Annotated in this window: 50 protein-coding genes and 2 tRNA genes (2 of these 52 running past the window's edge); 28 read left to right on the top strand and 24 right to left on the bottom strand. The window is 66.0% G+C overall.

The genetic code is table 11. The annotated features are described in order from the left end of the window. On the bottom strand, nt 1-120 hold the 5' portion of the coding sequence (locus KVF90_RS08560) for a hypothetical protein (protein WP_264394436.1). Its footprint begins 93 nt before the window's first position; the window shows 120 of its 213 coding nt (coding positions 1-120); its start codon is at nt 118-120; its stop codon lies beyond the left edge, outside the window. Nucleotides 121-230: 110 nt separating this feature from the next. Here KVF90_RS08560 and KVF90_RS08555 point away from each other — a divergent pair, with 110 nt between their 5' ends. The 4 genes from KVF90_RS08555 (at nt 231) to KVF90_RS08540 (ending at nt 6046) form a co-directional block, all read left to right on the top strand. After that, nucleotides 231-632 carry a DUF3597 domain-containing protein gene (locus KVF90_RS08555; RefSeq protein WP_264394434.1) on the top strand — a complete coding sequence of 134 codons (402 nt, stop codon included), beginning with the start codon at nt 231-233 and terminating at the stop codon, nt 630-632. Nucleotides 633-686: 54 nt separating this feature from the next. Continuing rightward, nucleotides 687-2537, top strand: a complete 1851-nt coding sequence (locus tag KVF90_RS08550) for a DUF885 domain-containing protein (protein WP_264394432.1) — start codon at nt 687-689, stop codon at nt 2535-2537. Nucleotides 2538-2740: 203 nt separating this feature from the next. Next, complete coding sequence (locus tag KVF90_RS08545; RefSeq protein WP_264394430.1) at nt 2741-4366, top strand: FAD-dependent oxidoreductase; 1626 nt, start codon at nt 2741-2743, stop codon at nt 4364-4366. Nucleotides 4367-4477: 111 nt separating this feature from the next. Beyond that, nucleotides 4478-6046 (top strand): DUF1570 domain-containing protein, encoded by a 1569-nt coding sequence (locus KVF90_RS08540; protein ID WP_264394428.1) that lies wholly within the window; start codon nt 4478-4480, stop codon nt 6044-6046. Nucleotides 6047-6060: 14 nt separating this feature from the next. Here KVF90_RS08540 and KVF90_RS08535 read toward each other — a convergent pair whose 3' ends face one another. Both KVF90_RS08535 and KVF90_RS08530 read right to left on the bottom strand, forming a co-directional pair. Next, nucleotides 6061-6390, bottom strand: coding sequence for a hypothetical protein (locus tag KVF90_RS08535; RefSeq protein WP_264394427.1), 330 nt, complete (start codon nt 6388-6390; stop codon nt 6061-6063). Between the two features lie 76 nt (nt 6391-6466). Then, the gene (locus tag KVF90_RS08530) at nt 6467-8080 is read right to left on the bottom strand and encodes a phosphoenolpyruvate carboxykinase (RefSeq protein ID WP_264394424.1); all 1614 of its coding nucleotides are present in this window, start codon (nt 8078-8080) and stop codon (nt 6467-6469) included. 324 nt (nt 8081-8404) lie between these two features. On the opposite strand from KVF90_RS08530, the gene KVF90_RS08525 reads away from it, so the two are divergent. From KVF90_RS08525 to KVF90_RS08495, 7 genes are all read left to right on the top strand, one after another. Then, nucleotides 8405-9175, top strand: a complete 771-nt coding sequence (locus KVF90_RS08525) for a response regulator transcription factor (protein WP_264394423.1) — start codon at nt 8405-8407, stop codon at nt 9173-9175. Further along, a complete protein-coding gene (locus KVF90_RS08520) occupies nt 9168-10730 on the top strand; it encodes a sensor histidine kinase (protein WP_264394421.1) in 1563 nt (520 codons plus the stop codon). Before KVF90_RS08525 ends, KVF90_RS08520 begins: the two co-directional genes overlap by 8 nt. Continuing rightward, entirely contained in the window at nt 10697-11212 is a 516-nt protein-coding gene (locus tag KVF90_RS08515; RefSeq protein WP_319641060.1) for an HPr kinase/phosphatase C-terminal domain-containing protein, read from the top strand. The genes KVF90_RS08520 and KVF90_RS08515 overlap by 34 nt, the downstream gene beginning before the upstream one ends. After that, nucleotides 11209-12132: an RNase adapter RapZ gene (rapZ, locus tag KVF90_RS08510; protein ID WP_264394420.1), complete on the top strand. Its 924-nt coding sequence runs from the start codon at nt 11209-11211 to the stop codon at nt 12130-12132. The genes KVF90_RS08515 and rapZ overlap by 4 nt, the downstream gene beginning before the upstream one ends. 107 nt (nt 12133-12239) lie before the next feature. Then, complete coding sequence (locus KVF90_RS08505) at nt 12240-12668, top strand: PTS sugar transporter subunit IIA (RefSeq protein ID WP_264394418.1); 429 nt, start codon at nt 12240-12242, stop codon at nt 12666-12668. Between the two features lie 10 nt (nt 12669-12678). Further along, nucleotides 12679-12957 (top strand): HPr family phosphocarrier protein, encoded by a 279-nt coding sequence (locus KVF90_RS08500; RefSeq protein ID WP_264394417.1) that lies wholly within the window; start codon nt 12679-12681, stop codon nt 12955-12957. Between the two features lie 96 nt (nt 12958-13053). Further along, nucleotides 13054-13851 (top strand): TrmH family RNA methyltransferase, encoded by a 798-nt coding sequence (locus tag KVF90_RS08495; RefSeq protein WP_264394414.1) that lies wholly within the window; start codon nt 13054-13056, stop codon nt 13849-13851. Here the strand turns inward: KVF90_RS08495 and rmuC are convergent, their stop codons facing one another. The 4 genes from rmuC to recR all read right to left on the bottom strand — a co-directional run bounded on the left by rmuC (nt 13852) and on the right by recR (nt 16924). Then, entirely contained in the window at nt 13852-15279 is a 1428-nt protein-coding gene (gene rmuC, locus KVF90_RS08490; protein ID WP_264394413.1) for a DNA recombination protein RmuC, read from the bottom strand. A 211-nt stretch (nt 15280-15490) separates the two neighbouring features. Beyond that, nucleotides 15491-16066: a peptide deformylase gene (locus KVF90_RS08485; RefSeq protein ID WP_264394411.1), complete on the bottom strand. Its 576-nt coding sequence runs from the start codon at nt 16064-16066 to the stop codon at nt 15491-15493. 49 nt (nt 16067-16115) lie between these two features. Beyond that, entirely contained in the window at nt 16116-16331 is a 216-nt protein-coding gene (locus tag KVF90_RS08480; protein WP_264394410.1) for a hypothetical protein, read from the bottom strand. Beyond that, nucleotides 16328-16924, bottom strand: a complete 597-nt coding sequence (gene recR, locus KVF90_RS08475; RefSeq protein ID WP_264394408.1) for a recombination mediator RecR — start codon at nt 16922-16924, stop codon at nt 16328-16330. Before recR ends, KVF90_RS08480 begins: the two co-directional genes overlap by 4 nt. Before the next feature lie 53 nt (nt 16925-16977). Here recR and fmt point away from each other — a divergent pair, with 53 nt between their 5' ends. The 3 genes from fmt to KVF90_RS08460 all read left to right on the top strand — a co-directional run bounded on the left by fmt (nt 16978) and on the right by KVF90_RS08460 (nt 19829). Continuing rightward, the gene (gene fmt / locus KVF90_RS08470) at nt 16978-17883 is read left to right on the top strand and encodes a methionyl-tRNA formyltransferase (RefSeq protein WP_264394407.1); all 906 of its coding nucleotides are present in this window, start codon (nt 16978-16980) and stop codon (nt 17881-17883) included. Between the two features lie 10 nt (nt 17884-17893). Continuing rightward, nucleotides 17894-18646 carry a tRNA pseudouridine(38-40) synthase TruA gene (gene truA / locus KVF90_RS08465; RefSeq protein ID WP_264394405.1) on the top strand — a complete coding sequence of 251 codons (753 nt, stop codon included), beginning with the start codon at nt 17894-17896 and terminating at the stop codon, nt 18644-18646. A gap of 73 nt (nt 18647-18719) precedes the next feature. Beyond that, nucleotides 18720-19829 carry a zinc-binding dehydrogenase gene (locus tag KVF90_RS08460; RefSeq protein WP_264394404.1) on the top strand — a complete coding sequence of 370 codons (1110 nt, stop codon included), beginning with the start codon at nt 18720-18722 and terminating at the stop codon, nt 19827-19829. Nucleotides 19830-19899: 70 nt separating this feature from the next. Here KVF90_RS08460 and KVF90_RS08455 read toward each other — a convergent pair whose 3' ends face one another. From KVF90_RS08455 to KVF90_RS08445, 3 genes are all read right to left on the bottom strand, one after another. Next, nucleotides 19900-20373 carry a BLUF domain-containing protein gene (locus KVF90_RS08455; RefSeq protein WP_264394403.1) on the bottom strand — a complete coding sequence of 158 codons (474 nt, stop codon included), beginning with the start codon at nt 20371-20373 and terminating at the stop codon, nt 19900-19902. 117 nt (nt 20374-20490) lie between these two features. After that, nucleotides 20491-21477, bottom strand: a complete 987-nt coding sequence (locus KVF90_RS08450) for an asparaginase (RefSeq protein WP_264394402.1) — start codon at nt 21475-21477, stop codon at nt 20491-20493. A 9-nt stretch (nt 21478-21486) separates the two neighbouring features. Continuing rightward, a complete protein-coding gene (locus KVF90_RS08445; RefSeq protein WP_264394401.1) occupies nt 21487-22092 on the bottom strand; it encodes a GNAT family N-acetyltransferase in 606 nt (201 codons plus the stop codon). Nucleotides 22093-22183: 91 nt separating this feature from the next. Between KVF90_RS08445 and KVF90_RS08440 the strand changes: the two genes are divergently transcribed. The 3 genes from KVF90_RS08440 (at nt 22184) to asd (ending at nt 24011) form a co-directional block, all read left to right on the top strand. Continuing rightward, nucleotides 22184-22256 (top strand) — tRNA-Val (locus KVF90_RS08440). A gap of 107 nt (nt 22257-22363) precedes the next feature. Continuing rightward, the gene (locus KVF90_RS08435; protein WP_264394400.1) at nt 22364-23116 is read left to right on the top strand and encodes an SDR family oxidoreductase; all 753 of its coding nucleotides are present in this window, start codon (nt 22364-22366) and stop codon (nt 23114-23116) included. Between the two features lie 46 nt (nt 23117-23162). Further along, nucleotides 23163-24011 carry an archaetidylserine decarboxylase gene (gene asd, locus KVF90_RS08430; RefSeq protein ID WP_264394399.1) on the top strand — a complete coding sequence of 283 codons (849 nt, stop codon included), beginning with the start codon at nt 23163-23165 and terminating at the stop codon, nt 24009-24011. A 2-nt stretch (nt 24012-24013) separates the two neighbouring features. On the opposite strand, the gene KVF90_RS08425 is transcribed toward asd, so the two are convergent. Continuing rightward, nucleotides 24014-24580: a TlpA family protein disulfide reductase gene (locus tag KVF90_RS08425; RefSeq protein ID WP_264394398.1), complete on the bottom strand. Its 567-nt coding sequence runs from the start codon at nt 24578-24580 to the stop codon at nt 24014-24016. 34 nt (nt 24581-24614) lie between these two features. Between KVF90_RS08425 and argH the strand changes: the two genes are divergently transcribed. From argH to KVF90_RS08405, 4 genes are read left to right on the top strand one after another with little or no spacing between them, the layout of a single operon-like run. Beyond that, entirely contained in the window at nt 24615-25991 is a 1377-nt protein-coding gene (gene argH, locus KVF90_RS08420; protein WP_413677025.1) for an argininosuccinate lyase, read from the top strand. Then, nucleotides 25988-26227, top strand: a complete 240-nt coding sequence (locus KVF90_RS08415) for a hypothetical protein (protein ID WP_264394396.1) — start codon at nt 25988-25990, stop codon at nt 26225-26227. The genes argH and KVF90_RS08415 overlap by 4 nt, the downstream gene beginning before the upstream one ends. Nucleotides 26228-26238: 11 nt before the next feature. After that, on the top strand, nt 26239-27498 hold the full coding sequence (gene lysA / locus KVF90_RS08410; protein WP_264394395.1) for a diaminopimelate decarboxylase: 1260 nt from the start codon (nt 26239-26241) through the stop codon (nt 27496-27498). A 7-nt stretch (nt 27499-27505) separates the two neighbouring features. Then, on the top strand, nt 27506-28432 hold the full coding sequence (locus tag KVF90_RS08405) for a bifunctional precorrin-2 dehydrogenase/sirohydrochlorin ferrochelatase (protein ID WP_264394394.1): 927 nt from the start codon (nt 27506-27508) through the stop codon (nt 28430-28432). Between the two features lie 3 nt (nt 28433-28435). Here KVF90_RS08405 and KVF90_RS08400 read toward each other — a convergent pair whose 3' ends face one another. The 3 genes from KVF90_RS08400 to KVF90_RS08390 all read right to left on the bottom strand — a co-directional run bounded on the left by KVF90_RS08400 (nt 28436) and on the right by KVF90_RS08390 (nt 31647). Further along, entirely contained in the window at nt 28436-29467 is a 1032-nt protein-coding gene (locus KVF90_RS08400) for a MarR family transcriptional regulator (protein ID WP_264394393.1), read from the bottom strand. Between the two features lie 89 nt (nt 29468-29556). Further along, nucleotides 29557-30111, bottom strand: coding sequence for a L,D-transpeptidase family protein (locus tag KVF90_RS08395; RefSeq protein WP_264394392.1), 555 nt, complete (start codon nt 30109-30111; stop codon nt 29557-29559). Nucleotides 30112-30357: 246 nt separating this feature from the next. Beyond that, nucleotides 30358-31647 (bottom strand): adenylosuccinate synthase, encoded by a 1290-nt coding sequence (locus tag KVF90_RS08390; protein WP_264394391.1) that lies wholly within the window; start codon nt 31645-31647, stop codon nt 30358-30360. Between the two features lie 129 nt (nt 31648-31776). Between KVF90_RS08390 and KVF90_RS08385 the strand changes: the two genes are divergently transcribed. Further along, a complete protein-coding gene (locus KVF90_RS08385) occupies nt 31777-32817 on the top strand; it encodes an alpha/beta hydrolase (RefSeq protein WP_413677023.1) in 1041 nt (346 codons plus the stop codon). Between the two features lie 4 nt (nt 32818-32821). Here KVF90_RS08385 and KVF90_RS08380 read toward each other — a convergent pair whose 3' ends face one another. From KVF90_RS08380 to KVF90_RS08365, 4 genes are all read right to left on the bottom strand, one after another. Then, nucleotides 32822-33199, bottom strand: a complete 378-nt coding sequence (locus KVF90_RS08380; RefSeq protein WP_264394390.1) for a RidA family protein — start codon at nt 33197-33199, stop codon at nt 32822-32824. Then, nucleotides 33196-34323: an ATP phosphoribosyltransferase regulatory subunit gene (locus KVF90_RS08375; protein WP_264394389.1), complete on the bottom strand. Its 1128-nt coding sequence runs from the start codon at nt 34321-34323 to the stop codon at nt 33196-33198. Before KVF90_RS08375 ends, KVF90_RS08380 begins: the two co-directional genes overlap by 4 nt. A gap of 153 nt (nt 34324-34476) precedes the next feature. Then, a complete protein-coding gene (serA, locus tag KVF90_RS08370) occupies nt 34477-36063 on the bottom strand; it encodes a phosphoglycerate dehydrogenase (RefSeq protein WP_264394388.1) in 1587 nt (528 codons plus the stop codon). 122 nt (nt 36064-36185) lie between these two features. Beyond that, complete coding sequence (locus KVF90_RS08365) at nt 36186-37364, bottom strand: phosphoserine transaminase (protein WP_264394387.1); 1179 nt, start codon at nt 37362-37364, stop codon at nt 36186-36188. Between the two features lie 159 nt (nt 37365-37523). On the opposite strand from KVF90_RS08365, the gene KVF90_RS08360 reads away from it, so the two are divergent. Continuing rightward, the gene (locus KVF90_RS08360) at nt 37524-38714 is read left to right on the top strand and encodes a glycosyltransferase family 4 protein (protein WP_264394386.1); all 1191 of its coding nucleotides are present in this window, start codon (nt 37524-37526) and stop codon (nt 38712-38714) included. 6 nt (nt 38715-38720) lie between these two features. Here KVF90_RS08360 and KVF90_RS08355 read toward each other — a convergent pair whose 3' ends face one another. Both KVF90_RS08355 and KVF90_RS08350 read right to left on the bottom strand, forming a co-directional pair. After that, the gene (locus KVF90_RS08355) at nt 38721-39155 is read right to left on the bottom strand and encodes a hypothetical protein (RefSeq protein WP_264394385.1); all 435 of its coding nucleotides are present in this window, start codon (nt 39153-39155) and stop codon (nt 38721-38723) included. 77 nt (nt 39156-39232) lie between these two features. Then, entirely contained in the window at nt 39233-39916 is a 684-nt protein-coding gene (locus KVF90_RS08350; RefSeq protein ID WP_264394384.1) for a PadR family transcriptional regulator, read from the bottom strand. Between the two features lie 86 nt (nt 39917-40002). On the opposite strand from KVF90_RS08350, the gene KVF90_RS08345 reads away from it, so the two are divergent. The 4 genes from KVF90_RS08345 (at nt 40003) to KVF90_RS08330 (ending at nt 43947) form a co-directional block, all read left to right on the top strand. Continuing rightward, nucleotides 40003-41322 carry a replication-associated recombination protein A gene (locus KVF90_RS08345; protein WP_264394383.1) on the top strand — a complete coding sequence of 440 codons (1320 nt, stop codon included), beginning with the start codon at nt 40003-40005 and terminating at the stop codon, nt 41320-41322. Further along, nucleotides 41319-42203: a hypothetical protein gene (locus KVF90_RS08340; RefSeq protein WP_264394382.1), complete on the top strand. Its 885-nt coding sequence runs from the start codon at nt 41319-41321 to the stop codon at nt 42201-42203. The genes KVF90_RS08345 and KVF90_RS08340 overlap by 4 nt, the downstream gene beginning before the upstream one ends. Nucleotides 42204-42334: 131 nt before the next feature. Then, the gene (locus tag KVF90_RS08335) at nt 42335-43834 is read left to right on the top strand and encodes an OprO/OprP family phosphate-selective porin (RefSeq protein WP_264394381.1); all 1500 of its coding nucleotides are present in this window, start codon (nt 42335-42337) and stop codon (nt 43832-43834) included. Between the two features lie 40 nt (nt 43835-43874). Beyond that, a tRNA-Thr gene (locus KVF90_RS08330) sits at nt 43875-43947 on the top strand. 48 nt (nt 43948-43995) lie between these two features. On the opposite strand, the gene KVF90_RS08325 is transcribed toward KVF90_RS08330, so the two are convergent. The 3 genes from KVF90_RS08325 to KVF90_RS08315 all read right to left on the bottom strand — a co-directional run bounded on the left by KVF90_RS08325 (nt 43996) and on the right by KVF90_RS08315 (nt 54200). Then, entirely contained in the window at nt 43996-44922 is a 927-nt protein-coding gene (locus KVF90_RS08325) for an acetyl-CoA carboxylase carboxyltransferase subunit alpha (RefSeq protein WP_264394380.1), read from the bottom strand. Between the two features lie 9 nt (nt 44923-44931). Then, entirely contained in the window at nt 44932-48630 is a 3699-nt protein-coding gene (locus tag KVF90_RS08320) for an SDR family NAD(P)-dependent oxidoreductase (RefSeq protein ID WP_264394379.1), read from the bottom strand. Nucleotides 48631-48734: 104 nt separating this feature from the next. Then, a complete protein-coding gene (locus tag KVF90_RS08315; RefSeq protein WP_319641059.1) occupies nt 48735-54200 on the bottom strand; it encodes an AMP-binding protein in 5466 nt (1821 codons plus the stop codon). 341 nt (nt 54201-54541) lie between these two features. Between KVF90_RS08315 and KVF90_RS08310 the strand changes: the two genes are divergently transcribed. After that, complete coding sequence (locus KVF90_RS08310) at nt 54542-56737, top strand: putative bifunctional diguanylate cyclase/phosphodiesterase (protein WP_264394378.1); 2196 nt, start codon at nt 54542-54544, stop codon at nt 56735-56737. A 107-nt stretch (nt 56738-56844) separates the two neighbouring features. On the opposite strand, the gene queF is transcribed toward KVF90_RS08310, so the two are convergent. After that, a protein-coding gene (gene queF / locus KVF90_RS08305; RefSeq protein WP_264394377.1) for a preQ(1) synthase crosses the window boundary here: on the bottom strand, nt 56845-56892 show its 3' portion. 426 nt of this gene lie beyond the right edge of the window; only the last 48 of its 474 coding nucleotides appear in the window; its start codon lies off the right edge, out of view — the gene reads right to left on this strand; the stop codon is at nt 56845-56847.

Below are 56892 nucleotides of genomic sequence, written 5' to 3'. Positions count from 1 at the left end.
CGCCAGCAGCACCATCAGCGCAGGGTTCTTCGCCTCGCCCGTGCGCCGCCACAGCACGAACGCCCCCGCCACCAGCGCGAGCGCGGCGAGCATCACGATCGAAAGCACGATATCGGTCATGGCGAAAAAACGGCTCCTGCTTGTCCGCCGGTCGGGACAAAACCCGCATCGCGCCGGAACATCCGTGCCCCTGCCCCGGTATGTACCGGGCCAGCCGGCACGAGGAGGCTATGATGGGAATTTTTGGTTCAATCAAGAATGCGATCTGGGGTTCGGACAAGGACAAGGCAGAGGTCAAGCCCGCCGGGCCGCGGCCAGTCCCTTCGCCTGCGCCTGTCGCCACCGCAGCACCCGCCGCTCCCGCAGCGCTTGACCCGATCAGCGAGGCCGCGATGGCCGATCGCATCAGCCGCATGGCAGGCGCGGAAAAGTTCGAATGGCGCACCTCTATCGTCGATCTGATGAAGCTGGTCGGCGTCGATCCGAGCTTCGAAAATCGCAAGGAACTCGCCGACGAGTTGGGCATGACCGATTACACCGGCACCGCCGATCAGAACATCGCCCTGCACCACGCGGTGCTCAACATGCTCGCGGCCGAGGGCGGTCACATGCCGGACATGCTGCGCGACTGATTGGCGGTGTGCGGCGTCATTGACTCGGCGTCGGCACACCTTCAAATCGTGGCCATGAGAGAGAAAACCGCCGATTTCACCCGCCGCCAGACCCTTGCCGGTCTCGCTGGAACCTCCGCCCTTGCCCTGCTGCCCGCCTGCGCTGCGACAACGCCGTCGCCGGGCAGTGCTTCGGCATCGCTGGCAGGCCTCGATCCCGATGCCGCGCTTGAGCGTGTCGCCTACCGGATGCTCGCGCATGAACCGGGCCGCGCCACCGGGCTGGGCGTGGACACCGGTGAATATGCCGCGTGGCGCTCCACCTTCGGCACGCCGGGCGAGGCGGGGCGCAGCGAATATGCCGCGACGCTCAAGGAACTGGTCGCCGAGGTCCGCGCCTATCCCAAGGACGGCCTGACCAGCGATCAGCAGATCGGTTTCGAAGTGGTCGAAACGGCGTTCACCAGCGCGCTTGAGGGCATGGCCCTGCCCTATGGCGATGTGGCCGTGGGCAGCTGGCGCAACGCGCCCTATGTCGTGATCCAGAATGTCGGCGGTTATATCGACATGCCGCGCTTCTTCGGTTCGACCCAGCCGCTGAACAATGCGGGCGATATCGGTCCTTACATGAGCCGCCTCGCCGAAGTGCCGGCGATCCTCGATGGCGAGCTGGCCCGCATCCGCGAAGCGCGCGGCGAAGGGCTCGTGCCGCCCGCTTTCCTGCTCGACAAGGCAATCGCGCAGATGGAAGCCAGCATCAAGGGGACGTCCGAAAGCTATGCCGGGCCGCTGACCGCCGCCACGATCGACGGCGCGCAGGTCGCCGCCGGACAGGCGGAGCGGATCGTTGCCAGCGGGATCGTGCCCGCGCTCGAACGCCAGCTGGCCGAACTCAAGGTCCAGCGCGCCTCCGCCAAGGATGCAGCGGGCGTGTGGTCGCAGCCGCGCGGCGAGGAATATTACGACTGGGCAATCCGCGCTTCGACCACGACGCGCATGAGCCCTGACGAGATTCATCAGCAGGGCCTCGACGAACTGCGCACGCTGCACGGGCGCATGGACCCGATCCTGCGCGAGATCGGCTACACCAAGGGCTCCGTCGGCGAGCGGATGCGCGGGCTGGCCGATGATCCGCGCTACAAATTTGCCGAGGGCGATCCGGGCCGGGCGGAGATATTCTCCTTCATCAATGACCGCGTTGCGTGGATCAAATCGCAGATGCCGCGCGCTTTCAACAAGCTGGTCGATCCGCCGCTGGAGGTCCGCCGCCTGCCGCTCGCCGAAGAACCCGGCGCGCCGGGTGCCTACGGCGGGGCGGGTAGCAAGGACGGCAGCATTCCCGGGCGCTTCTGGATCAACCTGCGCACCACCGATCTGCACCGCAAGTACGACCTTGCCGACCTCACCTTCCACGAAAGCATTCCCGGCCACGTGTGGGAGGGCGAATTCAGCAACCGCCTGCCGCTGATCCGTTCGATCCTCGCCTTCAACGCCTTTTCCGAAGGCTGGGCGCTCTATGCCGAACAGCTGGCGGACGAGCTGGGCGCCTATGACGAATTCAAGGTCGGGCGGCTTGGCTACCTGCAATCGCTCGCCTTCCGCGCCTGCCGGTTGGTGGTCGATACCGGCCTCCATTCCAAGCGCTGGACGCGCGAACAGGGCCGCCAGTTCTTCGTCGAGGAGAACGGATCGAAGGTCGAGGAAGTCGCCTCCGAGGTCGATCGCTATTGCAGTTGGCCGGGGCAGGCCTGCGGCTACAAGATCGGCCACAGCGAAATCGTCCGCCAGCGCGCGCGGGCGCAAAGCGAGCTGGGCGGGGCCTACGACTTCAAGGCCTTCAACACCGCCGTGGTGCTGGGCGGCAACGCGCCGCTCTCCGTGATGGCAAACACCGTCAGCCGCTACATCGCGGGGGCAAAGGGATAGGCATTCTTCCCCCTCCTCTTCAGAGGAGGGGCGCGAGACTTGCCAGTTTGCTGGCAAGTCGCAGCGGGGTGGTGCTGATGGCACTCGCTTCGCTCGCCACCACCCCCAACCTCCTCCTCTGAAGAGGAGGGGGCGATATTCGCCCCCTTCCCAATCCCCGCCCCTGACCCCATCTTGCAACCTTCGGTAAGCAGGAGGGCAGCATGGAAACGCTCGGACAAGATCTTGAAACCATGCGCCGGGTGCCGCTGGCGCCCGCCCATGTCGATGCCATCTGCGATATCGGCGGCGAGAAATTCTACCCCGCAGGCTCCATCGTCATGGAGATTGGCGAGCCGATGGACAGGTTCGTCTATATCCTCGAAGGCGAGATCGAGGTGGTGAACCCCTACACCGGGGACCGCTTGCTCAAATCCGCGCTCGGGCCGACCCAGTTCATGGGCGAAATCGCCTTCCTCAACCGCGGCACCAATTACCTCAAGATGCGCGCCGCAAGGGACACCCGCGTGATCGAGGCCCCGCGCGAGGCGATGCTCGAACTGATGAGCCGGGTTCCGGAGCTTTCCGACCACCTCATCACCGTCTTTGCCGCACGCCGCCGGAAACAGTTCGAATTGGGCAATGCCGCGGTCAAGGTGATCGGCGCCGACCGCGATCCGGCGGTGCAGGCGGTCGAGCGCTTCCTGTCGAGGAACCGCATCCCCTTCCAGTCTTACGACCTCGACGGAGCTGATCCCGAGACGGTCAAGGTCTGCACCCTCATCAAGCACGAGCCTTCGGTGATCCTCGGCACCGGCACACGGCTGGAGGACCCGACCCCGCGCAAGGTGGCGCAATATCTCGGGCTCGATCTCGATATCTGTTCGCGCCGCACTTACGACCTCGTGATTGTCGGCGGCGGGCCTGCGGGCGTGGCGGCAGCGGTCTATGCCGGGTCCGAGGGGATCGAGGCGCTGGTGATCGAGGATACGGCCGTCGGCGGACAGGCCGGTACATCGAGCCGGATCGAGAATTACATGGGCTTCCCCACCGGGATCAGCGGCACCGATCTGACTTGGCGGGGTCAGGTGCAGGCGATGAAGTTCGGCACGCGTTTCGTCATGCCGCGCCGGGTCGAGGCGATGTCGCGGCGCGAGGACGGGGCCTATTGCATCACGCTGGATGATGCCGACGAACTGTGCGCCCGCGCGGTGCTGGTGGCGACGGGGGTGCAATACCGCCGCCTGCCGATCGACAAGCTGGAGGAACTGGAAGGCGCAGGCATCTTCTACTCCGCGACTGAGATGGAGGCGCGCTTCTGCGCGAAGACCGAGGCCGTGGTGATCGGCGGCGGCAATTCGGCGGGTCAGGCGGCAATGTATCTCAGCCGTGCGGCGGCGCATGTGCATCTGGTGGTGCGCGGCGGCAGCCTTGCCGCGTCCATGTCGAGCTATCTCTCTCAGCGGCTGGAGGCCGATCCGCGCGTCACCATCCACTACCATTCGGAAGTCACCGCGCTGCATGGTGACACGTGGCTCGAAGGGATCACGCTCAAGACCAAGGACAGCGAGCGCCGGATCGATTCCCGCGCGCTGTTCATCATGATCGGCGCGGCGCCCAACACCGATTGGCTGTCCGGCCTTGCCGAGACCGATGCCAAGGGCTTCGTCCTGACTGGCGCGGCGGCAGGAAAGGGAGATGATTACGCCACCACCGCACCCGGCATCTTCGCGGTGGGCGATGTGCGCGCCGGATCGGTCAAGCGCGTGGCAAGCGCGGTGGGCGAAGGATCAGTCGTCGTCAGCCGCATCTGGCAATATCTCGAGGACACGCGCCCCGCAGAGGGGTAAAATTCCCGCTCCCGCAATTCGTCGCAAGCCTCTGGCATCCCGACAAAAAGCCAATATGCTGGCATCAGTCGTCCGGGCATCGCAGGCCGGGCGCGCTGGGGGATGCACGCCATGATGACCGCGATTTTCCGCTTTCTCGCAGCCGCGCTCGCCCTGATCGCGATCCCCGCGCGCGCCGAATGGTACGAGGCTTCAAGCGACCACTTCGTCATCTATGCCGACGACAAGGAAGCGGACATCCGCAAGTTCGCCGAGAACCTCGAACGCTATCACAGCGCGATGGCGTATGTCCTCAGTGCAAAACTCGAAAAGCCCAGTCCCTCGAACCGCGTGACGATCTTTGTTGTTGGCGGGCAGCGCGATATGCGCGAGCTGGCGGGCGGCAACCGCTATGTCGGCGGCTTCTACATCCCGCGTGCAGGCGGCAGCCGTGCCTTCGTGCAGGATATCCGCAACACCAAAGGCTATCCGCATTTCTCGACCATCGTGATGCTGCACGAATATGCGCACCACTTCCTGATCTCGTCATCCAGGTTTGCCCAGCCGCGCTGGTTGAGCGAGGGATCGGCGGAGTTCTTCGCGGCGGCGGGCTTCAACGCGGACGGGAGTCTGCTGATTGGCCGCCCGGCGCAGCATCGCGGGGCCGAACTGGTGTTTGCCGACCCGGTGCACGTCCGCGAACTGCTGGACCCTGCGATCTACGAGAAGGAACGTGGCAAGGGTTATGACGCCTTCTACGGCAAAAGCTGGCTGCTGTATCACTACCTCACCTTCTCGGAACAGCGGCGCGGCCAATTGGGCAAGTATCTGGTCAACCTCTTCAACGCGATGCCCCCTCTCGCAGCGGGCGAGGATGCCTTTGGCGATCTCGACGTGCTGGAACGCGAGCTTGGCACCTATCTTCGCTCGCGCAAGATGATGACCTTGGTGCTGCCGCCCGAAAAGCTCAGCCTTGGCAGCCCCATGTCCCTGCGCAAGCTCCCTCCGGGCGAGGCTGCGATGATGCCTATCATCATCCGCTCGCAGCGCGGTGTGAACGATACCGAGGCCGCCGAACTGCTCATCGAGGCGCGCGCCGTGGCCGCGAAGTATCCGGGCGATCCGGGCGTGCTCGCCGCACTGGCCGAGGCGGAATATGATGCGGGCAATGATGCCGAGGCCATCGCTGCCGCCGATGCGGCGATTGCCGCCGATCCTTCGCGCACCAATGCCTATGTGCAGAAGGGCTATGCCCTGTTCCGTCAGGCCGGCGAGGCCGAGGACAAGAAGGAAGCCTATGCGGCGGCGATGAAGCCGTTCGAGGCGCTCAACGCCATCGAGAACGATCACCCCCTGCCGCTGATCTACTATTACCGCAGCTATGCCGAACGCGGTGCCAAGCCGCCGGAGAACGCACGCGCTGCGCTGGAGCACGCCTCACGGCTGGCGCCCTTCGATCAGGGCTTGCAGCTGAATGCCGGGATGATGCTCATCAAGGAGGGCAAGTTCGCAATTGCCCGGACTTTCCTTGCCCCGGTTGCCGCCAACCCGCATGGGGGCGGCGCGGCAGAGCAGGCCAAGAAGCTGATCGCGACGCTCGCCGAATCCACAGAAGGAATGACGGTCGATCTTGGCGCGGCCATGGGCGAGGCAGGCGCTGCCACCTCGCCCGAAGCGTCGGAGCCCGAAGCGGCGGAGTAAACTCCCCGCCGGTCTCAGCTCTTGCCGCCGCCCAGCAGGCCCTTGGCCATGTCCATGATGTCGTCGGCAGGGTTGCCGTCACCATCGCGGTCGAGGATCGAGGCGAAGTTGCTCAGCGATCCTTCGCCGCCCACGGCTGCGACGATCTGGTTGAGGATATCCGGCGACATCCCGGTCTTTTCCGCCGCCAGCGTCACTGTGTCGCCATCCAGCTGATGGGTCTTGCCCAACGCCGCGATCGCGGTCTCGGCCATCTTGGGATCGATGCCGATCTTCGCCGCGAGGTTCACCACATCATCGGGCGCGCCGCCGATGTTCTTCAGGATTCCGTCGAGAATGCTCATGAGTCTTATCCCTTGCTGGCGAAACGATGTGTTCCGCCGGCAAGGTTACGACATCATGGCGTAAGACGCGAGTCTATCAGGCAGCCACGGGTGCAGGCGCGGCCTGGCGCACGCCTTCATCGACATGGGCTTCGAACTGCGCGAAGTTATCGATGAACAGCTGCACCAGCTTTTGCGCGGTCGCATCATATTCGGCCTTGTCGGCCCAGGTGCTGCGCGGATCGAGGATGGTCTGGTCGATCCCGGCTTCGGCCAGCACCGGCACATGCACCGGCACGTCGAAGCCGAAGTTCGGATCCTTGCGGAATTCGACATCGTCCATCTTGTCATCAAGCACGGCGTTGAGCAGCGCGCGGGTCGCCTTGATCGGCATGCGGCTGCCGGTCCCGTACTTGCCGCCGGTCCAGCCGGTGTTGACCAGCCAGCACTCCACACCGCCCTTGGCGATGCGCTCCTTGAGGAGATTACCGTAAACCGAGGGATGGCGCGGCATGAAGGCGGCGCCGAAGCAGGTGCTGAAGGTCGCCTCCGGTTCGGTCACGCCGATTTCGGTGCCGGCGACCTTGGCGGTGTAGCCGCTGAGGAAGTAATACATCGCCTGATCCGCAGTCAGCCGCGCAATCGGAGGCAGCACGCCGAACGCGTCCGCGGTCAGCATGATGACATTCGACGGCGCGGGGCCGAGGTTCTTTTCGCTCGTGTTGGGGATCGACTCGATGGGGTAGGCGCCGCGGGTGTTCTCGGTCTTGCTCGAATCCGTGAAGTCGAGTTCGCGGGTGTCCTCGTCCATCGCCACGTTTTCAAGGATCGTGCCGAACATCTTGGTGGTGGCGTAGATTTCCGGCTCGCCCTCGGCCGAGAGGTTGATCATCTTGGCGTAGCAGCCGCCTTCGAAATTGAAGACCGCCGTGTCCGACCAGCCATGCTCGTCATCACCGATCAGCGTGCGGCTGGCGTCGGCGCTCAGCGTGGTCTTGCCCGTGCCCGACAGGCCGAAGAAGATCGCGCTCTTGCCGTCCGCGCCGATATTGGCCGAGCAATGCATCGGCATGACGCCCTGCGCGGGCAGAAGGTAGTTCAGCAGGCCGAAAACGCCCTTCTTCATCTCGCCCGAATATTCGGTGTTGCCGATCAGGATAAGCTTCTCGGTGAAGCTCACCGCGATCACCGTGTCGCTGCGGCAACCGTAGCGTTCGGGGTTTGCCTTGAAGCTGGGCAGGTTGATGATGGTGTATTCGGGGGCGAAGCTGGCAAGCTCGTCCGCGGTGGGGCGCACCAGCAGGGTGCGGATGAACAGGTTGTGCCAAGCCATCTGGGTGATGACGCGCACATTCACGCGGTATTCGGGCTGCGAGCCGCCAAACAGATCGGCGACGTAAAGTTCTTCGCGGTCTTCGAGGTGCGCGAGGAAATCAGCCTTGAGATTGGCGAAGTGTTCTTCGCTCATCGGCTGGTTGACCGTGCCCCAGTTGATCGTGTTCTCGGTCTCGGCATCGCGGACGATGTATTTGTCCTTCACGCTGCGGCCGGTGAACTTGCCGGTTTCGACCAGCAGTGCGCCGTGCTTGGTCAGCTTGCCCTCACCCTTGGCGAGCGCGTGCTCCACCAGCGCAGCAGTGCCGAGATTGGCGTGGATTTTGGCGCGGGTGGCAAGATTTTGGGCGGCCAGCGGGGTTGCGAGCGAGGTCAACTTACATCTCCTGGGCGATGCGGCAGGGCAAAAGCGGTCAAAGGGCTCGGCCAGTCGATACCGGCGAATCCGCGAGCCTTCCGTTACGTTCCGTAGCATCTGCGCATACGTATGCAACCTTGGGCGGATTGGCGCCTGTGCGTTCAGTCGATCCCTCGAGCCGCGCCTTAGTTTGCGACTCCGCCCGCGTCAAACCGGCTGCGACATAGCAAATGTGCTGGGCGGCCAACCCCCGCTTTGCCAGGCTGCGCTGGCGATTGCGGTTAGCAGCCTATGGCGCTACCCACGCAGCATGGAAGCGCGGCGGCAGAGAGGATGAAGCCCATGTCCGACAGCACTACCGAGCCTGCCCCCGCTCTGCCCGACAGTGCAGGGGCAGATGCGCGCAAGCTCCAGATCGCGCTTGTGGATGATGATCGCAACATCCTCACCACGGTCTCGATTGCGCTGCAGGCCGAAGGCTTTGCCACGCGCCTCTATTCCGATGGTGAAACCGCACTGAAGGCGCTGCTCGACAATCCGCCCGATCTTGCCGTGTTCGATATCAAGATGCCCAAGATGGACGGGATGGAACTGCTGCGCCGTCTGCGCGCGCACTCGCCGCTGCCGGTGATCTTCCTCACCAGCAAGGATGACGAACAGGACGAGGAAGCGGGACTGGAACTGGGAGCGGATGATTACATCGCCAAGCCGTTCAGCCTGCGTCTGCTGATTGCCCGCATCCGCGCGATCCTGCGCCGGGCCGAGCCGCTTGTCGCTGGCAACCCAGCATTGCCAACCGAATCCGCGCCCGCCAGCCTCGTCCGCGGGCGCTTGTTCATGGACCCCGCGCGCCATCAGGTGACGTGGGACGGACAGGCGGTCAGCCTCACCGTGACCGAATTCCTGATCCTTGAAGCGCTCGCCATCCGGCCCGGCGTTATCAAGAGCCGCAACCAGTTGATGGACGCGGCCTACCCCGACGACGTGTTCGTCGACGACCGCACGGTCGACAGCCACATCAAGCGGATGCGGCGCAAGTTCAAGGTCGTCGACAACAGCTTCGACGCCATCGATACGCTCTATGGCGCGGGTTACAGCTTCACCGATGGCTGACGACAAGCGCGCCGGCGGGGGCGGCGAAAAGCTGAGCGCAACCGGCCGCTTTGCGCTGACGGGCCGCATTCTCGCGGTCAACATCCTGCCGCTGCTAATCATGGGCGGCGGGCTGTTCTACCTCGACAGCTATCGCACCCAGCTTATCAACGAACGCTTCAAGCTCGCCCGGATCGAGGCGCAGATCACCGCCGAGGCGCTCGCCGGGGCCCGCCGCGAACGGCAGGAAGCGCTGCTGGTACAGATCGGCAAGGAACAGCGCATGCGTCTGCGCATGTTCGATGCCGAAGGGCGGCTGACGGCCGATAGCTTCGCACTGGCCGAACCTTCATTCCGCTTCAACGACATCAATGACGATGACTGGCAGCAACGCTTTTCGCGCTGGCTGGATCGCACGGTCGACACGATCGTCAGCGCCGAAGCGGTGCAGGATTATGACGAGCCCGAAGCGCAGGAGGCCGATGCCTGGCCCGAACTAGCGCGCGCGCGCGAACTCGGGCTTTCGCAGGTGCGGCTCTACGATTGGAGCGACGGCACTCCGGTCATCACCGCCGCCGTACCGGTCGGCTTACAGGGCGCGACACTGCTGACCGTGCGCAACGCGGTCGACATCACCGAAAGCGTCCGCGCCGCGCGCACAACGCTGTTTGTGGCGATGTTGCTGGTGATGGCGGCGTCCGCGCTGCTCTCGCTGTTTCTTGCGCGCACCATCGTCACGCCGTTGCGGCTGCTGGCCCGTGCGGCGGTGCGGGTGCGGCAGGGGCGCGACCGCGAAGTGGAAGTGCCGCGCTTGCCGCAGCGCAGCGACGAGATCGGCCTGCTCGCCCGCGCGGTTTCGGACATGACCGGCGCGCTGCGCCAGCGGATCGACGCGGTCGACAGCTTCGCCGCGGATGTTGCGCACGAGATCAAGAACCCGCTCGCGTCCTTGCGCAGCGCGGTCGACACATTGCCCCGCGTCGAAGACCCGGCCCTTCGCGCCGAGCTGATCCAGATCGCCGCCCATGACGTGCGCCGGATTGATCGGCTCGTCACCGAAATCGCCGCCGCCAGCCGCGTCGATGCCGAAATCAGCCGCGCCAAGCTGGAACGGGTGGATCTTGCCGACCTGTTCGAAAACATCATCCGCAGTCGCGAGGATCGCGGGATGAACGGCGGGCGCCGGATCGAACTCGATGCCGCGCGCGGGGGCACGAACCGCGTCATGGGCGTGCCCACCCAGCTCGAACGGGTGGCCGAAAACCTGATCGACAACGCGGTCTCCTTCTCGCCGCCCGAGGGTGTGGTGCGCGTGTCGATCCGCCAGGCCGGCCGTCACATCATCACCGAGGTTTGCGACGAAGGCCCCGGCATCGCCCCCGAACGGCGCGAGGACGTGTTCCGCCGTTTCCATTCCGACCGACCCGAGGGCGAGAGCTTCGGCAACCACTCCGGCCTTGGTCTCGCCATCGGCCGCGCGATTGCCGAGGCGCATGATGGCGCACTGACAGCCGAAGGGCGCCGGGATGGTGAAGAGGGCGCGTGCCTGCGCCTGACGCTGCCGGCCGCGCCGTGACTTCGCCCGCCCCTGTGGTGATGCAGGCCAGCGCAGTAGTGATCGCAGGCCACGCGCTGCTGATAGAAGGGCCACCGGGCAGCGGCAAATCAAGCCTCGCGCTGGCGCTGATCGATCGCGGCGCAGGCCTGATTGGCGATGATGCGGTGACGCTGATGCGGGAGGGCGAGTGCCTCATCGCCAGCCCGCCGCCCAACATTGCCGGCTTGATCGAGGTGCGCAGCGTTGGGCTTGTCCGCGTGGCCGTCGCTCCGCCCGCGCCGGTCGCGCTGATCCTTTGCCTCGGCGGCCCCGTGCCTGATCGCCTTCCTGAAACGCCCCTTCCCCGCAGGCACATTGCCGGGGTGGCCGTGCCGGTGCTCGCCTTCGATCCGGGAGCAATCGCCCCTGCCGCTCGCGCTGAAGCGGCGCTGCGCCTTCACGGCCTCGCGTTCAAACCGGCTTCCCTTTCCTGCGCCGACGCGCCAGATAATCCGGCATGAGCGAGCCCGCCGCCCTTCCCCCGCATCCCGACAAGCGCCAGCTGCTGCTTGTCACCGGCATGGCGGGTGCGGGCAAATCCACGGCGCTCGCTGTGCTGGAAGACATCGGTTGGGAGACGATCGACAATTTCCCGGTGCGGATGCTCAAGCGGCTGGTCACCATGCCTGATGAAGCACGCGGCCCGCTCGCGATCGGCTTCGATTCGCGCACCCGCGGTTTCGTGCCGGGTGACATCATCGCGCTGATGAAGGACCTCGCGGGGCGGCCCGATATCGCGCTGACCTTCCTGTTCCTCGACTGCGCGGGGGGTGAGCTGGAACGCCGCTTCAACGAGACCCGCCGCCGTCACCCGATGGCCGCGGGGCGTCCGGTGCTGGAAGGAATCGCTGCCGAGCGTGAGTTGCTCGAACCCTTGCGCCGCTGGGCCGAGGTGATGATCGACACCACGGCGCTGACCAGCAACGACCTGCAGGGCCGCATACGCGAGCTCTTCGCGCCGGAAAGCCGCGAAGCCGCGCTGACCCTGACGCTATCGAGCTTCGGCTTCGCGCGCGGGATGCCGCCGCTGGCCGATCTGGTGTTCGACATGCGCTTTCTCGACAATCCGCACTGGGTGCCGGAACTGCGCAAGCAGACCGGTCAGGACGCGCCTGTCGGCGAACATATCGAGCGCGATCCTGCCTTTGCCGATGCCTTCGCACGGATTCGCGATCTGCTTCTCCTCCTCCTCCCGCGCTATGCGGCGCAGGGCAAACCCTACGTCCACGTCGCATTCGGGTGTACCGGCGGGAGACACCGTTCGGTCTTCACCGCCGAGCGGATGGCTGAGGCCTTGCGCGCGGCGGGATTTTCCCCCACTGTCCGGCACCGCAACCTGGGCTCGCGGGCGGCGGACGCCATTGAACGCGAACGTCGCTAGACCCGGTCCGGAAAGTCACCGATCGATGCAAACGCGTGCATTGTCGGACAAGGTAGAAACGCGTAAGGCAGCCCTCCGGCGGGCAGTTAACGGACCCCTATTCACACATGATCGGCTTGATCCTGGTAACCCATGGCCGCCTCGCGGACCAGTTTGTCGAGGCCATGGAGCACGTGGTCGGCCCGCAGGACGGGATCGTCACGGTCTGTATTGGCCCGAATGACGATATGGAGCAGCGCCGCGCCGATATTGCCGATGCGATTGCCTCGGTCGATGCGGGCAACGGCGTCATCATCCTCACCGACCTGTTCGGCGGCACTCCGTCCAATCTGGCGATATCGCTGCTGGATGCTGGTCATGTCGAGGTGATTGCGGGCATCAACCTGCCCATGCTGATCCGCCTCGCCGGCGCGCGCAAGGCGATGGACGTGACCGCGGCGGTCCACGCTGCGCAGACCGCGGGTCGCAATTACATTACCGTTGCCAGCGAGTTGCTTGGCGCGAACACCGCTCCGCAGGCGCGGGCCAAAGCCTGAGGGGACCGCCGTGGGGGAGGCAAGGCAAAGCATCACCATCGTCAACCGCCGCGGGCTGCACGCCCGGGCGAGTGCGAAGTTCGTGGGCGCGGTTGCCGCGCTGCCTGATGGCGTGAAGGTGACCGTCAGCAAGACGCCGCACAGCGCGGCGGGCGGATCGATCCTCGGCTTGATGATGCTTGGCGCGGCCAAGGGTGACACGGTCGAAGTCGCGGTCGAGGGTGACGGCGCGGACGCGGTGCTCGCCGATCTGATCGCGCTGATCGCCGACGGCTTCGGCGAGGATTAGTGCTTTCTTCCCGTTCGTGTCGAGCGAAGTCGAGACACAGGATCGCACGGCAAATGGCGTCTCGACTACGCTCGACGCGAACGGCATAGGCCTTCCATGCGCAAGCACATCACCGGATTTTCCAACCCGACCGTCAAATACCTGCGCAGCTTGCGGGACAAGAAGCATCGCAAGCGCACGGGCCAGTTTCTGGTCGAGGGGCTGCGGCTGCTTGAGGATGCGCGCGCCTCTGGCCGTGTTCCATCAACGCTGGTGATGGCCGAGGGGCGCGAACACGCCTTGCTCGCCCGGCTTGAGGCTGACGTGCTGGCCGCTGGCGGCGAGGTGATCGCCACCACGCCAGACATCCTCTCAAAGATTACCGGCAAGGAGAACGCCCAGAGCGTTGCGGGTGTGTTCGACGAATGGGACACCTCGCTGGAAGTGCTCGACCGCAGCTCAGCGCCGATCTGGCTGGCGGCGCAGGCTTTGCGCGATCCCGGCAACCTCGGCACGATGCTGCGTACCTGCGATGCAGTGGGTGCGGGCGGGCTGATCCTGATCGACGATTGCGCCGATCCCTTCAGCGCCGACGCCGTCCGTGCGAGCATGGGCGCGGTCTTCACCGTGGGTCTGGCGCAAGCGCGGTGGGAGGATTTCCTGCCATGGCTGCGCGGCGGAGCGGGGCAGCTTGTCGCGGCGAGTTTGCGCGATGCGGTGCCCTATCGCGGTGCGCCTTATGCGGCTCCGTGTTTCATTCTAGTCGGCAACGAATCGCAAGGCCTACCCGAGGACTACGAGGCGGCGTGTGATTTGCGTGTCACCATGCCGATGAAAGGCCGCGCGGACTCGCTGAACGCCGCCGTGGCCGGTGCGGTGCTGGCTTACGAGGTGCTGGCGGGTTTGGAAGGGTAATTACTCCGCCGCGTCCTTGCGCCCTTCGAGCGCGGGGTAATCATTCTCCACAGCATCGCCATCGGCCGCATTGTAACGCGGCGCGCTTTCCACCAGCGGCACGTCCTCGATCTCGCGCTTGCCGATGTCTACACCCTTTTCGGCCAGCCGCCGGCCTGACGACAGCACGTTGCGTTCAAAGCTGCCGACGAACTTGTTGTAGTTGTTGACTGCCGTCTCGAGCCCGCCGCCGACCCGCTTGAGGTGCTGCGCCGCGACTTCGAGCCGGCTATACAACTCCGCGCCTATCCGGCCGATCTCCGCAGCCTCGTTGGCCATCTTGTCCTGCCGCCAGACCTGCGCCACCGTGCGGGCAATGGCCACGAGGTTAGTGGGCGTGGCCAGCAGCACCTTGTTGCGGAAGGCGAAGTCCCACAATTCGGGATCATGTTCGAGCGCGGCGGCGACGAAATGCTCGCCCGGTACGAACATCACCACATAATCGGGCGCATCGTCGAACTGGCTCTGATAGCTTTTGGAGCCGAGCGTCTGCACATGGCCGCGCATCGACTTGGCATGGAGATCGAGGTGCCGCTTGCGCTCGCCCTCGTCGTCCGCCTCGAAGGCGGCCTGATAAGCGTTGAGCGAGACCTTGGCGTCGATCACCAGCTTCTTCTGTCCCGGCACATTGACGATCGCATCAGGCCGCAGGCGCCCTTCGGCTGTGTCCATCGACTGTTCGAGATGGAAGTCGGTATGTTCGGCCAGGCCGCATTGTTCGAGCACGTTCTGCAAGGCCCGCTCCCCCCAGCGACCGCGCGCCTTGGGGGCATTGGTGAGCGAATTGCCAAGCCGTTGCGCCTCGCGCCGGACTTCGTCCTGCCCCTTGCGCATTTCCTCGATAACGCCCGCGAGCTGGCCGAAGGCATCGACCCGCTTTTCCTCGAGCGCCTTGACCTGTTCCTCGTAGCTTTTCAGCCGGTCGCCCACGGGCGCGAGCAGGGCTTTCAGCTTCTCCTCACTCGCCTTTTCCGAATGGCCGAGCCGTTCCTCGGCGCGGCGCAAGAACGCCTCCTGCGCCTTGCCGAGCACGGCGGCGCCGGTGTTTTCGAATTCCTTCAGCAGATTGGTGCGCGATTCTTCGAGCAGGCGCTTCTGTTCGGCAAAGCCGGCACGTTCGGCGCGGAACTGCGCGTTCTCGGCGCGGGCGGCGTCCAATTGCTCGGCCAGAGCATCGGCACGCGCTACGCGTTCGCCGAGTGCCGCGACTTCGATCCGAGAGTCGCCCAGTTCGGCAATAGCGCGGGCAAATTTCGCTTCCTGCTCAACCCCGGCAGCCTCGGCAGAGGCGAGCCGCGCGCGCAGGTCAGCGAGCGGGCGCGAGGCGAGAAACCAGCCGAGAGCCGCACCGATGACGAGAGCGAGAATCGCAAGAATTGCAGGGTCCATCCCGCGATCCTACATGGAACGTATGGAGAACGCCAGACCCTGCGCTGGTGTTTCCAACAAGAAAGCGGGGCCCCGGATCAAGTCCGGGGAGACGTCAGGAGGAACCCATCGGCCCGCAGGGCCGCGAGCGCACGCGCGCGAGCCGCAGCGGGCGCGGCTTTGCTGCGCGTCTAGCGAGGACGAAGGCGCGGAGGCGCCTTCGCAAGACAAATCACGCAGCCCGGCGGATCTTTTCGAGCTTCTTCAGCGCCATCGCCTTTTTCAGCCGCGACAGGTGGTCGATGAACAGGATACCTTCAAGGTGATCCATCTCGTGCTGCAGGCAGGTCGCCATCAGCCCTTCTAGCGCTTCCTCGTGGGTATTGCCGTCGAGGTCCTGATAGCGGACCCGGCAGGTCATCGGGCGCTCGACATCGGCATAGATCTCGGGGACCGAGAGGCAGCCTTCCTGATAGATCGACAGCTCGTCCGCCGGATCAAGGATCACCGGGTTGATGAACACCCGCGGTTCCTTTTTCGTGGCGGGGTGCGTGTGCTTGTGCCCGCCGTGGCTGGAGCACTCGACCGGCTCGGCGTCCGAATCGTCGGGTTGCAGGTCGATCACCAGCACCCGCTTGGGCACGCCGACCTGGATCGCGGCGAGGCCGATGCCGGGGGCATCGTACATCGTCTCGAACATGTCCTCGACGAGCGTGTTGAGCTCGGGGCCGAACTCATGCGGTTCGACCGGAACAGAGATGGTCTTCAGCCGGGGGTCCGGCACTTCAAGGATTTCACGGATAGCCATATCGGCGAAATAGGCACGGTGCGGCGCTCGCGCAAGCGCGATGCTGCGATCAGCGTGATCGGCGCAACCAGCGCTTGCCGACGTGGCCACAGGCAGGGCAGCGCCCGACGTAGGACTTTTCCGCGTTCGCCTTGAAGCGGACCCCGCCCGCCTCCCACACGCTCTCGCTATGGCCGCATTGGCCGCATTCGTACTTCCATTCGCGGGATTCACGCTCCACCCTGGGGCCGAACACCCAGCCGAAGAAGCGTTGCATGCGGTTCATCCCACCGGCCTCCTTGCCCTAAGCGCCTGCGCCAACGTGCCCTCATCGAGGTAATCAAGCTCGCCGCCGACCGGTAGCCCGTGGGCCAGCTGGGTGACGCGCAGCGGGAAGGCTTCGAGCCGTTCGGCGAGATAATGCGCGGTGGTCTGCCCTTCTAGCGTGGCGTTCATGGCGAGCACCACCTCGTCCACGCCCCCGCCCTCGACACGGGCGAGCAGGCTGGCGATGTTGAGCTCCTCAGGCCCGATGCCGTCCAATGCCGAGAGCCTGCCGCCCAGCACGTGATAGCGTCCGGGGAACAGCCGCGCGCGGTCCAGCGCCCAGACGTCTGAGACCTCCTCCACCACGCACAGCGCGCGCGCATCCCGGCGCGGATCGGCGCAAATACCGCAGGGGTCTCGGGTGTCGACATTGCCGCAGATCTGGCATTCGACCAGCGTCTCGGCGACGCCTGCCAGCGCCTCGAGCAGTGCGGGCAGCGCGGATTCGCGGTGCTTGACCAGCCACAGCACCGCACGCCGCGCGGAACGCGGCCCCAGGCCCGGCAGGCGGGCGAGCGCAGAACTCAGAGCCTCGATCTCTTGCGATGCCATGGGGGGAGAGATAGGGGCTGCGCTTCGCTTCACAAAGGCCGCGGGCAAACCTTATGCGCATCATCTTCATGGGAACGCCCGAATTCGCGGTGCCGGCGCTGCGGGCACTACATGACGCGGGGCATGATGTGGTGTGCGTCTACACCCAACCGCCGCGTCCGGCGGGGCGGGGGAAGAAGCTGATGCCCTCCCCCGTGCAGGTTGAGGCCGAGCGTCTGGGCGTGCCCGTTCGGTCGCCTGTCTCGCTGCGCAATGCAGAGGCGCAGGCGGAGTTTGCGGCGCTCGGTGCCGATGTCGCGGTGGTCGCGGCCTATGGCCTGATCCTGCCGCAGGCGGTGCTCGATGCGCCGAAGCATGGCTGCCTCAATATCCACGCCTCGCTGCTGCCACGCTGGCGCGGGGCTGCGCCGATACACCGCGCAGTGATGGCGGGCGATGCCGAGACCGGCGTCACGATCATGCAGATGGAAGCGGGGCTGGATACCGGGCCGATGCTTCACAAGGTCACCGTGCCGGTGGGCAGGAAGACGACGGGTGAGCTGTTCGGCGAACTGGGCGCAGTCGGCGCGGCGGCGATGGTGGAGGTGCTGGCCGATCTTTCCGCCTTCCCGCCCGAGGTGCAGGACGACAGCGCGGCAATCTACGCGCCCAAGATCGACAAGGCCGAAGCGAAGATCGACTGGGCGCAGCCCGCCGAGGTGATCGAGCGCCTCGTGCGCGGCCTCGCCCCCTTCCCCGGCGCGTGGTTCGAGCTGGAAGGCGAGCGGGTGAAATTGCTGCTTGCCGAGGTGGTTGCGGCAAGCGGCGCGCCCGGCACGGTGCTGGACGATGATTTCACCATCGCTTGCGGGACCGGCGGAATCCGGCCGCTGAAGCTCCAGCGCGCAGGCAAGCCGGTGCTGGAGCGCAGCGAATTCCTGCGCGGGCGTGTGGTGGCGCCAAAGACACTCTTGTCGTGACGGTGCTGGTTTGACCCGTTTCGCCCTCACCCTTGAATTCGACGGCACGCCGTTCTTCGGGCTGCAACGCCAAAGCCATGGGCCGAGCGTGCAGCAGTCGGTGGAGGACGCGCTCCACCGGATCACGGGTGAGACGGTCGTTATGCACTCCGCCGGGCGCACCGATGCGGGCGTCCATGCTCTGGCGATGCGCTCCCACGTGGATATCGAAAAGCCCTTCGATGCCTTCCGGCTAATGGCCGCGCTCAATGCGCAGCTGCGCCCCGATCCCATCGCGGTGACCCATTGCGAGGTGGTGCCGGATGATTGGCACGCGCGCTTTTCCTGCACCGGGCGGCGCTATCTCTACCGGATCGCCAACCGCCGCGCACCGCTGACGCTTCATCGCGACCGCGCATGGCACATACCCCAGCCACTCGATGCCGATGCGATGCACCGCGCCGCGCAGGCGCTTGTCGGGCGGCATGACTTCACCACCTTCCGCTCGGTCCATTGTCAGGCCGCCGATCCGGTGAAGTCGCTGGACTTGCTGGATGTCGAGAAAGTCGGCGAGGAGATCCACATCCACGCCGCCGCGCGTTCTTTCCTGCATCATCAGGTGCGCAGCATGGTGGGCTGCCTCAAGCTGGTCGGCGCAGGCACCTGGCCCGAGGCGCGGATAGCCGAGGCGCTGGCGGCGTGTGACCGCGGCGCTTTAGGGCTTAACGCGCCGCCGCACGGGCTTTACTTCGTCGAAGCGACCTATCCGGACGACCTGACGTAAGGTCACCCTAGCCATCTCGCGATTGCGGGCGTAGCGAATGCGCAACTCGCAACGACGAAAAGGGAAACGCAGGATGACCACCGGAAAGCAGCTCTTCACCACTCTCACCGCCGATGGCAAGCTGACGCTGGAGGTGGCGGAAAGCCAGTTCCCCGCGCCCACCGGCAATCAGGTGCTGGTCAAGATGGAAGCCGCGCCGATCAACCCGTCGGACCTTGCGATCCTCACGAGCGCCGCCGATTTCGAGACCGCCGAATACACCCCCGGCAAGGTCGTCGCGACCATGCCCGAGCCCTTCCTCACCGGGAACAAGGGCCGCCACGGCCAGCGTCTGCCCGCCGGCAACGAAGGCGCTGGCACCGTCATCGCCACCGGTGACAGCGACATGGCCAAGGCGCTGATGGGCAAGCGGGTCGCCTGCGTGCCGGGCAACGCTTTCAGCCAGTATGCCATCGCCGATGCGATGATGTGCATTCCGCTGGGCGATCATTCGTCGGAGACCGGCGCGTCGAGCTTCGTCAACCCGATGACCGCGCTGGGCTTTGTCGAGACCGCGAAGATGGAGGGCCACTCGGCGATCATCCACCTCGCGGCGGCTTCCAACCTCGGCCAGATGCTCAACCGCATCTGCATCGAGGACGGGATGAAGCTGGTCAACATCGTGCGCAAGGACGAGCATGTCGAACTGCTCAAGTCGCAGGGTGCGCAGTACGTGGTGAACTCCTCGGCACCGACCTACATGGCCGACCTGCGCGCCGCGATTGCCGAGACCGGCGCCTATCTCGGCTTCGATCCGATCGGCGGCGGACAAGCGTCTGACGGCGTGCTGAAGGCGATGGAACAGGTCGCGGCGAGCCAGATGGGCGAGTTCTCGCGCTATGGTTCGAACCAGCAGAAGAAGATGTACATCTACGGCCGACTTGATCTCGCGCCGACGATCCTTACGCCGTCCTATGGCCTGCAATGGAGCATCGCCGGTTGGCTGCTGACGCCCTTCCTCCAGCGTGCCGGCATGGAAACCGTGGTGCGCATGCGCACCCGCGTGCAGCAGAACCTCACCACCACCTTCGCCAGTCACTACAAGGCCAAGGTGACTCTTGAGGGCATGCTGGAGAAGGACGCGATCTGCGATTACCGCCAGATGAAGACCGGCGAGAAGTACCTGGTCACGCCCTGGGGGTGATGGGCTGCCCTTCGGAGAGAGGCCTTGGAGGCGGCGTTAGCGACAGCGCGCCGCCACCGCCCCTGCCGGCTCAGCTCCGTCCCATCGACTGCAACGGCCCTGCTACGAGGTGTGCCAGAATGCGTTGCAGGGCTGCCAGGCTGGCTTCATCCTCGGTCGTTTCCAGCGCGTTTTCCAGCACTTCGCGCAGGTCATCGGCGGCAACCTGTTCCATTTCCCAGTGCGGGTAGAGGCGCTCGCGCTTGTCAACGCACTGGTCGAGCGTGACGATATCATAGTGACGGGGATCGCCGTGAAGGTTGGCGATCAGGCTCCGCACCTCGGCAGGGGGACCTTCGATCCATTGGAAAAACACGCCGCTGCCGAACACCAGCACGCCAGTGATGCCGCGCGCGACATTGCGCTTTTGCGAGAACGCGACCAACCGGCTGACCTCGTCCGCGTCGACGTCATCGGTGGCGCGGCTGCAATAGACGAATGTTTCGAGCAGGATCGCATCCGGATCCAGATCGGCATCATCGTAGAAGCCGGGTTCGTCGAACATGGGTAAGGTCACCTTATCTGGGGCCGGGCCGACTGTGCCTCCCGGTGTTGCGCCGGGGGGTTAGCGCATCTGGTTGGAACTTGTAAGAAAACACGCAGGCCCGCAGCGACGAAGTGATCAGACCCCGTCAAATGCCGCCTGCACCGCCGCAGCTTCGGTAATACCGTTCGCGATCAGCACTATCAGCAGCATCCGTGCCCGCGCAGGGCCAAAGGCGCGAGCGGCGACCAATCCCAGCACATCGTCATCCACCTCGACATTGCGGTCGACCAGCCCCTCGTCGACGCGGGTCGAGCGTACTACCGGCACGCCGCTTGCCGCCGCGCGGGCCAGCGCTTCGATCACCACGCGCGGCGCATTGCCCTGCCCCATGCCCGCCAGCACGATCCCGCGCGCGCCGATGCCGAGCAGTGCCTCCACCGGCTTTTCGTCCATCCCCGCGCCGGCGGTCAGGATTGCCACACGCGGCAGTTCCGGAGGGAAGGCATAGCGCGCCAATTCGCCCGTACGGTGCGGGGGGCCGAACCAGTCGAGGGTCGCCGGGGTGACCCTTGCCAGTGGCCCGCGCGGGAAGGTGCGGAAGGCATCGATGCTCGACGTCGCGGCCTTGCGGGCGTCGCGTGCGGCCAGCACCGCATCGCCCATCACCAGCATGACGCCGCGCCCCGCGGCTTGAGGATCGCTCGCGACCTTCACCGCATTGGCGAAGTTGCGCATCCCGTCTGCCCCCACTGCATCGGCAGCGCGCATCGCGCCGACCATCACGATGGGCTTGTGAGTAGGCAATGTCAGATCAAGCAGGAATCCCGTCTCCTCCGCCGTATCGGTGCCGTGGGTGATGATGATGCCGTCAATCGCCGGATCAGCCAGCGCAGTGGTGCAGGCCGCGTGCAGCGCCTGCCATTCGGCCCAGCCAATGTCCTGCGAGCCGATCCGCGCAATCTCTTGCGGGACAAGTTCAGCCGCCAGCCCCAGCGCGGAAAGGTGCTCCACAAGAGTCCCCAGCGCGAGCCCACCGGGGCGGTAAGCCGCGCCGGTCGCGCCGGTGCCTGCGCCTGCAATCGTGCCGCCGGTGCCGAGAACCAGAATACGAGGGGTGGTCATGGCAGCGCCCTAGCCGCTGGTTGGCCCTGCGCCTAGCGCCGCGTCGTCGAACTGCGCAAACACCGCTGCCAGCCCCGGCACATCGCTCTCCGCGCGCAGAGCGCCCAGCGCCTCGGCAATGTCGATCTCCAGCACCGAGACGCCGGAGTCGTAGCCCACCCCTTCGGCCCCGAGCGAGCGGGCCAGCGACAGCGCCGGGCGGTTTTCAGGCAGGATGTGGACCGTGAAATGCGCTAGACCTTCGCGCGCGCAATCGAGCAGCAACACCGCTGTCAGCAACCGCGCAAGCCCGCGCCCGTGATAGTCGTCCACCACCGCGACCGAATATTCCGCGCCGTCTGGATCGTCCTTGTCGCGAAAGGCGTGGACCACGCCCAGCGCGGGCGTATCGGCCAAGTCAGACCGCAACGCGCCCCAAGCGATGTGATCATGCCCGTCGACGCTGGCGAGCGCGCGTAGCACCTGCGGCGGAGCCTCGCGCATGCCGGAGAAGAACCGCAGGTAGCGCGATTGCGGCGAAAGCTGCGCGATCCCGTCCTTCAGGCGCTGCTCGTCCCCGGGCCGCACCCGGCGGATACAGACCGGGGTTCCGTCATTGAGTTCGGTCTTGATCATCGTGCCTGCCATGCCTCGCTGGATTGCGCGCCTGTTCTAGCGGCTTGACCCCTGCCGCAACACAGGTAAACGGCGCGAAGCCAACGCCGTGGGGCGGTTAGCTCAGTTGGTAGAGCATCTCGTTTACACCGAGAGGGTCGGCGGTTCGAGCCCGTCACCGCCCACGGCGAACGCTTCGGCGCTCCCCAGCCACGGCCCATTTGATCAGGCGCGCTCGTGCTGCGATTCGGGCAAGCTGCAAGCCAGCGATCAATCGACAGGGAGAAGCGCCGTGGATCTGCAACTCGAGGGCAAAACCGCACTTGTGCTGGGCGCGAGCAAGGGGCTGGGCCGCGCCATTGCCGCCTCGCTTGGCGATGAGGGCGCGGATGTCATCACTGTGGCGCGATCGGCGAGTGATGTCTCCGCCGTCCAGCACATCATCGCCGACCTTGATAATCCCGCCGCCCCGCAGGCGATCATCGCGGCGGTGCGCGATGCGGGCCGTTCGCCCGATATCCTCGTGCTCAACTCCGGCGGCCCGCCGACCGGCGCGGCGGCGACGACCGGCCCCGATGATTTCGCCGCGGTGTTCAACCGCATGTTCAACGCCCAGCTGACGCTGGCGCAGGCGTTCCTGCCGGAGATGCGGGCGCGCGGCTTCGGACGCATTCTCGCGGTTGCCTCGACAAGCCTGCTGACGCCGATCCCCGGCCTTGTCCTGTCCAACGCGGTGCGCGCGATGCTCGCTTCGTGGTGCAAGACGCTCGCGGCCGAGGTCGCGGCGGACGGGGTGACGGTCAATCTGCTGCTGCCCGGCCAGATCGCCACCGACCGCCTGACCAGCCTCCACAGCGCCATGGCGGCGGGCAGCGGCATGGCACCCGAACAGATCACCGCCCGCTCGATCGCGGCGATCCCCGCAGGCAGGCTTGGACGGCCCGAGGAGTTCGGTGACATGGCAACCTTCCTCGCCAGCCCGCGTGCCAGCTTCATCACCGGCTGCGCGATCAAGGTCGACGGCGGGCAAACCGCGACGCTCTGATCCCCCGCAGCTTGCGCAGGGCCGCGACTGCCACTAGCGCATCCCCATGTCCTCAGCCTTCATCGCGCTCCAGCATATCCTTCCCCAACACGCCCTTTCGCGCTTTGCCGGGAGCATTGCCGCGAGCCGGACGCCGTGGCTGCGTGACCGGCTGATCCGCCGCTTCGTCGCGGCCTATGGGGTCGACCTTTCCGAAGCGGCGCGCGGCATCGGACAATTCACTAGCTTCAACGACTTCTTCACCCGGGAGCTGAAGCCCGGCGCACGCCCGCTGGCCGATGCGGGGCAGTGCATCCTCTCGCCTGCGGACGGCGCAGTCAGCCAGCTCGGCCCGATTGCGGCCGGGCGGATCATTCAGGCCAAAGGGCGCGACTATTCCGTGGCGGAGATCCTCGGCTGCAGCGCGGCAGAGGCAGTGCGGTTCGAGGGCGGGCGGTTCATGACCATCTATCTCAGCCCCAAGGATTATCACCGCGTCCACATGCCCGCCGCCGGCACCTTGCAGGCGACCAGCTACATCCCGGGTGATCTCTACTCGGTCAACGTCGCGACCGCCGCCGGGGTCGACCGGCTGTTCGCCCGCAATGAACGGCTCTCCTGCCGATTTGACGGACCGGACGGACATTTCGCCAGCGTGATGGTCGGCGCGATGATCGTGGCAGGGATCGACACCGTGTGGCCCAATGCCTTCCGCACCCACGCTTCGGCTCCGGTGCATGAAGCCTTCGCGGGCAAGGGTCATGCCTTTGCCGCCGGAGACGAGATGGGCCGGTTCTACCTCGGCTCCACCGTGGTGGTGCTGTTCGAGCCCGGCCGGGTCGAATGGCGCGAAGACCTGAAGCCGGGCGATCCGCTTCGCATGGGTCAGGCCATCGGGCAGCGGCTCACCGCCTGACGTTAATTCGCGGCCAGCGCCTCGCGCACCAGTGCCGCCGCCTCGGGGCTGTCCCATTCATAACCGCCTGCCACACGCAACACTTCCTTGCCCGACGCATCAAACAGGATCGTCAGCGGCAGCGCGCCTTCGGGCGTAAACTGCGCGGACAATTCTGTCTCGGGATCGAGCCACGGTTCGAGCCGCTTGAGCCCGGCCTTGGCGAAGAACGGCGTCACCACCTCGGCCCCGCGCACATCCTGACTGACGGTTATGACGCGCACCTCACCGTCCAGCTCTGCGGCCAGCGCATCAAGCTGCGGCATTTCCTTGACGCAGGGCGCGCACCATGTCGCCCACAGGTTGAGCAGCACCGGCCCGTCCTGCGCGCCAAGATCGAGCGTCTTGCCGCCCGCATCGCTGAACTGCATCGCCGGAAGCGGCGTACCGGCAAACTGGCGCGTCATCAGACCTGTCGGCGTCTTGGCCGCTTCCCCCTGCGCAACCGGTTGCGCCGGGGCCTCGGCAGCCCTATCGCATCCCGCCAGCAGCAGGAGCGGTAGTGCAAGGATGAGCGGCGAGCGGGACATGACAGGCTCCGATGCAGGGGCTGCGACCAACGCGATGTGGGGCGGGCGCTTCGCTGACGGCCCTAGCGCCATCATGCGCGAAATCAACGCCTCGATCCCCTTCGACAAGGCCCTGTGGCGGCAGGACATCGCCGCCAGCAAGGCGCATGTGGCGATGCTGGGCGCAGCGGGCATTGTCGCGCCCGAGGATACCGCCGCGATCAGCGCTGGCCTCGATGCCGTGGCCGCCGAATACGAAGCAAATGGCGTACCCGAGGATTGGGACCGCGAAGACATCCACATGACCACCGAGGCGCGGCTCGCCGAACTGATCGGGCCGGTCGCCGGAAGGCTCCACACCGCACGCAGCCGCAACGATCAGGTCGCAACCGATTTCCGCCTGTGGGTGCGCGATGCCTTTGCCCAGATGGACGAAGGGCTGGTCGCGCTCCAGCACGCTCTGGTGACCCGCGCGGGCGAACATGCAGACAGCATCATGCCCGGCTTCACCCACTTGCAGACCGCGCAGCCGGTAACCCTCGGCCACCACCTGATGGCCTATTACGAGATGTTCCGCCGGGATCGCGCACGGATTGCCGACGCGAAGGCGCGGATGAACGAATGCCCGCTCGGCTCTGCGGCGCTGGCAGGAACCGGCTTCCCGATCGACCGCGAGGCGACGGCGGCGGCGCTCGGCTTTGACCGGCCCACCGCCAATTCACTGGACGCCGTGTCCGACCGCGACTTTGCGCTAGACTTCCTGTGGAGCTGTTCGGCCACCGCACTGCATCTCTCGCGTCTGGCGGAGGAACTGATCCTGTGGGCCAGCCAGCCCTTCGGCTTCATCCGCCTGCCCGACAGCCTCTCGACCGGCTCGTCGATCATGCCGCAGAAGAAGAACCCCGATGCGGCCGAGCTGGTGCGCGGCCATTCCGGGCGCGTGATCGGGGCGCTGACCAGTTTGATGATTACCATGAAGGGCCTGCCGCTCGCCTATTCCAAGGACATGCAGGACGACAAGCCGCCGGTGTTCGAAGCGGCCAGCCTCATGGCGCTTTCAGTCGCGGCGATGACGGGCATGATCGCGGGGGCCACCTTCAACACCGCCCGGATGCGCGCCGCCGCCGAACTCGGCTATGCCACCGCGACCGACCTTGCCGACTGGCTGGTGAGGCAGGCGGGCATCCCGTTCCGCGAGGCGCACCATATCACCGGCGCTGCGGTCAAGCTGGCGGAATCGCGCGGAATCGCCCTCGATCAGCTGTCGATCGAAGACCTCAAGGTGATCGATGCGCGGATCGACGAAAGCGTCTATGCTGCGCTGTCGGTCGATGCCTCTGTCGCGGCGCGTGCGTCCTATGGCGGAACCGCGCCCGATCAGGTCCGTTGGCAGGTCGCGGCAGCGCGCAAGGCGCTGGGTATGGAGGAATGATGCGCACCATCGCTGCTATGGGCCTTGCCGCCCTGCTCTGCGCCTGCGGAACCAGAGCGCCGCTCACCCCGCCCGACGGCGCGGCCCTTCCCGCTGCGCCTTATGGCACCGCCACGAAACCTTCGGCGGAAGAACTGCTGCGCCGCGATGCCCTGGCTGCACCCGAACGCAGCGTGGAACTTCGCCGCCGCTCTGAAGAACGCCAGGACGATCCCTTCGATCTCCCGCCCGAATAGAAACGATACCAATGGACCATTTCTCCTATCGCGGCGGCGTGATGCACGCCGAGGACGTTCCGCTGCCGCTGATTGCCGATGCGGTCGGCACCCCCGTCTATGTCTATTCCCGCGCCACGCTGGAACGTCATGCCCGCGTGTTCCGCGAGGCGCTGGACGCAGTGCCGGACAAGCTGATCGCCTTTGCGGTGAAATCGAACCCCAACCTCGCCGTGCTCAAGGTGCTGGGCCGGCAGGGCATGGGCGCCGATGTGGTCTCGGTCGGCGAGATGCGCCGCGCTCTGGCCGCCGGGATCGCGCCGGAGATGATCGTCTTCTCGGGCGTGGGCAAGACGGCGGCGGAGATGGTCGCCGCGCTGGATGCCGGGATCGGCCAGTTCAATATCGAGAGCGAGGAAGAGGGCGTCGAACTCGCGGAGATCGCCGCCGCCAAGGGCATGACCGCGCAGTGCACGCTGCGGATCAATCCCGATGTCGACGCCGGCACTCACGACAAGATCTCGACCGGCAAGGCCGACAACAAGTTCGGCGTACCGATCAGCGAGGCCGGGCAGATTTTCGGCAAGCTGGCGGGACTGCCGGGGGTGAACCTGCGCGGCGTGGCGGTGCATATCGGCAGCCAGCTCGCCGACTTGGCCCCTCTGGAGGCGGCGTTCGCAAAGCTTGGCGCGCTGGTGACGGCGCTGCGCGGTGCGGGGCATGAGGTTACGCACGTGGACCTCGGCGGCGGGCTAGGCGTGCCTTACCGGGTGGGCGAAGTGCTGCCTGCGCCTGCGGAATATGGCGCGATGGTCGCGCGGGTGACCAAGGACTGGGGCGTAAAGCTGATCTTCGAACCCGGGCGCGTGATTGCCGGCAATGCGGGCGTGCTGCTGACCCGCGTGGTGCGGGTGAAGCGCGGGATCAAGGATCCCTTTGTGATCGTCGATGCGGCGATGAACGATCTGGCGCGGCCTGCCCTCTACGGCGCGTATCACCACTTCGAAGCGGTCGAGCCGACCGGCGCGCAGATGACGGCCAATATCGTCGGCCCGATCTGCGAAACCGGCGATACCTTTGCCATGGGCCGCGAATGCGACGCGTTGGAAGCAGGCGATCTCGCCGTGTTCCGCACCGCGGGCGCTTACGGCGCGACGATGGCCTCGTCCTACAATTCGCGCGGGTTCGTCGCCGAAGTTCTGGTCGACGGCGACAAGTTCGCCGTGGTCGCCGACCGGATCGAGGCAGGCGCGATCATGGATGCCGAGCGCGTGCCCGAATGGCTCGCCTGAGGGCGCGATGAGCCGAATCGCCAGCCTGCCACTGTTCCACCAAGTTTCGGGAAAACAGGTACTTGTGCTCGGCGATGGCCCGGCAGCGGAGCCCAAGCGGCGGTTGGTCGAGCGTGCCGGGGGCGTGATCGTCGACGACCTCGCCCGCGCGGTGGACGAGGGGGTGCGGCTCGCCTTCATTGCCTATGATGATGCAAGGGCCTGCGAGGTGGCGGCGATCAATGCGCGCTGTGCGGGGATGCTGGTCAATGTTGTCGACCGGCCAGACTTGTGCGACTTTACAACGCCTTCCATCCTTGATCGTGACCCGCTGCTGATCGCCATCGGCACCGGCGGCGCGTCTGCCGGGCTGGCAAAGCATGTGCGTTTGCGGTTGGAGCGGATGTTGCCGGACACGCTCGGCCTTCTCGCCAAGGCGCTGGAGACAGTGCGGCCGGTGCTGCGGCGGCGCTTTCCGGACGGGGCCGACCGGCGGCGCGTGGTCGATGCGGCTTTGCGCGAGGGCGGGCCGCTAGATCCGCTTGATACGCAGTCTTTTCAGCGTGTTGCCGATTGGGCCGAGGGCACGCTAGCGCCCGTTTCGGGAACCACATTCGCGATCACCCTCACCAGCCCTGACCCCGAAGAGCTGACCCTTCGCCAAGCACGTCTGCTAGGCGAGGCGGATGTCCTGCTGCTGGATGGCGACGTACCGGCAGCGATCCTCGCCAGAGCCCGTGCCGATGCGCAAAGGCGCCTGTTTCACGTGAAACAGGGCGTCGAAACGGGGTCTAAGGGGGGTCTGGAGGGGGTCAAAGGGGGGTCTAACCCGCGCAGCGAGGCCTTTGGACCGGGCGGGACGGGGTCTGAACGTGCGACCCCGCAATCCGACGAGGATGCTCCCGGCCTCACCCTGATCCTGCATTGGCGGCCCGGAGCTTGCCCCAGAGCCTGACCCTCAGGCGGCTTGCAGCACCGGAGTGCGCAGGCTCGCGAAATAGCCCGACATTGCCGCAATCGCCTTTTCGCTGAGCGCGATGAAGGCGCGGCGGCGGTCCGCCGGATCGGGCACGCGTATGAAGATGCCGGTTTCCACCATCTGTGTCAGCCAGCGCAGCGCGGTGGTGGCAGGCACCCCGGCAGCAATGCACAGCGAGGTGACCGAGACCTGCGCGCCTTCACCATGAGCGGCCGTGAGATCGAGCAGCATGTCCCACGCCGGATCGCCGAACAGCGCCGGGTCGAAGAACCGCGCGCGCGCCTGCCGGTTGGCGATGATCTGGCGCACCATCTGCGGATCGGGAAGCGCCGCCCGGCAATCTGACTGCTTTGCCGCTGCGCCGCCGCCAAATTCCGGCAGTTCCGGGCCGCTTGTGTCCGGGCGATAGCTGCGGAAATCCCGCTTGAATTCACCCAGAACCGTTCCGCGCCCTGCCTCCGGCTTGGACAGGCGATCAAGCGAATGGGCAATAGCCTCGACCTGCTGGGACAGGCGCAGCAAGGCCACGCGGTCTTCCTCGCCCATTTCGCGCAGGCGTGCCGCCCCCGCCTCACCCATCACCCGGCCAACCGCGATCACGCGTTCTGCCCGGCTGGGCGAGACAAGGATCTGCGGGTTCGATTGGTCGAGCACCGCAAAGACATCATCCAATCCCGCCAGATTGGTCGCCACGATCAGCTTCGCCCCCGATCGCGACACCCGCATATCGAGCCGCGCCAGCCCCGCCAGCATCATGCCGTCAATCCCGCGCGATCCGGTGACCGCGCAATCGACCACCACCACATCGCCCAGCAGAGCAATCGGCCCTTCAAGCAGGGCGCGCAGGCCCCCGCCGTCAATGCTGCGGAACCCCGCCCCGCCAAGGTCCGCACCGATCTGGCGGCGCAGGCCCTCATCCTCGCCAAAGATCGCGACGCGCGCGGGCAGCCCCGCCCCGTCCTGCGCGGTGTCGTAAGCAAAATCGGGAAACGGGGAAGCATCGTTCAACATGGGTGCGACTCCAACAATGTTGGAACACTTATGGAACAAAAACGGATCAGGTCAAGTATAAGTGCGTAGTGACGGTGGCTTAGCGTCGCCTAGGGCCTAATCTCGATCACCGTGCCATCCGGCACGATGCGCCACAATTCGGCGATTTCCGCGTTGGAAAAGGCAATGCAGCCATCGGTCCAGTCGCCGGGCACCCGCCCCATCGGCAGGGCGTTGGGCTGGCCGTGGAGGAAGATATCGCCCCCCGGCGACCGGCCATATTGCCGGGCGAAGGCGCGGTCCTCGGCATTGGGGTAGGATACCTTGAGGCTGAGATGATAGGCGCTGCCGGGATTGCGCCCCTCGATCACGTAGCGGCCTTCGGGCGTGCGCTCGTCGCCTTCGAACTGCTTGTGCCCCTCGGGCGCGTCACCCAGTTGCAGGCCCCGCCAAGCCTTGACCGGCTGGCCGCCCGCATAGGCGACCATCAACCGCTCCGACTTGTCGACGATCAGGTAATCGACACTGGTGAAGCGCTGATCCGGCACGATCCGCGCAGCCTCGCGCGCCAGCGGTGGCTGCGATGACGGCGCATCCGCCTGCTTGGGCGGCGGGTTGGCGCAGGCGGCCAAAGCTAGCAGCGGCAGGAGGGCGAAGCGGTGCATGTCAGGCATTCTAAACCCTGCCTGCGGTCGGGATCAACGATTGTTGCGCCAAGGAGATTTCACGCAAAGACCGCAGAGAAGGTTACGCGGCGTTGACGCGGATCGATTCACGCGAAGACGCAAAGATGTCGTGCAAAAACGCGGAAGCGCGCTCCATCTTCGCGTCTTCGCGTCTTCGCGTGAAATACAGCTCGGCCGCTGCGCAGCAGGACGCTCCTCCGCGTTCTCTACGTGAAACCCTCTTGCTCAATCCACAAAGGGATCGCGCATCAGGATCGTATCGTCCCGCTCGGGCGAGGTCGAAACCAGCGCCACGGGGCATTCGATCACCTCCTGAATGCGCTGGATATACTTGATCGCATTGGCAGGAAGATCGGCATAGGAGCGCGCGCCTGCGGTGCTCTCGGTCCAGCCGGGCATTTCCTCGTAGATCGGCTCGCACGCGGCCTGATCGGCGGCGTGGCTGGGGAGGTAGTCGTAAACCTTCCCGTGCAGGCGATAGCCGGTGCAGATCGCGACCTTCTCCAGCCCGTCGAGCACGTCGATCTTGGTCAGCGCGATGCCGGTCACGCCGCTGATCGCGCAGGACTGGCGCACCAGTACAGCATCGAACCAGCCGACGCGGCGCTTGCGGCCGGTGACGGTGCCGAATTCATGGCCCCGCTCGCCCAGACGCTGGCCGATGTCGTCTTCCAGTTCGGTCGGGAACGGGCCGGAGCCGACGCGGGTGGTGTAGGCCTTCACAATCCCGAGCACATAGCCGGTCGAATTGGGGCCGAGGCCGGAGCCGCTGGCCGCCGTGCCGCTGACGGTGTTCGACGAGGTGACGAAAGGATAGGTGCCGTGATCGACATCGAGCAGCACGCCCTGCGCGCCTTCGAACAGGATCTTGGCGCCCGCGCGGCGGACCTTCTTGAGGCGCTTCCACACCGGCTGGGCGAATTTCAGCACGAAGGGCGCGATTTCGCGCAGTTCTTCGAGCAGCGCGGCGCGGTCGACCGGCGGCTGACCGAAACCGGCGCGCAGCGCATCGTGGTGCGCGCAGAGGCGGTCAAGCTGGGGCTCCAGCGTATCGAGATGCGCCAGATCGCAGACGCGAATCGCGCGGCGGCCGACCTTGTCTTCGTAAGCCGGGCCGATGCCGCGTCCGGTGGTGCCGATCTTGCCCTTGCCCGCAGCCGTTTCGCGCAGGCCATCAAGGTCGCGGTGGAGCGGCAGAATCAGCGGGCAATTGTCGGCAACGGCAAGGTTCTCGTCGGTGATGGAAACGCCCTGCGCTTCGACCTTGGCGACCTCGTCACGCAAGGCCCAGGGATCCAGAACCACGCCATTGCCGATCACCGACAGCGTGCCCGACACGATGCCCGACGGGAGCAGCGAAAGCTTGTAGGTCTTGCCGTCGATCACCAGCGTGTGACCGGCGTTATGACCGCCCTGGAAACGCACCACCACGTCCGCGCGGCTGGCGAGCCAGTCGACAATCTTGCCCTTGCCCTCATCGCCCCACTGGGCGCCGATCACGGTGACGTTGGCCATTTCAATCCTTGTGTGCTGGTGGCGGGAAAAGCCGCGCGGGGCCTAGGCGTTCAGCGCCGGAGAGGCAAGCCGCGAAGGGTTTTCCGGGCGGCGGCGTTGAGGGCAAGAAAGTTCACAAGGATATTGCCCATGAACACGACCGCCAAAGCCCTGATCGCCGCCGGAGCGCTTGCCGTGCTGGCCAGCCCGATCCTTGCCCAGCAGCGCCGCGGGGGTGATCGCCTGCCGCAATCCTGCCGCGCGGAGATCGTCAAGCTGTGCGGCAGCGACCGTTCGCAGCTGCGCTCATGCCTGCCCGAAAAGGTGAGCGAGCTGTCCGAAGGATGCCGCACCGAACTGCGCTCGCGCATGGAAGGGCGGCGCGGGGGTGCGCGGGCCGGAGCGAAGGCCCCTGCCCCGCAGACGCTCGCCTACGGCAGCGATTCCCTGCAAGCGCTCGACCTGTGGGTGCCGCAGGGTGCCAAGTCCGCGCCGTTGGTGCTGTATGTCCATGGCGGCGGATGGAAGCGCGGATCGAAGAACAGCGCGACAGGCGGATCGATGCCCGCGCATATGCTGGCGCAGGGCTATGCCTTCGCCTCGATCGATTACCGGCTCGTCCCGCGCAACACGGTCGAAGAGCAGGCGAGCGATGTCGCCGCGGCGCTCGCCCATGTGCTGAAGCGTGCCGACTCGCTGGGGATTGACCGCAGCCGGGTGGTGCTGACCGGACACTCGGCAGGCGCGCATCTGGTCGCGCTGGTGGGGACGGACGAGCGCTATCTGAAGAAGGTCGGCCTGTCCTTCGCCGATATCGACGGGGTGATGCCCAATGATGGCGCGGCCTATGATGTGGCCGGGCAGATGAGCGCGGGGCCGAAGATGATGGCGGAGACCTATGTGCAGGCCTTCGGCACCGATCCGGCGCGGCAGAAGGCGCTCTCGCCGACCTTGCAGGCCGCCGCGCCCAACGCGCCCGCCTTCCTGCTGCTCCACGTCCAGCGCCCCGATGCGGTGGCCCAGACCAAGGCGCTGGCCGAGGCCTTGCAGCGCGGCGGATCGCAGGCCGAAATCGGCAGCTTCCCGGGCGAAGGCCTGCGCGGCCACATGGAGATCAACCGCAAGCTGGGCGAGCCCGATTATCCGGCGACCCCAGTGATGGATGCGTGGCTCAAGAAGGTGTTGGGCTGAGCCCTCACACGCTCGCGATCACGTCAATCTCGACCATCAATTCGGGCAGCGCGAGGCTGCGCACTTCCAGCGTCGTATCGGCCGGGTACGGCGGCGTGAACCAGCGCCGCCGTGCCTCGACGATCTTGGGAAAGTTGCCCATATCGGTGAGGTAGATCGTCACCTTGATCACCTTGGACAGGTCACTTCCGCCCGCCGCCAGCACGTTTTCGATATTGGCGAAGGTCTGCGCCAGCTGCGCGTCGAAATCGCCCTCGCCCACGATGCTGCCATCCGCGCCGATGCTCGCCTGGCCGGAGAGGAAGAGCAGGTTCCCCACCTGCCAGCCGGGCGCGATGCAATAGGGGGCGAGCGGGTCGTTCGGCAGGGTGATCGGCGTCATGCTTGCGGCTCCAGCAGGGCAGGCCCGCCCGCTTCAAGGATGTGGGTGCAGCCCAATGCGCGCGGGTCTTCGCCCTCGGCCAGTTGTGCGAGGGTGCGCGCCCCGCCGGCACGCAGGGATGTCGCAGCCGCCACGTCGTGGCCGAAGGGCAGCCAGATCAGCGGCTTGGCTTCCGGCTGGGGCGCAGCGTCGGCCAAGCGATCAAGATAGAGCGTGAAGCCGGTCGCCGCCTCGTCGCTGCCCGCGATCCGGTACGTCCCGCCCCGTCCCGCCGCGCGGCGCAGGCCATCGGCGTAGAGCGTGAAGCCGAACCACGACTGGTATTCGAACCCGTGCCGCTCGGTCGGGTCGAGGGTGATCCGCGCCGCATTGCCGACATGGGCGGCGATCTGCGCGAGCCCATCGAGCCGGGACTTCAGTGCCCCGCCCGCATCGACATCGCGCAGCGCGGCCAGCGCCTGATCGAACGGGCCGGTGGCGTAGAGCAGCGGCAGATAGGCCGCGCCCCCCGCCGCCTTCAGCCCGCCTGCATCCTTGGTGTCGAGTTCGCGCCGCACCGCCTCGATCTGCTCGGGCGCCAGCGGGAAGGCTTTCGCTGCCAGCGTATCGACCAGATCGGGTAGCGTGAAATCGACCGAGATGCCGGTCAGCCCGGCCGCAGTGAGCGCCTCGACCGCGAGCATTACCGCCTCGCTCGCCGCAGCGACGCTGTCCGACCCGATCAGCTCCGCGCCCAGTTGCAGCCGTTCACGCGCGGGATCAAGCTGGCTGGCCTTGATGACGACCGTATCGCCGCAATAGGCGAGCCGCAGCGGACGCGGCGCGCTCGCGAGGCTGGTTGCGGCAATGCGCCCGACCTGCGGGGTCATGTCGGAACGCAGCGCAAGCGTGCGCAGCGATGCGGGATCGACGAAGCGGAACATTGCCCGCCCCTCGCCCTTGGCAACGCCCGCCATGCGACCCGCCAGCGAAGCCTCGAATTCGAGCAGCGGCGGGCGGACACGGTCATATCCATGCGCGTCCAGCACATCGAGACACGCGCGCATCATCGCCGTGATCCGCGCCGCTTCGAGCGGGAGGCGGTCTTCGAGGCCTTCGGGGAGGAGGTCGTTGGGTTGGGTCATATGCCCTCGCGCTTAGCGGGTGATGGGCGCGGGGTGAAGGGGGCAAGCACTGCGCAGGCCCACCCCCGGCCCCTCCCGCAAGCGGGAGGGGAGTATCAGCGCGGCCCGGTCCCCCTCCCGCCTGCGGGAGGGGTTAGGGGTGGGCTTCTTCTTTTAGAACGAGAGCGCCTTCACAAGCTTCACGCCTTCGACCTTCTCGGCCTCGGCGATCACTTCCGGCGTCAGCGCTTCGTCCAGGCTCAGCAGCAGCACCGCTTCCCCGCCCGCTTCGCGGCGGCCGAGGTTGAAGGTGCCGATATTGATGCCGTGGCTGCCCAACAGCGTCCCGATGCGGCCGATGAAGCCGGGCTTATCGTCGTTGACGATGTAGAGCATGTGGCCGGACAATTCGGCTTCGATCCCGATGCCGAAAATCTCCACGAGACGCGGCGATTCCGTCCCGAACAGCGTGCCCGCGACAGAACGCGGCCCTTGCGCGGTTTCCACCGTCACGCGCACCAGCGTGTTGAAGGCGCCGTCACGCTCGTGGCGGATTTCGCTCACATCCAGACCGCGCTCCTTGGCGAGGAACGGGGCATTGACCATGTTCACCGTGTCCGAATAGCGGCGCATGAAGCCCGACAGCACGGCGGCGGTGATCGGCTTGCCGTTGAGGTCTGCGGCTGCGCCTTCGCGTTCGATGCTGATGCGGGTCAGGTTGCCATGCGCCAGCTGGCCAACAAGGCTGCCCAGCTTTTCGGCGAGCGCCATGTAGGGGCGCAGCTTCGGGGCTTCCTCGGCCGAGAGGCTCGGCACGTTGAGCGCATTGGTCACGCCGCCGTTGACGAGGTAATCGGCGAGCTGCTCGGCCACCTGCAATGCGACATTGACCTGCGCTTCGGTGGTGCTTGCGCCGAGGTGCGGGGTGCAGATGAAGTTGGGCGCACCGAACAGCGGGTGATCGGCAGCGGGCGGTTCGGTCTCGAACACGTCCAATGCCGCACCGGCCACCTGACCGCTTTCAAGGCAGTCCTTCAGCGCCGCTTCGTCGATCAAACCGCCCCGCGCGCAGTTGATGATGCGGATGCCCTTCTTGGCATTCTCCAGCCGTTCGCGGCTGAGGATGTTGCGGGTCTCGTCGGTCAGCGGCGTGTGCAGCGTGACGAAATCGGCGCGGCTGAGAAGCGTATCGAGATCGACCTTCTCGACGCCCATTTCGACTGCGCGTTCCTCGGTCAGGAAGGGATCATAGGCGATCACCTTCATCTTGAGGCCGAGCGCGCGGCTGGCGACGATCGAACCGATATTGCCCGCGCCGACCAGGCCGAGCGTCTTGGCGGTCAGTTCGACGCCCATGAACCCGCTCTTGGGCCATTGGCCCGCCTGCGTCTGCGCGTTGGCTTCGGGGATCTGGCGGGCCAACGCGAACATCAGCGCGATGGCGTGTTCGGCGGTGGTGATCGAGTTGCCGAACGGGGTGTTCATCACCACCACGCCCTTGGACGAGGCATAGGGGATATCGACATTGTCGACGCCGATGCCGGCGCGGCCGATGACCTTGAGGTTGGTGGCGGCATCAAGGATCGCCTTGGTCACCTTGGTCGAGGAGCGGATGGCGAGGCCATCATACTCGCCGATGCGGGCGATCAGCTGTTCGGGCGTTTCGCCGGTGATCACATCGACATCACAGCCGCGCTCTTCGAAAATGCGCGCGGCGTTGGGGTCCATCTTGTCGGAAATGAGAACTTTGGGACGGGTCATGGGAAATTCCTTCCAGTCGTCATCCCGGACTTGATCCGGGATCGTGCGCGACACGCGCTAGGGAATAGGGGAAAGCGGCCCCGGCTCGGAGGCCGGGGCGACGCAAACACTAACGGCGCAAATCAGCCGTTCTTGACCTTGTCATAGGCCCATTCGATCCACGGCAGCAGGCGCTTGATGTCCTCCTGCTCGACGGTCGAACCGCACCAGATGCGCAAGCTCGGCGGCGCATCGCGGTAACCGTTGAAGTCGAAGCCGACATTGCGCTCTTCGAGCAGCTTGACGATCTTCTTGGGCACGGCGGCCTGGTCGTCAGCCGACAGGGCATCATACCATTCGCCCTGGAACATCATGCAGACGCCGGTGTTGGTCTGCTGCGCCGGATCGGACGCCATGTTGCGCAACCACGGGGTGGCTTCGATCCAGTCCTTGACGATAGCCGCATTGGCATTGGCCCGCTCGACCAGCGCCTTGCGCCCGCCGATCGACTTGGCCCATTCCAGCGCTGCGATATAATCTTCGGTCGCCAGCATCGAAGGCGTGTTGATCGTTTCCCCGGCGAAAATGCCGAGGTTGATCTTGTCGCCCTTCTTCATGCGGAACAGCTTGGGCATCGGCCACGGCGGATCATAGCTTTCGATCCGCGCAACAGCCTTGGGGCTGAGGATCAGCATCCCGTGCTGCGCTTCGCTGCCCATCACCTTCTGCCACGAATAGGTCGTGGCATCGAGCTTCGACCAGTCCATTTCCTGCGCGAAGATCGCGCTGGTGGCGTCGTTGATGGTGATCCCCTCGCGGCCCGGCTCCAGCCAGTCGGTGTTGGGGATCATCGCGCCGCTGGTCGTGCCGTTCCAGGTGAACACCACGTCATTGCGCTGCGGGATGGTGGTGAGATCGGGAATGTCGCCGTAATCGGCGGTGAGGACTTGCAGGTTGGGCAGCTTGAGCTGCTTCACCGCGTCCTGGATCCAGATATTGCCGAAGCTCTCCCACGCGGCGACCGTGACCGGGCGCGCCGGATCGAGCATCGCCCACATGGCGGCTTCGATCGCGCCGGTGTCCGACGCGGGCATGATGCCGATCAGGTAATCATCGGGGATGCCGAGCAGTTCGCGGCTCAGATCAATCGCGTACTTCAGACGCGCCTTGCCCAGCGCCGAACGGTGCGAACGGCCGAGCGATTCGGTTTTGAGCTTGTCCAGCGACCAGCCGGGGAATTTCGCCGTGGGGCCCGAGGAAAAGAAGGGGCGTTCAGGCTTAAGCGTCGGCTCGTGTGCGAGCCCGCGTGCATACTCAGTCATGTATTCTCTCCTTGCAGAGAGCTCGCGCGGCGTTGGGACCGCGTGGCCCGTGGGCGGCTTTAGAGGCGGGGGGCGTGGAGTCAATGACTTTGATCCGCTCCGGTGCGGGGAGGATAGGGTCTCGCAATATTTGTGCGGCTCGCCTAAACGCAGCGCTCCATGGACGTTTCAGACCTGCGCATTGCCCTGTTCAGCGGCAACTACAACTATACCCGCGACGGGGCCAATCAGGCCCTGAACCGGCTCGTCGGCTCGCTGCTCGCCCGGGGCGCGAAAGTGCGCGTCTATTCGCCCAAGGTCGCCAATCCCGATTTTCCGCCGACCGGCGATCTGGTCGGCCTGCCCAATGTGCCGATGCCTGTGAAAGGGCGCGGGGAATACCGCATGCCGACCCATCTGGGCGCGGCGGTGAAGCGCGATCTGGCGGCGTTTGCGCCCAATATCGTCCACCTGTCCTCACCCGATCCCTCCGCCCATGCCGCGCTGCGCTGGGCGCGCGCGCAGGGCGTTCCGGTGCTGGCCAGCGTCCACACCCGGTTCGAGACCTATCCGCGCTATTACAACATGGCGTTCCTCGAGCCCCTGATCGTCAAGGGCCTGCGGCGGTTCTACAACCGCTGCGACGCGCTGGTCGCGCCTTCGCAGTCGATGATCGACGAGCTTCTGGCGATGGACATGCACACCCGCATCGGGCTGTGGAGCCGGGGGGTGGACCGCACGATCTTCTCCTCCGCGCGGCGCGATCCGGAATGGCGGCGCAGCCTTGGCCTTGCCGATGATGATGTCGGGATCGTCTTCCTCGGTCGGCTGGTGATGGAAAAGGGACTCGACGTCTTTGCCGAGGCGATCGTCCGGCTGCGCGAACAGGGTGTGGCGCACAAGGTGCTGGTCATCGGTGACGGCCCAGCGCGTGGCTGGTTCGAAGCGAACCTGCCCGGTGCGATCTTTGCGGGCTTCAAGACCGGCGACGCGCTGGGTCAGGCGCTCGCCAGCGGCGATGTGTTCTTCAACCCCAGCGTTACCGAAACCTTCGGCAACGTCACGCTCGAAGCAATGGCCAGCGGCCTTCCGGTGGTCGCCGCCGGGGCGACGGGCAGCGCCAGCCTAGTGGCAGATGGCGTGACGGGCAGGCTGGTTGCGCCTTCGGGCAGCATGAAGGCCGACGCTGCCGCCTTCGCCGCTGCGCTCGCACCCTATTGCACCGATCCGGCCCTGCGCTCGGCCCACGGCGCAGCGGGCGAGACCCGCGCCTGCGAGTATAGCTGGGAAGCCATCAACGCGGTCGTTGCCGACACCTATGTGAAGCTCGTCGACGAACGGGGCGCAGCGAAGGCCCGACAGGCAGCCTGACGCCCCTTACCGCAGCACCCCTGTCGCTGCCATCCGCCGGGCGTAAAGCAGCAGCGACAGCGTCACCGCCCAGATCGCCACATCAAGCGCGGGGGCCTGCATGTCGGCTGGCACTTCGATAAGCGCGTAGTGATAGATCGTCGTCCCGATCAGTCCCAGCAGCGCAACCACCATCGCGGCGACCGCCCATTTCGAGCGGAGCAATAACAGCACTGATCCGGCAAATGCGCCCCACACGCCCAAGGCCCAGAAGGCGTTGGCCCATGCGGGATAGCTTTCCATGAAAGCGATCTGGCCGGGCGTCATGCCCATGTCAGCCAGCATGCCGAGCTTCGTCGTCAAATAGCTGATGATGCCCATTGCGTTGAACAGCAGCGTCAGCAGGCCCACTACCCACAGGTGCCACGGTGCCTTGGTGCGGCTGTTGCCGATTATCGTCATGGGTGCCCCTCCCCCGTTCGTTACGACCCGAACGGGGGAGAGATTATGCCTGGCTTGCGTAAATCGCAATCACCGCGTCACAGGCGCTCGATGCGCTTGGCCATTTCGTCGATCATGTCGACGATTTCGTTGATGGTCCGCTCGTCGAGCTTGCCCGAACGGGCGCGGTTCTTGAGCACGGAACCCAGATTGCCCATCGCGCGAAACAGATCGGGTGAGCGCACCGTTTCGGCGCGGGTCGCGTGGCGGCCCAGACGGCGCATCAGGGCCTCGACTTCGTCGGCGCGCTTTTCAAGCTCGGCGCGCCCCTGATCGGTCACAGCAAAGGGCTTCTTCGCGCCGTCTGCCTGGGCCTCCGTGATGGCGCCTTCATCCTCGAGCAGTTGCAGCGTGGGATACACCGCGCCGGGGCTCGGGGCATAGCCGCCGCCAGTCATTTCCTCGATCCCCTTGATCAGCTCGTAGCCGTGCGAGGGGTTTTCCGCGATCAGCGCCAGCAGTGCGAGGCGCAGTTCGCCGGTGCCGAACATCCGCCCGCGGCGACCGCGCCTGCCGGGGCCGGGGCCACGCTCCTCGCCTTCACCCTCGCCTTCGGCCTCGTCGCTGTCAAAGCGCCAGCGCGCCTTCATGCCGGGGCCGCCGAAGTTCATGTTTCCGTTCATCGCCATCATCGCCATCGTTTCGGCGAACTTTTCCCAGCCGCCGCCGCGGCCATATCTGTTCCAGGTCATTTCAATCTCCTCGCGTTTCTTGCGATACATCCAAGATATATCTTAGACCTATCGTTTCAAGCTGCCTCACCTGCGACGGTTTTCTTTTCCGCCCGATGTCCTATCACGCCCGACGAATGGCTGATCTGTTCGGACAAGACGCCCCCGAGGGCCCGCGCGGCGATGGCGCACCTGCGCCCGATGCGCCGCTGGCCGACCGTCTGCGCCCGCAGACGCTGGGTGAAGTGGTGGGGCAGGAGCATCTGACCGGCGCGGACGGCGCTATCGGCCGGATGGTCGCGGCAGGGCGGCTTTCCAGCATGGTCCTGTGGGGGCCGCCCGGCACCGGCAAGACCAGCATCGCCCGCCTGCTCGCCGATGCCGTAGGGATGCGTTACGCCGCGATCAGTGCGGTGTTTTCGGGCGTGGCCGACCTCAAGCAGGCCTTTGCCGAGGCGGAGAAAATGGCCAGGGCGGGCCGCAAGACGCTGCTCTTTGTGGACGAGATCCACCGCTTCAACCGCGCGCAGCAGGACGGATTCCTGCCCTTTGTCGAGCGCGGCGTGGTGACTCTGGTCGGCGCGACCACCGAGAACCCGAGCTTTGCCTTGAACGCCGCGCTCCTCTCCCGCGCGCAGGTGCTGGTGCTCAACCGGCTGGACGCGGCGGCGCTGGCACTGCTGCTGGAAAAGGCCGAGGCGCTGGAAGGCCCCCTCCCCGTCACGCCCGATGCCCGCGCCGCGTTGATCGCGCAGGCCGATGGCGACGGGCGGTTCCTGCTGGGACAGGCAGAGACGCTTTACGCGGCGGGTCTGGCAGAACCGCTCGATCCGGCCGCGCTGGGCAACTTCCTGCAACGCCGCGTGGCGGTGTACGACAAGGACCGCGACGGGCATTACAACCTGATATCGGCGCTGCACAAAGCGGTGCGCGGGTCCGATCCGCAAGCGGCGCTGTATTACCTCGCGCGGATGCTGGTGGCGGGAGAAGAACCCCTGTTCCTCGCGCGGCGGCTGGTGCGCATGGCGGTGGAGGACATCGGCCTCGCCGACCCCCACGCCCTGCCGCAATGCATGGCGGCGATGGAGGCCTACCGCTTCCTCGGCAGCCCCGAAGGCGAGCTGGCACTGGCGCAGGCCTGCCTCTACCTAGCCACCGCGCCCAAATCGAACGCGGTCTATGTGGCGCAAAAGGCAGCGTGGAAATCGGCGAAGGAGACCGGCAGCCTGATGCCGCCGATGAACATCGTCAACCCGGCCACCGGCCTGATGGAAAGCCTCGGCTACGGCAAGGGCTACACCTACGACCACGACACGCCCGAGGGCTTCTCGGGCGACAATTACTGGCCTGAAGGGATGGAGCCCGAGCGGTTCTACGCCCCGGTGGAGCGCGGGTTTGAACGCGAGGTCAGGAAGCGCCTCGAATATTGGGACAAGTTACGGTCGGAGCGCGGGTGACCCGCTTCACCCATTTCCTCGCGGTGGACTGGTCGGGGGCGAAGGGCCCGCGCCAGAAGGGCATCGCACTTGCCGTGGCGCTGGCAGAAGGCGGTGCGCCGGTGCTGGTCGCCCCGCCCGATCCGAAGGGATGGGCACGCAGCGAAGTGCTCGCGCTGCTGCTCGATCTGCCCGGCGCAACGCTGGTCGGGCTCGATCTCGGCATCGGCCTGCCGCACGCCGATGCAGATGCGTTCTTTCCCGGATGGGACGCCTCGCCCGCAGACGCGCGCGGGCTGTGGGCGCTGATCGACCACCTTTGCGCGGATGATCCCCACCTCGAAGCGGGCGGCTTTGTCACCCATGCAGAGGCCAGCCGCTATTTCCGCCACGGTGCCGGGGTGGAAGGCGACCGCTTCCTGCTCCCCGGCGCTGCCACCCGCGAAGGCCGCTTCCGCGTGGCCGAAGCGGCGCAGCGCCAGCAGGGCGTGCGGCCGGTGAGCAACTTCAACCTCGTCGGCGCGGCGCAGGTCGGCAAGTCGAGCCTGACGGGGATGCGGATGCTTCACCGGATCGGCCCGCGCCTGCCGGTGTGGCCCGTCGATCCCCTGCCCGATGAAGGCTCGGTCGTGACCGAGATCTATACCTCGATGGCGGCGCGGCTGGGCGGCGTGACGGGCGCGGCGACCAAGATCCGGAGTTATGCGGCGCTCAACGACGCGCTCGACCGGCTCGGCTCGCCGCCGGTGGCGGGGACGGGGGCGATCGACGATCATTCTTCCGATGCGCTGCTGACCGCCGCATGGCTGCGCCGCGTCCACACCAGCGCCGATCTGTGGCACCCGCCCGGCCTGACTGCCGCAGTCGCCCGTACCGAAGGCTGGACCTTCGGCGCGATTTAGAGCGCATGTCAGCCACTTGTCACCCTGTGCATAAATTACGGTCACATTTGTCACGCAAGTGACATTAAACCGACATAGGGGCGTGGGCGCTGGCCGCCGCGTGGGGGCCGTCCACTTGCAAAGGCACCATCATGTCCTTCATTTCGGGGCGCTGCTCCACTGCCGCGATCGCTCTCGCCCTGCTGACCAGCCTCGGGGCCGAAGCGCAGGCACAGGCTCAAGCCGCACCCGCCCCCGCTGCCGCTGCTGACGAAAACGGCGAAGCACGCACCATCGCCGATCTCCAGCGCCAGATTGACGAGTTGAAGGCGATTGTCTCCGCGCTCCAGTCCGCACAGGCAGCGCCGGCCCCGGCCCCTGCGGTGGTGGCGGCCGTTCCGGCCCCTTCATCCGCTCCAGCCATCGCGCAAGCCGGCCCGCTCCCCGCCGCCGCTCCGCCAAGCGACCCGCGCCTCGCCGCCATCGAACCGCCCAAGCCCAAGTCGAAGGCCTGGTACGAAAAGCTGCGCCTGCGCGGCTACACCCAGATGCGCTTCAACCAGATCGTTTCGGGCGATGCCGATGCGCCCGCTGGCGTCTCGCGCCTGCGCACCATCGGCGATGGCGACGTGCGCGGCGACAACAATTTCAGCTTCCGCCGGATGCGCCTGATCCTGCAGGGTGATCTCAACGATCACGTCTCGCTCTATTTCCAGCCGGATTTCGCCGCTGCGGTCTCGAACCAGTCGGCCGGCGAGCGGCGTGAGAACAGCGTCTCCCTGCGCGACATGTATGCCGATGTCTTCCCGTTCGATGACAAGTCCTTCCGCATCCGCCTCGGCCAGTCGAAGGTGCCCTATGGCTGGGAGAACATGCAGTCTTCGTCCAACCGTCTCGCGCTGGATCGTACCGATGCGATCAACACCGCTGCCGCGGGCGAGCGCGACCTTGGCGTCGTCGCCTATTACACCCCGCCCAAGGTGCAGAAGATCTGGGACCGCCTGACCGCTGACGGGCAGAAGCTGTTCGGCAATTACGGCGCCTTCGGCTTCGGCGCGTTCAACGGGCAAGGCCTCAACCGGACCGAGGGCAATGACGGCGTGATGCTGGTCGGTCTTGCGACCTGGCCGTTCGAACTCGACGGGATCGGCCTCGACGGACAGGTCCTGGAGATCGGCGGCGCGGTGATGCGCAACACCATCCGTCCGGAAATCCGTACCGGCGGACTGAGCCCGGCCGGGTTCAAGGACAACCGCGCCGGCATCCACGCGATCCTCTACCCGCAGCCTTTCGGCGTGCAGGCGGAATGGAACTGGGGCACCGGCCCCGAATTCGTACCCTCGCTCGGCCGGATCGAGGAACGCCCGCTCAACGGCGGCTATGTGCAGCTGATGGCCAAAATCGACGAATCGCCGATCGGCCCGTTCTATCCCTTCGCCCGCTGGCAATATTACCGCGGCGGCTTCAAGGCGGCGATCAACGCCCCGCGGCTGGAGACCGAGGAGCTGGAGCTCGGCTTCGAATTCCAGCTCGATCCCGCACTGGAGCTGACCGCGACTTACGGCTTTGCCTCGCGCAAGGAAGCCGATGAGCGCCGCACCGGGCAGGCCGAAGGGCAGATCCTGCGCATTCAGGCGCAATGGAACTATTGAGAGCGCGAGCGTTTGAGTCTAGGGCGCTGCCTGACGGAGCGCCGGCTTAGCTCAGTTGGTAGAGCACCTGATTTGTAATCAGGGGGTCACGAGTTCGAATCTTGTAGCCGGCACCGCCGCCCGCGCCCTCACGCAGCGAAGCGATAGGGCACAAAAACGCCCTATCCCAATCTCAGGAAGAACTCTTCGCGTTCGCGGCGCAGTTCTGCGGGGGTGAGTCCGGCGAGCGCGTCCAGTTCGGCGCGCAATGCCAGCGTCAGCCGCTTTACCGTCTCTTGCGGATCGCGGTGCGCCCCGCCCTTGGGCTCGTAAACGATGCGGTGGATCACGCCGAGCTTGAGCAGATCGGTCGCGGTGACTTTCATCGCCTCGGCAGCGGTGGCGGCCTGCGCGGCGCTGCGCCACAGGATCGAGGCGCAGCCTTCGGGCGAGATCACGGAATAGACCGCGTGTTCGAACATCAGCACGCGGTTCGCCGCGGCGAGCGCCACCGCCCCGCCCGAACCGCCCTCGCCGATAATCACCGCGATCAGCGGCACGCCGATGCCCAGACACGCCTCTGTCGAGCGGGCGATGGCTTCCGCCTGCCCGCGCGCCTCGGCATCGATGCCGGGGAAGGCGCCGGGGGTGTCGACCAGGGTCACCACCGGCAGGCCGAAACGGTCGGCCAGCTCCATCAGGCGGATCGCCTTGCGATAGCCCTCGGGCCGCGCCATGCCGAAATTGTGGCGGAGGCGCCCCGGCGTATCCTCGCCCTTCACATGGCCGATAACCATCACCTTGCGGCCCTCGAAGCGCGCAAAGCCGCCGATGATCGCCTGATCCTCGCCAAACACCCGGTCGCCCGCGATGGGGAGGAAGTCGGTGAACAGCCCGGCCACCAGCTTTTCGAAGCGGGGCCGCTGGGGGTGCCGTGCGACAAGCGTGCGCTCCCACGGGGAAAGCCGCGCATAGGTATCGGCGAGCAGCTTGTCCGCCCGCTCGCGCAGCATCCGCGCTTCCTCGGTGCCCTCGGCAAGGGCGGAAAGCTCCGCCACATGCTTGTCGAGCGCCTCGATCGGCTTTTCGAAGGGCAGGTACTGGATCATGCCCGTCGCTTATACCGTCATCGACATCCCGCGATAGATCCGCGCGCGATACCGCGAATCCTCCGCATCGGGCAGCGGCGCGCCGACCAGCAGGACGGCGCGGGCGAAGCGGCGCACCTCTTCGAGATGCTCGTCGAGATCGCGCGGTTCCTCGGATTGCACGCGGCGGGTGAGGTTGATCTGGTTGACCGGCACATCATGCACCAGCCGCTCGTTCTCCACGGCGAGGGTCGCGGTGAAGGCGTGGAGCGTGGTCTTGATGAAGTTCGCCAGCGCGAAGGCCGGGGACTTGTCGCCCATCGGCACGTCCGGCGAGGTCAGCACCAGCTGGCAATCATCATAGAGCGAGGCGCGGCGCGAGACGCGGAAGTGGTGGGTGAGGTTGTCGGCCACCACAGTGCGGAACTCGTCCGGGGTGAGCGGATCGTCCTTGCCGAACAGCTTGCCGGGAAGTGCGGCAAACGGCGTCGATAGGATCGTCGTCGGCTTGCCCCAAGTGGTCAGCGCCTCGTCCATCGCGGCCTCGATGTCGCTCGTGACGACCAGCGAAGTCAGCGATTGGGCGATGTCGTCTTCAAGCTGCGCCTTGATCGCCTCGAAGCCCTCGGCGGTGCGGGTGATCAACACCACGTTGGCGGCATGGCAATCCTCGATGAAGGCGCGCGCGGTTTCGGCAAGGTAATCGGCAAGGTGTTCGCCGATGATCCACACGGTCTTGCCGCGCATCTGGTCGAGGCGTTCCTGCTTCGGCGAACCGAACAGTTCGCGCTCGGTGGTCGAGCGCTCAACCGAAAGCCCGCCCGAGGGCATGAAGGTTTCGCCCGAAACGGCACGGTCGGCGAGGAAGAACACCGTCGCCTGCGCCACATCATGCTCGGTCGGCATCTTGCCGAGATAGAGCTTCGAGAGCACGCCGGTGCCGACCTTGTTGGCCTCCACCGCAATCTTGTCGGCGGGGAGGAAGGGCGCGTCCTCTGGCGGGACACGCAGCAGCCAGTCGCCATCTGCCTCAGGCGTGGCCGGGCGGTCGTTCCACTCGGGCGCGTCGAGGAACAGGCCCGCCTGCCGCAAGCGCCCGATCAGCGCGGCGGCGATGGTGGGGGTGAGGAGATACTGGTCCCACGAACAGGCCCCGTCGCCTTCCCGCGCACAGGCGAGCGCCAAGTCGCGCAATTCGCGCGGGTTGTTGGTATCGTGGCTCATCTTGACGGTATCATTGCGGGCAAGCCGCGCCAGCACCGCTTCGACCCGCACCCCACGCCGGATCGCCTTGATCGTTGCGGCATGGACGGCATTGAGGCGCTTGTTTTCAAGGATCAGCTTGCCGCGCCGTTCGAAAAGACCCGGCTTGCCGCCGGTGCCCGAAAGACGGTCGCCATCCACCGGGCCCGGTGCAATCGCGTTGAACTGCACCTCCGGCCCGAGATAGCGCGCCATGCTCTCCACCATCGCGCGCTGGCCGGCCTTGGAGACGGCGTAGTCAGCGCGGTTGGGATAGGCGACCGCGAGGTACTTCTCCCCGCCGAAATAGGAGGAAACGTTGAGGATATAGCCCGAGCCCTGCGCCTTCATCAGCGGGGCGACGTGGTGCATCAGGAAGTAGTTCGACACGAGGTTCGCATCGAGCGTGTAGTTCCACGCGTCGACACCCATGTCGACGACCATGTCCTCCGCGCCCGCCACACCCGCGTTGTTGATGAGATAGTCGATCCGCCCGAAGGCCTTCAGCGTCGCATCGACCGCGCCCTTGAGGCTTTCGAAATTGCTGACGTCCACGTTGGCGAGGGTCTGCACGCGGCGCTCCACGCCAGCGAAGCCGATATCCTCCAGCTCGGAAACGATCCGCGCCCGAGCAACGGCCAGCTCGCTTTCGCGCCGCGCGACCATCATCACCTTGCCGCCCGCCAGCGCCAGCAGCCGCGCGACCTGTCCGCCGATCCCGGCAGACCCACCGGTGATCAGTGCGACCTTGCCCAGATGCAGCCCCGTGATGTTCTCCGAGAAGCCCGGCATCGCCTTGCGCGCACCGGTCGCCTCGCCGATATTGCCGGGGACGTAGAGCGTGATCTCGCCAAGCTTGCTTTCCTTCAGCAGGATGCGCGCGGCGTGGCCTGCGGTGAAGCGGATGTTCTCGGCCTCGGTGTTGGTGAAGCGCACGATCTGGTTGCCCCACTCGGCCTGACGGCGGCGGCCATGGGCGGTGTCGATCTCGCTTTCGTCGCGCCAGATGCGGATCAGCTGTTCGGTCGCGGCGCGCAGGATGTTGGCGTAGATATCGCCCTTCCCGTCGCTGGCATGGCTGATGAACACGAAGCGCGGCGGCTGGAGCAGGTTGTCGTGCCGCTTCCAGTAGCGGCTCATCGTCCGCGCCAGCGCCATGTTGCCCGCCAGTTCGGCATCCATCAGCGCCTCGATGACGGAATCATCCGCGTCGGTGATCGCGCCCGCGAGTTCGCCTGCGCCCAAGGCAGGGAGGAACAGCGCCCCGCTCACCGGGGTTCCGCCCTTGGTGTAATCCTCCAGCGCCTCTTCCATCCCGGCCGGGTCCTTGCGGCTGAAGCGGATGATGGCGAGCTTGTCCGACAGGCCCAGCGCAGCGCAGCGCTTTTCGGCAATGGCGACATCGGCCGCGCGCGGCAGGCCGAGCACGACCTCCGCTCCGCAGGCGAGCTGCACCTGCGCGATTTCCAGCGCCTCTTCGAAATTGTCACCCGCCGCGATCAGCACGGCAAGGCCGGTGCCATCCATCGAACGCATGGTGGGCCGCGCGAGATAGGTCGAGCGCTGTTCCTTGCGCACCGACATGCCGTGAGTGACCTCGAAATCGTGGCCGTTGTAAGCCGCGCTCTCGTCACTGCCGAGGAAGACGCAGGTGGTGGCGATGTCGGTCGGCGTGGGGAAGGTCTTGGCCTTGTCGTTGCCGCCGGTCGCGCGTTCGAGGCTCATCATGTCGAAGAACTGCGTGGCGGTGGTGCCCGCTGCGTCGCCGCGCGCGGTGTCCATCGCGGCAAAGACGTTGCGGATGCGCTCGCTCTCGATCGGGCCGGGGTAGACGAGGTTGACGCGGACGCCCTTGGGGCCGAGTTCGAGGCTGAGTTCACGGCTCCACGCGTTCATCGCCGCCTTGGGGACTACATAGGCGGCGCGCGCGTAATAGGGCGTGCGGCTGAAAATGGTCGAAACGTTGATGATCGACCCGCCTTCAGGGATGTGTTCGGCGGCAACCCGCGCGACATTCCACGCCACGCCAAAGATGTTGCGCAGGGCATCGCCCACGGTCTCGCTGTCGGTCGAGCCGGACTTCTGGAGCGCGGCTAGCTCTTCCGCCGAAAGCGGCAGGTTCTCGATCGGCTGCTTGGGGCCGGCGCTTCCGGCGTTGTTCACCAGAATGTCGATCCGCCCGAACTGCTTCACCACCTCGGCAATCGCGGCGCGCACCGAAGCGATGTCCCCGCCGTCGAGCGCCACGGTGGCCAGCCGCGCCGGGTCTGCACCGGTCGCCTTGAGCAGTGCCTCGGCAGCGGCTTTGGTGCGATCGGGCGTGCGGCCCGTCATCACCACGGTTGCGCCTTCTGCAAGGTAGTGGGTGACAATATGCCCGCCCAGATTGCCCGCCGCGCCGGTGACGACGGCGATCTTGCCCGCCAGGCGGCCGGGAACGTCGCCTTGCAAGGCGGGCGCAGCAGCAACGGCTTTCGACTTAGCCATAGGACTCTCCTCACAGAATTACCGCGAAGCCGTGCTTCGCTTTGTGTTTCGTTCAAACCCTGGGGAGGAGAGCTAAGAACGTTTCAAAAATCGCAACGCACGGGTCAGCCGTCCGGTTCCCCGGACGATGATCCCGAGCTCTGGGCGGCCCATGCCTCAAGCAGCGCGTCACGGCTGCGCAGGCCCATTTCAGGCAGCGCGTGGTTCACCACATAGGTCGATCCGGTGTGCCGGTTCTCCCACATCGCCTGATGCGCTTCGGGCAAGCCGCCCCACGCCACGACCTCGGGCTCGGTCACTTCGAGCAGGCCCGCAGCGATCATGTCGTTCATCCGCGCGACCTCGTAGGCGTTGCAGAGGTGGGTGCCGAGGATGCTGGCGGTCGGCATCAGGATCTGGCGCTGGCGGGTCCAGACCTGCGGCGCGTAGAAGGTGAAGCGGCAGCCGGTCAGATCCTCGGCGAAGATCACGCGGCCCGTGAAGGGCTTCACCAGCGAGGTCGAAATGCCGAGCGTGTCTTGCCCGGCCCGCTCGAACACCAGATCGGGGTTGCCGCGCGGATTGTCGGGCGAGCGCAGGATCTTGCCCACCGCAGAGCCGAAGGGCTTCATCACCCGGTCCTGATAGTCGCGCACGGCGGCCTTGAAGACCTCGATGTCGGCCTTGGCATCGGGGAGGCGCGGCATGGTGTCGGGCCAGTGGAAGTTCGCCCCTTCCCGCCTGCGGATCGCTTCGAGGCTGACGATGCCTTCGATTGCATCCTCAAGCCCCAGCGATTGCAGGAACTCGCGCTGGCCATCGGTGGTGGTGGCGATGACCGAGCGTGCATTGAAGCGCCGCGCGGCCTCGATCATTTCGAGGCCGGTTTCGTCGAGCAATTCGGACGAGCCCGGCCCGTAGAAGATCAGCACCGCCTCGCCGCCGCGCAGAGCCGCACGGCGGAGCATTTCCTCAGGCGTCGCCGTCCCCGGCTTGCCCATGAAGCTGAAGTGGTAGCCTGACGAAGCCCCGTAGAAGGCCAGCGTACCGCCCTCCGCCAAAAGCTGGAACGAGCGCGGAAAGGCCGTCTCTCCCGCGTGGCTGACGACATAATCGGCGAGCTTGCCGCCGTTGAGCGCCTTGAATTCCTCCACCAGCGGAGCGCCTGCGGCTTCCCATGCTTGGGCTTCGGCTTTGTCCTCCGGCACCACGCTGTAGAGACCGGCGAAGCGCGCATCCTTGCGGTTGATCGCCCCGACCGCGCCCTGCACCTGCGTGATGAACTGCGCGCGTTCCTCGGAAGAAACGAGGCCGGTCACCTGCAACCCGGTGCGCACAGACGAGCGCAGCGCATCAAGCCCCGTCCCCGTCGCCGCGCCCTCGACGAACAGCGTTCGCCCGGGAGCAATTTGCAAGGTGGTGAACAGACAGCGCGCGATGGTACCGAGGTTCAGCACATAGCTGCCCGCCTGTTCCAGCGTGAGATCAGGCGGCACCTTGTGCATCTGCGGCGCCTGCACGGTCAGGAACTGGGCGTGGCTGCCGGTCTCGGTCTCGTAGCCCTGGATCGAGAAGTCCGCATACATCGGATCATTGCCGACCAGCGGGCTGAGGAGATCGTTGGTGCCGGAGTAAACCGTCACCAGATCACCAACCTTGATCCGCCCCTGCGCGCGGGTTTCCGACCCGAGCGCCGCGACCAGTGCGATGCCGCCCGATCCGGTGATCTGGACGTCTTCCTCGTGAGAATCGAAGGGCGAAACGGGAATGCCGGTCAGCGCCCAGATGTCGTTGAAGTTGACCTCGCTGGTCAGCATGTAGAGCAGCGCCTCATTGGGCGCGGGCTCGGGCACGGAGACGATCAGCTCCTTCTCGTGGCTCGCAGGCGGCCCGAAGCGGGGCTGGCCCGTGTCGGGATCGCGGGCGATACCGAAGGCGTATTGGTGGCGCGGGATCGGGGTCACGCCGGGATAAAACGGCGCTCCCACAGGAAGCAGATCGCCTGCTGCTTCCAACGCCTGGGCACGCATTTCGTGCTCGGCATCAATCCACACGCCGTCGCGCCGCACCGGGAGCGGGGGCGCAACCTTGTCCATAAATTGCTTGATTCCGGTCTTCCCGCCTTCGGGATCGACGATCGCTTCGGCGAACAATGTCGCTTCGCGCGCCGTGCCTGCGGTGATGCCCTGTTCAAGGCCAACACGCACCGCTTCCAGCGCCCGCGCACCGGCAGGCCCGCGCCCGGCCCAATCGAGCTGGCGCAGGATGCGCTGGAGGAAATCATCCTCCAGTACCGTATCGAGGCTGACATCCGCCGCCGTTTCCCAGCGCGACACCGCCGCCTGACGTTCCGCGAAAGCCTTGCCGAGCGCGGAGCCCGAACCGTTTTTCACGAAGTCGCGCACCGCTGCATGGGCTGCCGAGAGTGCATCTTCCGCACCTTCGACCAGTTGATCGACGAGACCGATTTCCGCCGCTGCATCAGCCGTGATGCTCCGCCCGCCAAGGATCAGGTCGAGCGCATCGCGCACGCCTTCCGCGCCGCGCCGGTCGGCGAGCAAACGCGGCAGGCGCTGCGTGCCGCCATAGCCGGGGAGCAGCCGCAGCCGGATTTCGGGCTGTCCGAAACGCGCCACAGGCTCGGCCACACGGTAATGGCACGCGAGCGCAAACTCCATGCCCCCGCCCAGCGCCACGCCCTGCACCGCCGCGACGCAGGGCTTGCCCATGCTCTCGATGGTGCGGAAGGCGAGGTGCGCATTGTTGGGCAGCACCATCGCTTCTTCGACCGTGTGGATCTCCTCCAGCATCTGGCGAATGTCCGCGCCCGCGACGAAGGACGATGTGCCCTCGCCGGTGAACACCACCGCCACGACATTCTCATCCCGCGCGAGGGTCGATGTGACCATCACCAGCTCGTCAATCGCGCGCTCGTTGAGCGCGTTGACCGGGGCGTTGGTAACCGTGACGGTCGCGACCTGCTTGCCGGGGGCAACCATGTTGTACTGCACCAGGAAATAGCGGTGGCGGTCGAACAGCGCCTGCTCGTCGCTCATGCGCTGCTTGCGCTGCCAGTCGGCGATCACGCTGCGCAGCTCGTCCAGCGCCTCGGGATTGCGCAGGGTCGTGACATCGCCGACATCCTCGCCCACCACCAGCGCGCGGACCATGCGGCGCATATATTTTCCGCTGCGGGTTTCGGGGAACTGCGAGACCTCGATAAAGTCCGCCGGCACCGCGACCGCGCCCTTTTCGGTGCGGACGAGGTCGAACAAGCGGCGCTTGTCCTCGATCGTCAGCTTGCGCCCTGCGACCGGCACCACGAAGGCGAGCGGGGTCAGCCCCTTTTCGCGGTGCGGAGCGCCGACCACCAGCACATTGCCGACCGGCGAATCCGGCGCGAGCGCCTTGTCGCGAAGCACCGCGCCTTCGATCTCCTCGGTCCCCATGCGGTGGCCCGAGACGTTGATGACATCGTCTGATCGCCCATGAAGCGAGAACGAACCGTCCTCATGCTGAATGGCGAAATCGCCTTGAGTATAGGCCCATGCGCCCTTCCAGCGCCGCCAATAGCCCTCTTCCCAACGCTGGGCGTCACCGCGCCACGCGGAATCGACGCGGCCGTCGGTGACCTTGAAGCCTTCGATATCGCCCCAGATGGTGCGTGCGAGGTAAGGGTAAGGTGCGGCGATGACGATCTCGCCCTTCTCGCCCGTTGCGGCCCGCCGCCACGGCACGCCGCCTGCATCGCTGCGGGCGAAAGGCACCTGCGAGGGCGAGGATTCATCGTCCTCCACCCAGACATCGCCCATGATCCACGGCAGCGGATAGGCGTGGGCATCGGGGCGGAGCGGGAAATCGTCGTTGCCGAACACATGCGTCCACGCGATCCCGCCGTGCTCGGTCGCCCAGTACGAGTTGATGTAGCGCGGGGTGACATGCTCCATCCCGAAGGCCTGCACCGAAGGGCTGACCGGCTCGGCGCAGAAGGTCGCGACCCTGAGGCCCGTCATGTCGTAACGCTGCAATTCTGCGAGATTGGCGGGATCGGACATGATCGCCTTGAGGAAGGTCACGCCCGCCTTGAAGATGCGGACATTGTGCCGCTCGATCATCGAAGCAAAGCGGCCAGCGTGCGGGAACACGGGCGAACCTTCGCTCACCAGCGTCGTCACCCGGGTCATCAACGGCGCGCAGATCAGGTAGCTTTGGCCGGTGATCCAGCCCGGATCGGCGACCACGAACAGCGTATCGCCCGGGCGCGCGTCAAAGCTCGCCGCCATCGTCTCGGCAACGCCCGCAGCATAGCCGTGCGAATGCACGATCCCCTTAGGCTTGCCGGTGCTGCCCGAAGTGTAGATGAAGAACATCGGGTAATCGGCATCGACCGGCATCGGCTTGGACGACGCCCAGATCGCGCGGACGAAATCGCTGTCGGAAAGCGCCAGCAACTCGGCTTCGGATTGCACGGCAAACCCTGCGCCCTGTGCTTTTTCCAGCACCGTTTCCAGCGCCGCGTCGGTCAGTTCGTGGCTCCAGCGGTCGCGTTCCTCGCGCCAGATAACGTCGGGCTGCGCGGTGTGGCGGCACACGATCACCGCCTCCACGCGCGGCGGCAGGGTGACGAGGCTGGAGGCAATCGCGATCCGCACGCGGGCGGCATCGGCAGTGCTGATCCGCCCTTCCGCGCCCAGATTGATCAATGCCCGGCCCACGCCGCGCATCACGTCCGAACGGTCGACAGTGATCTCGCCGTCAAGCGCCTCGCGCACTGTGGCCAGGATGGTCTCATGGCCGCCTTCGGGCAGTTCGAGATTGAGCCCGCCGAGAATATCGAGTGCCGTCGTCACCGGCACGAAATTGTCGAGCGCCGGGTCGGTATAGGCGTTCTTGAAGGCGGCGACCTGCGCGTTGCGGTAAGAACCATCCGACGTGACGATCACCCGCGCGCCGGTATCGGCGATGCGGTCGGACAGCGTTTTGTCGGAGAAGCCGCCGAACACGGCTGTGTAGACGACGCCCATCCGCTTGGCTGCTTCGGTCCAGTATATCTGCGGCACGATGCTCGGCATGTTCAAGGCCATGCGGTCGCCGGACTTGAGGCCGAGCGCTTCCAGAGCAACGGCGCACTTGGCGACTTCGAGCAGCAGGCGCTTGCGGCTGACGGTGAAGCAGTCGATCGGCGCGCCCTTGCCGCCGTTGGCCGACATGTCCCAGCGGTCGCCTTCGAAGATCAGCGCTGCCTCGTCGCCATGGCCGGAGAGCACGTGGCGGTCGAGTTCAGAGAAGGCCGCATTGGTGCGCCCGCCCACGAACCAGCGCCAGTGCGGTGCTTGCGTGCCGTCGAAGCCGGTCTGCCACGGGGTGAAACCGGCGGGAAGATCGGGACTGACAGGCGCTGCGGTCGCCGCATCCCAGCCGTGCCAGCGGCCATCCTCGCCTTTGGCAAGCCATGCTCCGGCCGCACCGGCATCGGCGACAAACCAGTGCATGTTCCGCGCGGCAATACCGCCGTGAAACGCGCCCGGATCGGCGAGCGCAGCTGCGCGCATCGCCTCCCAGTCGGCGCGGGTGCGCACGGGATTGGTCAAGGCAACAGGCCTTGCGGCCAGCAGAGTGTCTTCAGGAATGACGCCATCCCCCCCGGTTCTCGCAAAACTCGCAGTGCGCGATCCCGAACGCTCGGCGGTGATGCATTAAAATTACAAGGCATAGCCGCCGTGTGCAAGATTATGCCACGCCAGCCACTCAAGGCGATAACGCTGTTCCAGCCAAACAGTTCCACGCCGTTCACCGCGCCCGCCCCTCGCCCTGCCGCCGCGTTGCCGCTTCCGCCGTGCTCCGCCACCCGGCCGTAACGCTTTTTCAATCACGTTGCGCTTATGGGCTTAACGTCGGGCGCATCCCAGCCAATCGCGCCGCAACAAGGACGATGATGGCAATTGGCTTTCGCAAGACCCAGCGCGACCAGAAGGCCGCGACGACAGAGCGGCGGAGCGCAGAGCATGCGCCCGCGCCTGATCGTTCAGCGGTGCTGGGCGAGGTCGAGGAGCTCGGCATCGGCATGTTCTGGGCGACCGATCCCGAAGGCCGCCTCAGCTTCCTTTCGGCCCGCGCGATCGCCGATCTCGGATTGGACAGCGGCAGCCTGATCGGTCAGCCGCTCACCCACATCTTTCAGGAAATCGAGGAGGGCACCGGTGCCTCCACCCAGCGCAGCCTAGCCTTCAAGCTGAAGGCCCGTTCAAAGCTTGACGAGCAGATTGTCGCGGTGCCGGACGGGCGCGGCAGCAGCCGCTGGTGGCGGCTGAACGGCCGTGCGCTGCTCGATTCGAACGGCGCCTTCCTCGGCTACCGCGGCAGCGCGGTCGATATCTCCAGCCAATATGCCTACGAAACCCAGGTCGCACGGGATTCGAAGGTCGATGAGCTGACCGGGCTCGCCAACCGGCGCAAGCTGAATGACCGCCTGTCGGCCACCCTCGCCGCGTTCCGGACCAGCAAGCGCAGCTGCGCGCTGATGATGATCGATCTCGACCGCTTCAAGCAGGTCAACGACACGATGGGCCACCCCGCAGGCGACGAATTGCTCAAGCAAGTGGCGCAACGCCTGGCCTCGATTGTCGGGGACGCGGGCGAGGTCGGCCGGCTTGGCGGGGACGAATTCCAGGTGCTGCTGCCCGATATGGACGACCGCGGTACGCTGGGCGAGCTTGCCAACCGCATCGTCCAGTCCTTGTCACAGCCCTACCAGATCAACGGCCGCCGCGCGATCATCGGCACCTCGGTCGGGATCGCGATTGCGCCCTATGACGGGGTCGAGGCCGACGAGCTGAACCGCGCTGCCGACATGGCGCTTTACTCCGCCAAGGAAACCCGCGGCGGCACCTTCTGCTTTTATACCAGCAATTTGCGCGACGCGGCATCGAAGACCGCGCAGCTCGGCGACCGGCTGCGCGACGCGGTCGACCGGGGTGATCTCAAGCTTGCCTATCAGCCGCTCGTCGATCCCCTGACCAACGAGGTCAAATGCTTCGAGGCGCTGCTGCGCTGGCATGACGAGGAAGAAGGCGACATTTCGCCGGCGCAGTTCATCCCGGTGGCCGAGAACGACGACCTTATCGTCCGCATCGGCGAGGTGGCGCTGAAGCAGGCCTGCATGGATGCGCTGGCATGGCCGGAAACGATCCGGGTCGCGGTCAATGTCTCGGCCAAGCAGTTCATCCGGCCCGGCTACCGCAAGGCGGTGGCCGCCGCGCTCGAGGCTTCGGGCCTGCCGCCGGGTCGGCTCGAGCTCGAGATTACCGAAAGCGTGTTCGTCGGTGATCTGGAGACGGTCGACGCGGTTTTCCGGGATCTGAAGAAACTCGGTGTGCGCCTTGCGCTGGATGATTTCGGCACCGGCTATTCATCGCTGGGCTATCTCAAGCACGGCCATTTCGACAAGATCAAGATCGACCAGAGCTTCGTGCGCGGCTGTACCGAGAACGGGGACATCAACCCGGCGATCATCGCTGCAATCGTCGCGCTGGCCAAGGCACTGGGCATGGAAACCGTGGCCGAGGGTGTCGAGGCGATGGACGAGCTGGCGCTGGTCAAGGAACGCGGCGCCGATCTGGTGCAGGGCTACATCTACTCGCGCCCGATCACGCAGGAACAGGTGCTCGCGCAGTTCGCGGAAGGCTCCGGGCTGTTCCGCCCCAGCGGCCCGCCCCGCTACCGCGCGGAACGCATCACCATCTTCCGCAAGGTCGGATTGATCCACGAGGATCACTACTACGACGTGATCCTGCGCAACCTGTCGAAGACCGGTGCGCGCATCACCGGGCTGGCGGGCGTGCCGGTTGGCACCGACGTGGTGCTCGATCTCGGACACGGCCAGCTGGTGGTGAGCAAGGTCGTCAATGCCACCGAGAACAGTCAGGGCCTGAAGTTCGAAACCTCGCTGATCGGCGATGGCAGCGGCGGGTTCATGACCCGTCACCGCATCTCGCCCTATTCGCTGGCCGAGGCGGGGATCCCGCTGGCGGCGCTGGGTGCCGGAGCCTTCCCGCTCGCCAAATGGCGCGACGCGAACAAAAGCATCCCCAGATTCGTCCAACTGGAACTGAGCGGGCCTGGAGTCTGATGCGGCCGCCCATGTTTCTGCTTTGCAGAGCTTCGCTTCCACGCGAAACATCGGGCTAAACAGGGTCTGAAGGGGGTCTAAGGGGGGTCTAGACCGCCCCGAACCCCTCACCCGCGACCGCGATAGGGGGCCACGCCCTGGTCTGGCAGCCACAA

The sequence above is a fragment of the Porphyrobacter sp. ULC335 genome, from assembly GCF_025917005.1.
Taxonomy (GTDB): domain Bacteria; phylum Pseudomonadota; class Alphaproteobacteria; order Sphingomonadales; family Sphingomonadaceae; genus Erythrobacter.
The sequence above is the reverse complement of the archived record's forward strand: the minus strand, read 5'-3'. Positions and strand labels throughout refer to the sequence as shown.

Coding starts and splice junctions, on each gene's coding strand:
- KVF90_RS08555 (WP_264394434.1), top strand. CDS start 231: ATGATGGGAATTTTTGGTTCAATCAAGAATGCGATCTGGGGTTCGGAC.
- KVF90_RS08550 (WP_264394432.1), top strand. CDS start 687: ATGAGAGAGAAAACCGCCGATTTCACCCGCCGCCAGACCCTTGCCGGT.
- KVF90_RS08545 (WP_264394430.1), top strand. CDS start 2,741: ATGGAAACGCTCGGACAAGATCTTGAAACCATGCGCCGGGTGCCGCTG.
- KVF90_RS08540 (WP_264394428.1), top strand. CDS start 4,478: ATGATGACCGCGATTTTCCGCTTTCTCGCAGCCGCGCTCGCCCTGATC.
- KVF90_RS08535 (WP_264394427.1), bottom strand. CDS start 6,390: ATGAGCATTCTCGACGGAATCCTGAAGAACATCGGCGGCGCGCCCGAT.
- KVF90_RS08525 (WP_264394423.1), top strand. CDS start 8,405: ATGTCCGACAGCACTACCGAGCCTGCCCCCGCTCTGCCCGACAGTGCA.
- KVF90_RS08520 (WP_264394421.1), top strand. CDS start 9,168: ATGGCTGACGACAAGCGCGCCGGCGGGGGCGGCGAAAAGCTGAGCGCA.
- rapZ (WP_264394420.1), top strand. CDS start 11,209: ATGAGCGAGCCCGCCGCCCTTCCCCCGCATCCCGACAAGCGCCAGCTG.
- KVF90_RS08505 (WP_264394418.1), top strand. CDS start 12,240: ATGATCGGCTTGATCCTGGTAACCCATGGCCGCCTCGCGGACCAGTTT.
- KVF90_RS08495 (WP_264394414.1), top strand. CDS start 13,054: ATGCGCAAGCACATCACCGGATTTTCCAACCCGACCGTCAAATACCTG.
- rmuC (WP_264394413.1), bottom strand. CDS start 15,279: ATGGACCCTGCAATTCTTGCGATTCTCGCTCTCGTCATCGGTGCGGCT.
- KVF90_RS08485 (WP_264394411.1), bottom strand. CDS start 16,066: ATGGCTATCCGTGAAATCCTTGAAGTGCCGGACCCCCGGCTGAAGACC.
- KVF90_RS08480 (WP_264394410.1), bottom strand. CDS start 16,331: ATGAACCGCATGCAACGCTTCTTCGGCTGGGTGTTCGGCCCCAGGGTG.
- recR (WP_264394408.1), bottom strand. CDS start 16,924: ATGGCATCGCAAGAGATCGAGGCTCTGAGTTCTGCGCTCGCCCGCCTG.
- fmt (WP_264394407.1), top strand. CDS start 16,978: ATGCGCATCATCTTCATGGGAACGCCCGAATTCGCGGTGCCGGCGCTG.
- KVF90_RS08460 (WP_264394404.1), top strand. CDS start 18,720: ATGACCACCGGAAAGCAGCTCTTCACCACTCTCACCGCCGATGGCAAG.
- KVF90_RS08455 (WP_264394403.1), bottom strand. CDS start 20,373: ATGTTCGACGAACCCGGCTTCTACGATGATGCCGATCTGGATCCGGAT.
- KVF90_RS08450 (WP_264394402.1), bottom strand. CDS start 21,477: ATGACCACCCCTCGTATTCTGGTTCTCGGCACCGGCGGCACGATTGCA.
- KVF90_RS08445 (WP_264394401.1), bottom strand. CDS start 22,092: ATGATCAAGACCGAACTCAATGACGGAACCCCGGTCTGTATCCGCCGG.
- asd (WP_264394399.1), top strand. CDS start 23,163: ATGTCCTCAGCCTTCATCGCGCTCCAGCATATCCTTCCCCAACACGCC.
- KVF90_RS08425 (WP_264394398.1), bottom strand. CDS start 24,580: ATGTCCCGCTCGCCGCTCATCCTTGCACTACCGCTCCTGCTGCTGGCG.
- argH (WP_413677025.1), top strand. CDS start 24,615: ATGTGGGGCGGGCGCTTCGCTGACGGCCCTAGCGCCATCATGCGCGAA.
- KVF90_RS08415 (WP_264394396.1), top strand. CDS start 25,988: ATGATGCGCACCATCGCTGCTATGGGCCTTGCCGCCCTGCTCTGCGCC.
- lysA (WP_264394395.1), top strand. CDS start 26,239: ATGGACCATTTCTCCTATCGCGGCGGCGTGATGCACGCCGAGGACGTT.
- KVF90_RS08405 (WP_264394394.1), top strand. CDS start 27,506: ATGAGCCGAATCGCCAGCCTGCCACTGTTCCACCAAGTTTCGGGAAAA.
- KVF90_RS08400 (WP_264394393.1), bottom strand. CDS start 29,467: ATGTTGAACGATGCTTCCCCGTTTCCCGATTTTGCTTACGACACCGCG.
- KVF90_RS08395 (WP_264394392.1), bottom strand. CDS start 30,111: ATGCACCGCTTCGCCCTCCTGCCGCTGCTAGCTTTGGCCGCCTGCGCC.
- KVF90_RS08390 (WP_264394391.1), bottom strand. CDS start 31,647: ATGGCCAACGTCACCGTGATCGGCGCCCAGTGGGGCGATGAGGGCAAG.
- KVF90_RS08385 (WP_413677023.1), top strand. CDS start 31,777: ATGAACACGACCGCCAAAGCCCTGATCGCCGCCGGAGCGCTTGCCGTG.
- KVF90_RS08380 (WP_264394390.1), bottom strand. CDS start 33,199: ATGACGCCGATCACCCTGCCGAACGACCCGCTCGCCCCCTATTGCATC.
- KVF90_RS08375 (WP_264394389.1), bottom strand. CDS start 34,323: ATGACCCAACCCAACGACCTCCTCCCCGAAGGCCTCGAAGACCGCCTC.
- serA (WP_264394388.1), bottom strand. CDS start 36,063: ATGACCCGTCCCAAAGTTCTCATTTCCGACAAGATGGACCCCAACGCC.
- KVF90_RS08365 (WP_264394387.1), bottom strand. CDS start 37,364: ATGACTGAGTATGCACGCGGGCTCGCACACGAGCCGACGCTTAAGCCT.
- KVF90_RS08360 (WP_264394386.1), top strand. CDS start 37,524: ATGGACGTTTCAGACCTGCGCATTGCCCTGTTCAGCGGCAACTACAAC.
- KVF90_RS08355 (WP_264394385.1), bottom strand. CDS start 39,155: ATGACGATAATCGGCAACAGCCGCACCAAGGCACCGTGGCACCTGTGG.
- KVF90_RS08350 (WP_264394384.1), bottom strand. CDS start 39,916: ATGTATCGCAAGAAACGCGAGGAGATTGAAATGACCTGGAACAGATAT.
- KVF90_RS08345 (WP_264394383.1), top strand. CDS start 40,003: ATGGCTGATCTGTTCGGACAAGACGCCCCCGAGGGCCCGCGCGGCGAT.
- KVF90_RS08335 (WP_264394381.1), top strand. CDS start 42,335: ATGTCCTTCATTTCGGGGCGCTGCTCCACTGCCGCGATCGCTCTCGCC.
- KVF90_RS08325 (WP_264394380.1), bottom strand. CDS start 44,922: ATGATCCAGTACCTGCCCTTCGAAAAGCCGATCGAGGCGCTCGACAAG.
- KVF90_RS08320 (WP_264394379.1), bottom strand. CDS start 48,630: ATGGCTAAGTCGAAAGCCGTTGCTGCTGCGCCCGCCTTGCAAGGCGAC.
- KVF90_RS08310 (WP_264394378.1), top strand. CDS start 54,542: ATGATGGCAATTGGCTTTCGCAAGACCCAGCGCGACCAGAAGGCCGCG.